This window comes from Lysinibacillus sp. NPDC097868 (genome assembly GCF_044761135.1).
In the GTDB taxonomy this organism is placed as follows: domain Bacteria; phylum Bacillota; class Bacilli; order Bacillales_A; family Planococcaceae; genus Lysinibacillus.
Genome location: NZ_JBIWBS010000002.1, coordinates 87827 through 144618 on the forward strand (window position 1 = coordinate 87827; position 56792 = coordinate 144618).

Here is a 56792-nt window from a genome sequence, read left to right on the forward strand (position 1 = left end):
CAGAATCTATGGAATTAATCGAGAAATAAGGTGGACAAGGCATGCCTATTTTACAAATAAAAGATGTTACAAAAGTATATGAAGGAAAGGTTACACATCGTGCACTCAATCAATTGAGCTTTGAGGTCGAAGAAGGTGAGTTTTTAGCAGTAATGGGCCCATCGGGAAGTGGTAAGACTACGTTATTAAATATTATTTCTACGATTGACGAACCAACAAGTGGAGAAATCATTTTAGATGGCATGAACCCTCATAAGCTAAATGCTACTGAACTTGCTTATTTTAGAAGAAGACAGCTGGGCTTTGTTTTTCAGGATTTCAACTTATTGCATATGCTCACGGTCGAGGAAAATATCGTGTTGCCATTAACGCTTGATCAGCAGCCATTAGAAGTAATGGAAGAGCGTCTTGCAAGTATTATAGAAAAGCTTGATTTAGCTTCCTTTTTGCATAAACGTCCGAATGAAATTTCAGGTGGACAAGCACAGAGAACAGCGATAGGACGGGCATTGATTCATAATCCAAGCCTTATTTTAGCAGATGAACCAACGGGAAATTTAGATTCTAATTCTTCGCGCGATGTACTAGAACTATTAACAAAAATTAATAAGGAAAAACAAACGACAATCGTGATGGTGACCCATGATCCGATTGCAGCAAGTTATTGTGATCGCGTGCTATTTATTAAGGACGGGGAATTTTTCAATGAGATTTATCGAGATGACCGACGTCAAATGTTTTTCCAACGTATTTTAAATGTATTGAGCTTACTAGGAGGAGGGCAAGTAGGTGACCTTTCGACAATTCGCTTACCGTAATGTCGTACGGAACAGCCGTATATACGGGGCCTTTTTTATGGCGAGCTTTTTTTCTGTAGCCGTATTTTTTATCTATTCAATGCTGATGTTTCATCCAGATATTGAACGTGGGATTTTAGGAGAAGTATCGTTAGTCGGCATGATAGGTGCAGAGATCGTACTTGTCCTCTTTACATTGTTCTTTTTATATTATTCGATGAGTGCTTTTTTAGAGGCGAGATCACATGAGTTTGCTATTTTATTGCATCTTGGAATGGAAAAACGTCAAATGAACAAGCTTGTCTTTTTAGAGACAATGATTATCGGTGCGGGCTCTATTATTGTAGGCATTATTTTTGGATTTTCATTTTCGAAGTTTTTCTTCATGATTGTTCGGGAAATTTTGCATTTAGAGGATTTACCGCTCTATGTTTCTTGGCAACCTTTTTTACTGACAATTGGTGTTTTTACTAGTGCCTTTGTCGTTATTTCTTTCATCAGCGTATATTTTACACGTGAGAGAAAACTTCGCGATCTTATCAAGGGAAATGATTATATAAATAGCGAGACTAGCTATTCAAAGGTTCGTGCAACATATGGTATTGCTTTAATTTTAACAACCTATGTGCTGGCATTTATCGTTTCTCATACGACAATGATTGGTCTTACTTTACTAATACCGTTCTCAGCAACTTTTGGAACTTACTATTTTTTTAGTGATTCAGTACCATTCTTTTTACAAATTGCACGTGGAAAACGTAAATTTAATTGGCAGCGCTATCGCCTCTTATCTTTAGCTGAACAAACACACATTATGAGAGATAATGTGAAAATGTTTTTCGTCGTAACGATGGTATCGACAATGGCATTTTTATCTGTCGGCGTATTAGCTACGATGTCCTCCTATACAACACAATACGATCGATTAAATCCACTAGGTCTTATCTATAAAGGAGATAGCGATAACCCATATGAAGCTACGCACATTAATTCTCTACGAATCCAATTAGAGGAGAAGGGATTATCCTATCATTTATCTCGCTTTGTAGTTGTTAAGCAAACTTCCTCATATACACGTAATGAGGTGGAGGTATTCCGAGAATCAGATATGAACGTCTTGCTATCCTCATTTAACTATCCTTTGATTAATTTAGAATCTGGAGAGGCAGTATTCATACCATATTCGGAAGAGTCTTTAAAAAAGCTTAAAAATAAAGAAGTCCAAACGGTTTTAGAAGAAAACTCTATACCTATTACGATAGATAGTGTATACCCTAAAATAGTATTTCCAGGTTCAATAGTTAGTGTGAATTCTATTGTCATTAGTGATGAAGACTTTGTGAAGCTTGTGAAGCCAATTACAAGTAAGGGTGTTGTGCAGCCGAGCTATCATCTATTTACTTTTGATATTCCGCAGTGGATGGAGACAAAGGAAATTGGTAAGGACATAATTGAAATGGCATCAACTGAATATTTTTATAATATTAAGAAGGGCAAGCATAGCCCATTTTACTTTGAAAATGCAGGATTAAATTATTCTTATATACTAGCTACGTACTCCTTATTTACATTAGTTGGTGTTTTAGTAGCGACTGTATTTTTACTAGCGGCTGGTAGCTTCATTTACTTTAAACTGCATACTTCACTTGAACGAGAGAAGCGGAAATTTGATGTTTTAAAGCGAATGGGGTTAACAGATATAGAGTTGAAAAAGCTGGTGAATCGTCATTTATTCCCGCAATTTTTCTTGCCGTGGAGTGTTGCTATGATGCACAGTGCCTTTGCCTTTTTTATGGTTCAAGGCATTTTAAAGGATATTGCTAATATTTCAATAGTTAAAGAAGTTTTCTTTGCATTTGGGTTTTTCGTTCTTATTCAAGTAATTTATTTTTACTTAATCCGTTGGCGATATATCTCACATATCCGTTCTTGAAAATCTGTACAAAAGAGAAAAAAATGAATTTTTTGACGGTAATAATGACATGAAGTAAAAAGACTCATTGTCTTTTAGATATATTTCTTATATAATATTACTGAATAACGATTCATTTTATACGATAAGGGGATGGTGTAATTGAATTTAGTTTCATGTGTTCGTCAACAAGCAGCAGAGCAACCGGAAAAAATTGCGTATCATTTTATGGGGAAAGATACGACGTATGGGGAATTTGAACAGACAATAGGTCGCTTTGCACAGGGGTTACAAGATTTAGGGGTACAAAAAGGGGATCATGTGGCGTTTTTACTCGGCAATACGCCACATTATTTAATTGCTTTATATGCAACGATGCGTATAGGAGCTACAGCAATTCCTGTAAATCCAATTTATACGCCAGATGAGATTTCTTATATTTTACGTAATGGAGATGTCAAGGCAGTGATTGCGCTCGATGCACTGCTTCCATTAGTAGAAGTAGGTGTACAAGCCTTTCCAGAAGTTGAAACATTTGTAGTTTGTGAAACAACAGCAGATGTAGCTGAAAAAGTAGCTGCTTTATCGGAAGAGGCGAAAGCGAAAACGCATTTATTTTCACAGATCGTTGCGCGTGCATCTGGATCACTAGAACCAGCGGACGTAGCAGATGATGATACGGCAATTATATTATATACATCAGGAACAACTGGGAATCCAAAGGGCGCCATGCTGTCCCACGGAAATGTTTATTCAAATGCACGTGACGTCTCTACCTATTTAGGCTATAGAGCTGATGACCGCATTATAGCCACATTACCAGTTTTCCACGTATTTGCGTTAACGGTAGTTGTCAATGCGCCTTTAATCAGTGGCGCAACCGTTTTGCTTGCACCGCGCTTTAGTCCAAGTGAAATTTTCGCATTGGCGAAGGAGCAACAGGCAACGGTATTTGCTGGTGTCCCAACGATGTATAACTTTTTACATTTATTACCTGAAGGCAAACCGGAAGATTTTTCGACAATTCGTTTAGCCATTTCAGGAGGCGCATCTTTACCTGTTGCACTATTACATAATTTCGAGCAGAAATTTAATGTACGTGTATCAGAGGGGTATGGCTTATCAGAAGCTTCACCTGTAACATGCTTCAATCCATTAGACAGAGAGCGGAAAGCAGGCTCCATCGGTACATCTATTAACAACGTCGAAAATAGAGTCGTTGATATCAATGGAAGAGAAGTTCCTGTTGGTGAGGTTGGCGAGTTAGTCGTTCGTGGGCCAAACGTGATGAAAGGCTACTATAAAATGCCTGAAGAAACTGCGATGGCCATCCGTGATGGTTGGTTATACACAGGGGATCTTGCAAAAGTAGATGACGAAGGATATTTTTATATCGTTGATCGCAAAAAGGATATGATTATTGTTGGAGGCTATAACGTATACCCGAGAGAAGTCGAGGAAGTGTTGTTTGCTCATGACAATATCGTAGAGGCGGCAGTAGTGGGCTATCCAGACCCTAACTTCGGTGAAGCAGTTCATGCCTATATTGTGCTCAAAGAAGGAACGGCAACTACAGCAGATGATATATTAGAGTACTGTGCAAAACATATGGTAAAATACAAGGTTCCGAAAGTCGTTGAAATCTTGGATGAGCTACCGAAAAATACAACAGGTAAAATTTTGCGTCGTTCTTTAAAAGCGACAACAGTATAAGATTTTTAATAGAAATCATGTCCACCACAGAAAGTTCAGTGGTGGGCTTTTATTTTGAAAATTGTTAATTGTATGGGTGCCTGGCACTCTTAAAAATCCAATACGCTTACCGCGCGAATTGTTGCGTCTTACGTCCTGTGCGTTCCCGCAGGGTCTCCCTGGATTTTTACTTAGTTTTTAAAACTATATTACGGAAAGAATTCAGAATTGTATGAGTGCCTGACACTTATATAAATATGACTAAATAAGTTGAGTGCATAGAGCCGTAGTGATAAAATCAGTCATGTGCGAAACTTCTACATACTTTAAAAGGGCTTGTCATATAGTAGGGGAGTAGTAACTTGTATACTATGTTGTATTGATTTGGAACCCTTTTGTGCGTAACAACGTCCAAGCTTTTAGGAAAAATTAAATTGAAAGAGAGCATACAAAAACAATGATAGGACTCATTCAAGAGTTAATTAGTTTTATAATGCATATTGATGTGCATTTAGAAGAAATTATTCGTGATTTTGGTAATTGGAGTTATCTCATTTTATTTGCAATTGTGTTTGTCGAAACAGGTGTCGTTATTTTCCCATTTTTACCGGGTGATTCATTACTGTTCGCTAGTGGTACATTAACAGCAGCAATGGGAGCCTTTGATTTATGGATCCTAATTCCTGTATTTTTGGCTGCAGCAATTTTAGGGGATACAATGAATTATCATATAGGTCACAAAGTTGGTACTTCGATTCCACCTAAGAGCTTATTAGGCCGAATCGTTAAAAAGGAACGTATGGAAGCTGCGGAGAAGTTTTTTAACACACATGGTGGGAAAACGATTGTTATTGCTCGATTCATGCCTTTCATTCGTACGTTTATTCCATTTGTTGCAGGGGCAAGTAAGATGCATTATAGCTACTTCTTACTGTACAACATAGTAGGTGCAGTTTTATGGGTATTCAGCTGTACATTACTTGGTTATTTCTTTGGTAATATCCCAATTATTAAAGATAACTTCTCGGTAGTTCTTATTTTAATTATATTTATCTCAGTAGTACCAGCGGTTATTGGCGCTTTCAAATCTAAATTTGGGAAATAAATAGATGCTTCAGAAATGTTCTGAGGTATTCAGACTATAGACAACTTGAAAATTTCGAGTTTGTTTATAGTCTTTTTTATTTAAATATATTTAGAATGGCTATTCGCAAATTATGCTCTGCGTTCCAAATGGAGTTGCTAACATCCACTCAAAATACAGAAAATTTCATTTCGTTTTATAGCTTAATGTAATTATTTTCTGAATAGTATATGGATTTCTTATAATTTATTTTATAATGCGATTAAAGGCTTATGACAAACACTTTATGTTGTGTGGCAAAGTGGATGTTTATCAAAAAAGTATTATTTATGACTACTCCAGTTACATAAGTAATAAATAGTAAATTGCATAGGTATATGTTAGTTGAGGTGTAAGAAACAAATAATATAATGCGGAAAAAATAAGCGTAAGGTAATGAAAGATGCTATAATAATTACTAGAAAATGGTGAATTGGAGGCAACGAAATGGAAGTATTTATCGGAAGACAGCCAATCTTTAATCTTCACGAACAGGTCGTTGCGTATGAATTGTTGTATCGAAATAAAAATCAAAATTCATTTCCTGATGTCGATTCAGATGCTGCAACTGTGGATGTGTTAGTGAACTCATTTTTATCAATAGGTATTGACGAGGTGACGAAAGGGAAGCCTTGTTTTGTTAATTTTACGGAAAACTTGCTTATGAGTTCAATCGAAGAATTTTTAAATCCTTCGCAAATCGTAATTGAAATTTTAGAGGATGTACCACTAACACCCAAATTAGTTGAGCGTGTCATTGAGCTGAAGGCGCATGGATTTACAATAGCTTTAGATGATTTTATTTTAAACGAAGAAGTACAAATATATGAAAAACTTTTCCCTCATATTGATTATATAAAAGTGGATTTTTTATTATCCTCTGTGCTTGAACGAATGGAAATTGAAAATTTGGTAAAAGAAAATTTCTCTCATATTAAATTGCTAGCTGAAAAAGTGGAAACACAAAAACAATTTAAAGTAGCAAAGCATTCAGGCTATGAGTTATTCCAAGGCTACTTTTTTGAGCAGCCTCAAATAATTAGAGCAATGGATATACCTGCAAATGCAATTCAATATTTCCATATAATTTCTCTTTTAAAAGAAGAAGAGCCCAATGTTCATCTGTTAGCGGAAAATATCGAACGAGATATATCATTAACGTATAAATTATTAAAAATGATTAATAATTCTAGTAGACGTTCAAAATCTAAAGTGCGTTCAATTAAGCAAGCTATTTTATTACTTGGTTTAGCAAATCTACGTAAGTGGATATATTTATTAGCTTTACGTGAATTTGATGGTAAAACGGATTCAGATCTTTTTCAAGAATTGATGCGAACATCTTTGTTCAGAGCAAAAGTTTGTGAAAAATTAGCAAAGCTATCCTATAAGCAAAACTTTTCTGAGTATTTTTTAGTCGGGATGTTTTCATTAATTGATACGATATTACAAAGACCGATGAATGCTATTTTGCAGCAATTACCTTTTTCAGAGGCGATAACGGAGACGATTTTAGGTGGACAAACCGAGATGACACCATATTTAGAGTTTAGTATTGCCCTAGGTAAACTAGATTGGGAACGCATAGAGCAATTAGCGCCTCAAATAAATATAGAAATGGCAAGCATTGATCTTTTATATAATGAAGCTTTAGAATGGGCAGAAACATCATTATAATTAGGGAAAAAACTACAGAAAATAAGCTACCGATGTTCACAAGGTAGCTTTTTTTGTTTGTTAGGTCGAGTTTCTCTTCATCAAGATGAAGTTCTCAACGTGAAAACTATTTGCTATAATCATGTCGTCTTTAGAAAAATTCTGATAGTTGAAGTGGGCGTGAGGAAATGAATCAATCACAAGATGTAAAGGCAAGTATTCTGGAATATGTGTATGTAATTGTTGGTGCCGCAGTAGTGGCAATTGGTTTTAATGTATTTTTACTACCAAATCAAGTAGCTTCAGGAGGCGTTAGCGGCATAAGCACCATTTTACATGGCTTATTTGGCTGGAATCCTGGACTAGTACAATATGCATTTAATATCCCGTTGTTTTTAGCTGGAGTTCTAATACTTGGTAAAAAGTTTGGCGTAAAGTCTTTTGTCGGTACTATAACGTTACCGTTTATCGTCTTATTAACGAATAATTGGGAACCTTGGACTGATAACCCTTTACTTGGTGCACTTTTTGGTGGAATTGTTGTCGGATTAGGAATAGGACTAGTCTTTAAGGGGAATGCTTCTACTGGTGGCACTGATTTACTAGCTCAAATTATTACAAAGTATACCGGATTTTCGCTTGGTACAAGTGTACTATTAATTGATGGAATTATCGCAATTAGTGCAGCAATTGTTTTTGACTTAGAAAAAGGACTCTATGCCTTAATCGGCCTGTATGTCACAACAAAAACGATTGATATTATTCAGCTTGGTTTTAGTCAATCTAAAATGGTGTATATTATTACGTTAAAACAAGATGAAGTGCGTGATGCGATATATGCTGAAATTGATCGTGGTGTGACAAAATTGCCTGCAATTGGCGGTTATACTGGAGAAGCACGACCAGTTTTAATGGTTGTTGTCTATCAAACAGAGTTCACAAAGCTGAAACAACTCATTAAAAGCGTTGATCCATCTGCGTTTGTCATCGTTTCTGATGCCTACGAGGTGTTAGGTGAAGGTTTCAAGCGTGCATAAATTTGGTATAATAGCTATGGTAAGATATTCATTTACTTAGGAGGGGTACTAATGAAAAAAGCAATGTTAACATTAGTGTTCGGTTCAGCAATTTTCTTAGCTGCATGTGGTGGCGGCGGAGATAAAAATAATGCGACAGGTAATAACGATACGGCTGCTGAACCAGACGGTAAAGCTATCGCAATGAAATCATGCGTTTCTTGTCACGGTGGTGAGCTACAAGGTATGGGTAATACACCTGCACTAAACAATGTAGGTTCTCGCTTATCTGAAGAAGAAATTTTAGATGTGATTAACAATGGTCGTGGGGCAATGCCAGCTGGACTTATTAAAGGTGCAGACGCTGAAGCTGTTGCCAAATGGTTAGCAACTCAAAAATAAATAAATGACAAAAACTAGCGGTTCTGGAGACCGCTAGTTTTTCTATTTGTTACTGTAAATGGTGTAAATGATATATCTCTCGTTATTTTGCACTTGTATGTTACACGACTGTCTAGAAGTAAGTATAATAGTGTTACTAAATAAACATGCAAACAAGTGTAATTTCATTTCTTTTATACATAGGCATGCTAAAATAAAACAATATTCAATTCGTTTGAATGGAGGCTGCAAATATTGGTCGTAGTATTGACAAGGGACGTAATGGAAAAATTTAAGTTAGAACTATTAGGCGGCGAGGAAGGTATTGGAAGAACTATTACTACAAGTGATATTTCCAGACCTGGGTTAGAGATGGCTGGATATTTTACGCATTATCCTGCAAATCGAGTACAATTGCTAGGGAAAACGGAGCTTTCTTTTTTCGAAATGTTACCAACGAATGTTAAACTAGAACGCATGCGTTTACTATGTTCACAGGATACGCCAGCTATCATAATATCTCGTGATCTAGAAGTGCCTGAGGAGCTTATTCAAGCTTCAAATGAAAAGCATGTACCCGTATTTAAAACACATATGACGACAACAAAATTTTCGAGTAGATTAACCAATTATTTAGAGGGACGTTTAGCACCTATGACAGCTGCACACGGCGTGTTGGTCGATGTATACGGTATTGGTGTGCTCATTATTGGAAAAAGCGGTGTTGGGAAAAGTGAAACAGCGCTAGAGCTTGTAAAAAAAGGACACCGACTTGTTGCGGATGATTGTGTGGAGATTCGTCAGGAATCTGAGGATTTTTTAATAGGCAGTCCGCCACCGCTTCTAGAGCATTTATTGGAAATACGAGGTATTGGTATTATCGATATTATGACCCTCTTTGGTGCAAGTGCCGTACGACCTTATAAGCGTATTACTTTAATTATTGAGTTGGAGATATGGGATCCTGCCAAAGTATATGATCGTTTAGGTTTAGAAGAAGAGAAAATGAAGATAATTGATACAGAACTGACAAAACTAACAATTCCAGTACGACCTGGACGAAATGTATCCGTAATTATCGAAGTGGCAGCAATGAATTACCGTTTAAAGAAAATGGGTGTCAATGCAGCTGAGGAGTTTTCAAGACGATTAGATGAAGTCATTTCTTCAACAGATGAATTAGACGATTAAAAGGTAACAGATCGTTAAAAATTGAGAGGAGCATAAGATGGATTTATTACTTTTAGACATTAACCCGGTAGCCTTCCATTTAGGGCCAATTCCTGTACGTTGGTACGGATTGTTAATTGTATCGGGGATTATTTTAGCATATTTTGTTGGACAAAGAGAGGCTGTAAAGCGCGGATTGCCCGAAGATTTTTTAGCTGACTTGTTATTATGGGCAGTACCGATTTCTATCATCTGCGCGCGCATCTATTATGTTTCTATGCGTTGGGATTATTATAGTGAGAATCCAGGCAGCATTATTCAAATTTGGAATGGCGGTATTGCTATTCATGGTGCGCTAATAGGTGCATTTGTGACGGCTTACATATTTACTCGCAAAAAAGGGGTAAGCTTTTTACGCGTGGCAGATATTCTAGCGCCAAGTCTTTTAATTGGACAAATTATTGGTCGTTGGGGCAATTTTATGAATCAAGAGGCATTTGGTGGACCAGTGTCACGTTCATTTTTAGAAAACCTTATGCTACCTGATTGGATTATTAATCAAATGTACATTGAAGAACTAGGCACATATGTACATCCTACATTTTTATATGAATCTGTATGGAATTTTGTCGGCTTATTAATTTTACTGGCATTACGTAAAGTGAATTTAAATCGTGGGGAAATATTCTTTAGCTATTTAATTTGGTACTCAATCGGTCGTTTCTATATAGAAGGTTTGCGTACAGATAGTCTATATTTAATTGGAGACATACGATCAGCGCAGGTCGTTTCAATTATTGGAATTGTCATAGGGCTTGGGGCAATTATTTACCGAAGATTGAAAGTAAAGCCTGCAGTGAAATATTTGGACAATAAGTAAGGAGTGTAAAGGATGGCTGTAAATGCATTGCTTTTTGATTTTGATGGTACACTACTAAATACAAATGACTTAATCATTCAATCATTTATGCACGTTTTGGAAGAGAGATTTCCCGGGCAATATTCGCCAAAAGATTGCCTAAAATTCATGGGTCCGTCATTAAAACAGACATTTAGTGAATTAACGCCAGGCGAAGAAGACGAAATGATGGCAAAATATCGCGCTTGGAATGAACCACATCATGATGAGCTTGTAACCGAGTTCCCTGATGTTGTGTCAACTTTAGAGCAATTAAAGTCGATGGGTATTAAATTAGCCATTGTCTCTACAAAGCGCAATGCTATGATTGATCGCGGCTTGAACATTCTAGGTGCTAGTCATCTATTCGATGTGATAGTAGGGACAGATGATGTGCAAAATGTGAAGCCAGATCCAGAGCCAGTTTTGCTTGCTTTATCACGTCTAGGTGCAGCAAAGGAAGACGCCATTATGATTGGTGATAATTCTCATGATATTGAAGCTGCACATAATGCAGGTGTAAGAGCTGCAGGAGTCGCATGGTCAATTAAAGGGGAACAATATTTACAGCAGTTTAACCCAGAATATATATTGCAGCATATGAAGGATTTACTTGATATTGTGAAAGAGGGGTAAATGCATGGCGCGTAAAACAGAAAGATATCGTGTCGAGGGCGCAAACTCGCTATGGAATGTATATGATACGGTGTCCTTTTGGAAGGTGATGAAGTGCTTCATTGTCATTCAAATCGGACGCTTCACTCCTTTTTTACGCGTGAAGAACTGGCTGTATCGCACTTTCTTAAAAATGAAAATTGGTGACAAAACATCTATAGCTTTAATGGTCATGCCAGATACGATGTTTCCGGAGCGTATTCATGTCGGAAATAATACAGTCATTGGCTTTAATACGACAATTTTAGCGCATGAATACTTAATTGAAGAATATCGTCTAGGGGATGTCCATATTGGCAATGAAGTGATGGTAGGTGCTAATTCAACAATTTTACCTGGAGTGACGATAGGTGACGGAGCCATTGTGTCAGCCGCAACACTAGTACATAAGGATGTACCTGCAGGCTGTCTAGCAGGTGGTAACCCGATGCAAATTATTTATACAGCAGAACAGATGGCCGAGCGCAAACAGAAGGAAGTTGTGCAATGGTGTACGCCGAAAAAATAAAAAAGAGGCTGGATATAATTACTCCATGATGTAATTGCACTAGTTGCTGGTAGTGGAGGCTAGTGCCAGGCACTCAAACAATTCACTAGTTGATGGTAGCGAAGGCGGTGACTCCTGCGGGAACGCACGCAGCGTAAGACGCAACAAACCGCGCGCTAGCGAGGGTTGCGGCTTACGTGTGTGCCCGCGGAAAGCATCCGCCGTAGCGGACATCAACGGAGTTGGAAAAAAGTGTTAGATTGACTGCAGTCAATCTAACACTTTTTCTTTTGTCCCAGCCATTTTTACGTTATTCGAGCTGTGTGATAGAGCTTGATAACAGTTCCACTTTAAATAAATACGTGTATAATTAACTGAATAATAAGTAATTAAATTTTTAGAGAATTCAGTGCGTAATATATTGACTGTATAAAAGGAATGCGTTAAAATACTTTCATATTCTAATTCTCTAGTACTCTAGTGAATTAAAGTGAAACGTGAGGAAGTGTCAACATGTCAGCGATTAAAATGTTTGAAAAGCCACTTGGTATGCGCGATAAGTTTCCGCAAATTTATGAAAAAGTAGAAGCTGTAAGACATACAGGTCGAAGCTTTTTACGCTCAAGAGGCTATGAATTTATAAAAACACCTACAGTAGAGTATTTCGATACAGTAGGTAAAGCATCTGCAATTTCCGATGCGCATTTATTCAAACTTGTAGATAGTCAGGGCAATACGCTCGTCCTACGTCCTGATATGACAACACCGATTGCTCGAGTAGCCACTTCGAAATTATTAAAAGAAATGATACCGCTACGCTTAGCTTACTTTGCTAGTGTATTCCGTGCACAGGAAACAGAAGGTGGGCGGCCAGCAGAATTTGAGCAAATGGGTGTTGAGCTAATCGGTGATCATTCGGTATTTGCGGATGCTGAGGTAATCGCTACAGCAATGGAATTGTTAAAGCAGTTTGGCATAGAAAATTTCAAAGTAACGATTGGACATGCAGGTGTCTTAAATTGTATTTTACAGGACTATACAGAAAGTATCGAACAAGAAGACGCACTTCGCACTTTGCTTGTACAGCGTAACTACGTAGGCTTTGAAGAGGCAGTGACATCTTTTGATTTACCAAAGACAAAATCAGATGCATTGTTACAATTTATCGAAGAGGCAATGACCTTAAAGGAAATTCGGGATATCGAAAAATATGTGCGTAAAAATGACGCATTAGAATATATGCAACAGCTTGCAAAATTGTTAGAAGTTGCTGACTTAGCTCAGTATGTAGCGTTTGATTTTACGCTATCAAGTCATATGAGCTATTACACAGGAATGTTATTTGAAGTGTTTGCATCAGGCAGCGGTTTTCCATTAGGGAATGGTGGACGTTATGATGGATTACTTGAAGTATTTGGCTCAAAAGTAGGGGCTACAGGTTTTAGTATTCGTGTAGACAGACTATTAGAAACGATAACAGCACAAGCTTTGGAAAAGGAAGAAGCTGTCGTTGTGCTATTTGAGGAAGCAGACTTTGAGGTGGCTCTTGAAAAGATACAAGCTTTAAGAGCAGCAGGAAAACAAGCGACCTTACAGTTAAGAAGTAGTTTAATGGATGAAGCAGCCTTTTTAACGCATTTTACTGAGGTGGTTGTTGTTGGACAGGAGGAAATTCGCGGTGAATGAATTAACAATTGCTATGCCAAAAGGGCGCATTTTTGAAGAGGCATACCAAATGCTTATAGAAGCAGGCTTTAATTTACCAGAAGAGGTTGAGATGACGCGTAAATTAATGATAGAAATTCCTGAAGAAAAAATTCGTTTTATACTAGCAAAACCTATGGATGTTCCTGTGTATGTCGAGCACGGTGTTGCAGATATAGGCATTGCCGGTAAAGATGTCTTACTGGAACAACAGCGCGTCGTCCATGAGCTTCTTGATTTAAGAATAAGTACATGCTATATCGCATCAGCAGGCTTACCTAATACGACGATGAACGAAATTGCGCCACGCATTGCGACAAAATATCCAAACATTGCGATGAAGTACTATAAAGGTATTGGTGAGCAAGTAGAAATTATTGAATTAAATGGGTCTATTGAGCTTGCACCGATGATAGGCTTAGCGGATCGCATTGTAGATATTGTATCGACAGGACGTACTCTTAAAGAGAATGGCTTAGTCGAGTATGAGTTTATTACGGATGTATCCTCGCGTTTAATCGCCAATCCAGTGAGCTATCGAATGAAAGGTGATCGCATCATTGACCTAGTAAAACGCTTAAAGAATTGCGTCGACTAATAAAATATCATGTGCTTCTACTTGTAAACTCGTTGCAAAAAGAGCGCTGCACGAATTGCTAGAAACTAAAGGGGATTTTTTTCATGAAAATAACAAAGTTAGCAAAAGGTATTTCCTTGAAACGACCACTTGAAGGTGGCAACGAAGAACAATTAAAGGTTGTACGACAAGTATTGGCGGATGTCCGAGCACAAGGTGACATCGCAGTACGTACATATACTGAAAAATGGGATGGCTTTGCTCCTGACGATTTACGTGTCACAAAGGAAGAAATTGCAGAGGGCGTAAAGGCGATAGATGCACAACTATATGCAGATTTAACGGAAGCTGCACAAAATATTCGTCTCTATCATGAGCAACAAAAGCGTTCTGGCTATCGAATGGAATTAGCAAATGGCTCCTGGCTTGGACAACGTATTACTGCGCTCGATGCAGTAGGTCTTTACGTTCCAGGAGGGACAGCTGCATATCCCTCCTCCGTATTGATGAACGTAATTCCTGCACAAGTTGCTGGTGTTCAGCGAATTGTTATTACATCACCTGCTGGTCGTGACGGTAAATTACCTGCTGGCGTGCTTGCTGCTGCTCATATTTTAGGAGTAGAAGAAGTATATAAAATTGGTGGTGCACAGGCAATTGCGGCACTTGCCTACGGAACGGAAACGATTCAAGCGGTCGATAAAATTACAGGCCCTGGCAATATTTTTGTTGCACTTGCTAAACGTGAAGTATTTGGTGAAGTCGCAATTGATATGATTGCGGGACCAAGTGAAATTGCAGTAATTGCAGATGAAACAGCCTTTGCAGATGAAGTAGCTGCAGATCTTTTATCACAGGCAGAGCATGATAAGATGGCTTGTGCCATTTTAGTGACAACATCTGAGCAACTTGCTAATAACGTAGCACTTGAGGTGGAAAAGCAATTAGCCACTTTACCACGTGAAGAGGTAGCACGTGCATCAATAGAAAATTATGGTGCGATTTATATTGCCGAAACGATGTCAGATGCAGTAGAGGCAATTAACTCATTAGCTCCGGAACATTTAGAAATCGTTACAAAAAATGCGGAAGCTGTGGCAGAGCAAGTACGTCACGCTGGCGGTATCTTTATCGGGCGATATAGCTCAGAGCCTGTTGGTGATTATTTTGCAGGCACAAACCATGTATTACCGACAAACAGCACAGCTCGTTTTGCAAGTGGTTTAAATGTAGATGACTTCGTGAAAAAATCGAGCATCGTTTATTACACTGAAAAAACGTGGGCAGATAATGCCCCGAAAATTGCACGCTTAGCTCGCATGGAAGGCTTAGAGGGGCATGCTCGTGCAGTAGAATCTCGCGGATGGGAAAAGGAGTAGAACGATGACAGAACAGAGACGCTATGCAAAGGTAGAACGGACAACTAATGAAACACAAATATCAGTAGCCATTGATTTAGATGGTGAAGGCAAAGCGGATATACAAACAGGTGTTGGTTTTATGGACCACATGTTGGATTTATTTATTAAACACGGCCTTTTTAATGGCACAATTCAAGCGAACGGTGATACGCACATTGACGATCACCACACGACAGAAGACCTTGGCATTGTGTTAGGACAAGCAATTCGTGAAGCGCTCGGTGATAAGAAAGGTATTAAACGTTACGGTAATGCCTTTGTTCCAATGGATGACGCACTTGCTCAAGTTGTGGTCGATTGCTCAAATCGGCCGCATTTAGAATATCGCGTGCCCGAGCTAAAAGAGAAGGTCGGCACTTTTGACACAGAATTAGTGCATGAGTTTTTATGGAAATTCGCACTTGAAGCAAGAATGAATGTGCATGTCATTGTGCCATATGGTCATAATACGCACCATATAATTGAAGCTATCTTTAAGGCGTTAGCACGTGCGATTGATGCGGCAGTTGAGATTGATCCTCGTGTTAAAGGTGTACCTTCAACAAAGGGGCTGTTAACGTGAAAATCGGTGTAATTGACTATGGGATGGGCAATTTATTTAGTGTCGAACAAGCATTAAAACGCCTTGGCTGTGAGGTCGTTGTAACAGCAGATGAACACGAGCTAGATGCAGTCGATGCACTTTTACTGCCAGGTGTGGGCGCTTTTCCAGATGCTATGAAACGTTTAGCTGAAACAAAATTAGATAACTACCTCCAAAAAGTAAAGGCAGAAAATCGACCGTTGCTCGGTATTTGTTTAGGGATGCAGTTATTATTTGAGGAAAGTGCAGAGGTGACATTAACGAAGGGTCTAGGTTTCTTCAAAGGGAGCATTCAACGCTTTAGCGGAGTTGAAGGGGATCAATCATATCGAGTGCCTCATATGGGTTGGAATCAATTGAAGGTGACGAATCGCCCTGTATGGCTAAAAGATGAAGCAACTGCCGAGCATGTTTATTTTGTCCATTCATTTTATGCGACAAATATTGATACAACAGAGCTTGTGGCTTATGCAGACTATTATGGTATTGAAGTGCCTGGAATTGTTGCAAACGGCTCTATTACAGGTATGCAGTTCCATCCTGAAAAATCGGGTGAGTTAGGCGTGTACTTATTAGAACAATGGTTAAAAGGGGTGGCGGCGTGCTAACAAAACGTATTATTCCGTGTCTTGATGTAAAGGATGGCCGTGTTGTCAAAGGTGTACAGTTCGTTTCATTGCGCGATGCAGGAGATCCGGTAGAGCTTGCAAAGTTTTATGATGAGCAAGGGGCAGATGAGCTTGTATTTCTAGATATATCCGCATCGCATGAAGGCCGTGAAACAATGGTCGATGTGGTGCGCCAAACAGCGGCGACATTAGCTATTCCATTTACAGTTGGCGGTGGTATTCGCTCGTTAGAGGATATGAAACGTATTTTACGAGCTGGTGCTGATAAAGTATCCGTTAATACATCTGCTTTAGAACGTCCAGAGCTTATTAAAGAGGGTTCTGACTTCTTCGGTGCACAATGTATTGTTGTTGCAATCGATGCGCGCTACAGTGAAGAAGATGGCACATGGATGGTGTATACACACGGAGGCCGCAACAAAACATCATGGCGAGTGATAGAGTGGGCAAAAGAGGCTGTTCGTTTAGGTGCTGGTGAGATTTTATTAACAAGTATGAATCAGGACGGAGAAAAATCTGGCTTTGATTTAGCGTTAACAAAGGCGGTAAGAGATTCCGTGACAGTCCCCGTCATTGCAAGTGGTGGTGCAGGGAATGCCGAACATTTTTACGAAGTATTAACAGATAATGTAGATGCAGATGCAGCACTTGCAGCATCGATTTTTCATTACAAGGAAACGAGCGTAGCGCAAGTAAAACAATACTTACGTGAAAAAGGAGTGGCAGTTAGATGATTAATAACATTAAATTTGACGATAAAGGTCTTGTGACAGCCGTTGTGCAAGATGCCAATACAAAAGAAGTATTAACAGTAGCTTATATGAATAAAGAGTCATTAGAAAAAACATTGGAATCAGGCGAAACATGGTTTTACTCACGCTCTCGTGAAGAGCTATGGCATAAAGGAGCTACAAGTGGAAACGTACAAAAGGTAGTATCCATTAAAGCGGATTGTGATGGCGATGCATTAGTTGTAGAAGTACTTCCTGCAGGCCCAGCATGCCACAATGGCACGACTTCTTGCTTTACTAATGTACTTCAAGAAAACGCTAAAGTTGGTTCAGTTGGTATTATCCCTGAGCTAGTCAAAGTAATTGAAAAGCGTGAGCAAGAAATGCCAGAGGGAGCATACACTACATATTTATTCGATAAAGGCATCGATAAAATTTGTAAAAAAGTTGGGGAAGAAGCAACAGAGGTTGTCATCGGTGCAAAAAATCGTGATGCAGAAGAAGTAAAATGGGAAGCGGCAGATTTAATTTACCATCTATTAGTTTTACTACAAGAACAAAAAGTAAATGTTTTTGATGTATTGCATGTGTTGGAAAAACGTCACGAGGAGAAATAACAGCATATCGCTTATTGTATGGTATAATATAAGTTACTGTAAAAAGGAACGTATGATGCGTTCCTTATTTCTTGTTTCGGAGGAAATATTTTGGAAAAGAAACGTCAAAAAGAGAAGCAAACGAATGTCGTATCGTTCATTCCAACAGGCGACTATTATTATAAAAAATCAATTCAAGCGATGAATAGCGGACAGATGGATAAAGCCTATAAATATTTACAGCGTGCTGTTGATTTAAGTCCAGATGATCCAATGATTTTATTGCAATTAGCGATTGTAGAATTAGAAGGTCAAAGTTTTGAAGAAGCCTATGATTTACTTCGTCGTGCCTATCAATTAGATCCAAATGAGCCGGAAATAATTTTCTATATGGCGGAGGTGTCTGGGTGCGTCGGCATTATTCAAGATGCCAAACGCTTTGCGGAGCAATACTTAGAAATGGAACCTGAGGGTGCTTATGCAGATGAAGCGGCAGAAATATTGGAGTTTGTAGCCTTTGAACAAGATGATTATGAAGAGCTTGAAGGCAGTGGCGAGGATTTATATCGTCAGGAGCAAGCTCGTCGTTGTATGGAAAAGGGAGATTTCCCAGAAGCGATAAACATTTTAGAACAACTAGTAGAAGATAGACCAGAATTTTGGTCTGCATACAATAATTTAGCTTTGGCTTATTTTTATGTCGGTGAAGCAGAGCAGGCAAAAGCAATCCTAAACACTGTACTGCGTGAAAATAAAGGGAATTTACATGCGTTATGCAATTTAACGGTTATTGCGTATTACGAGAAAAATGATGAGGAATTAAATGCCCTGTTAGAAGTATTGGTGAAAATACAGCCATATGCTTGGGATCATCGTTATAAACTAGGTGCAACGCTTGCACTTATTGGTCAATATGAAATAGCCTTTAAATGGCTACGAAGCATGCAAAAACGTGGCTATTTAGGTGATCCAGGATTTTACTTTTGGTTATCGCATGCGGCGTATTTCTCTGGCTATGATGAAATTTCAAAGGGTGCTTGGGAGCAGTTACTTGAGCTTGATCCAGAGAAAGAGGGCTTTGAACCTTGGCGTCAGCATGAAAATACATATGAGCTTGACGCATTAGAACATGATCGTGACTTCATTGTATCTAAACTTGAAAGTGAATATATAAGTGATCGCCTATTCGGTTTGTTTTTACTAAAAGGTACAGCGCATAAACAGGAAATCATTGCTCATCCTAAATGGATAGATGTTGAACAATTTGGTGCTTTCGAAAAGCTTTTTTTAGCTTATGCACTTGGTCATCAGTTTGATGAAAAAAACAAAGTCGAGGCAAGCTTTTTAAGAGCCGTCCGTGTATCAGAGATATTATTAGAGCAATATGGGAAAATGACAACATTAGTTGCACCGATGTTTCAAATGTGGTTTGTGCTTTGTGAACAAGCACTTAGTGAAAATTATCGCTTTACAAATCCTGCGGCCATTGCAGGTGCAAATGATTTCTTATTCCGCTCATCTCGCATGTTGAAGGTGACGAAAAAAGAAATTGCAGAGCAGTATGGGATTTCTGTGTCTACATTATCTAAATATATTGAAGAAATGTTAATGTTTTTACCAACGAGTTAAATTTAGTCTGTGAGCAACAAAGTTGAATAACTTAATGCTTTCACATACGATGAACATACTAACGTTATTATAAAAAAGTTTTACAAGTTTAGGAGGAAGTATGTATGTCAGAAGAAAAAATTTATGATGTTGTAATTATCGGAGCAGGACCTGCCGGCATGACTGCGGCTGTTTATACATCACGTGCAAACCTTTCAACGCTAATGATTGAGCGTGGTATTCCTGGCGGACAAATGGCGAATACAGAAGAAGTAGAAAATTATCCAGGGTTTGATACTATTTTAGGGCCTGAGCTATCTACTAAAATGTTCGACCATGCGAAAAAATTTGGCGCTGAGTATGCATACGGTGATGTTTCAGAAATCATCGATGGAGAAGAATACAAAATCATTAAATCTGGTGCTAAAGAATATAAAACACGATCAATTATCCTTTCTACAGGTGCAGAATATAAAAAAATGGGTGTACCAGGTGAAAAAGAACTTGGTGGACGCGGTGTCAGCTATTGTGCAGTATGTGATGGTGCATTCTTTAAACAAAAAAATCTCGTTGTCGTAGGTGGTGGGGATTCAGCTGTTGAAGAAGGTGTTTATTTAACACGTTTTGCTGATAAAGTAACAATTGTTCACCGTCGTGACAAATTACGTGCTCAAAAAATTCTACAAGATCGTGCATTTGCCAACGAAAAAATTGATTTCATTTGGAATGCAACAGTAAAAGAAATTAACGATGCTAACGGTAAAGTAGGCAGCGTTACATTACAATCAACTGTTGACGGCACAGAATCAGAATTTAATGCTGATGGCGTATTTATCTATATTGGTATGCTTCCATTAACAAAACCTTTTGGAGCATTAGGAATTTTAAATGAAGCTGGTTATATTGTGACTAACGATAATATGGAAACTAAAGTACCAGGTATTTTTGCTGCAGGAGATGTACGTGAAAAATCGCTTCGCCAAATCGTAACTGCGACTGGCGACGGTAGTATTGCAGCACAAGCAGCACAACATTATGTGGAAGAGTTATTAGAAAAAATTAACGCATAATAGGCCTAAAAAAAGTTCGTATTGAATGACCGCATACAGCGATAAAAAGCTGGTTGCTATTGGCCGTTATTACCGGAAAAAAATACAATTTTTTAATACGGTTTTAATATTGCTGTAACTTGAATGACATATAAAAGGTGTATTATTTAGAGTGTAATTAGCAATCCCCCTTTTATTTTTTTAGTAGGTTGTTTCCGCCTAATTAGGTGGGAGCAACCTATTTTTGATATTTGTGCTAGTGACTGGCACTGAAACAATTCTGAATTCAGTGCCAGTCACTCAAACAATTCTGAATTTAAATGTCATTCACTCTATCGCTTCAAATTCCTGTGACAACAGCACAAAAAGTAAGACGGAACAAAGCGCGCGATCGTGACAGTTGCGGCTAACCTTGTGTTGTGTGGAAAGCGAAGAAGAGTTATACGCAATAATAAGCCTGATGCATAGGCTTATTATTTTTGAATGTGTCATGTCTAACAATAGAAAACTGTATACTATAAGTATGGTTATTCGTGTAAAATAACTGTCATTGGGAGTACGACGACCCTTTATGAAAAAGAAACAAAAATCCTTAATGATGATTCAAAATAATCGATTTTTTGCGCAAGATACCATAGTTGTGAAATGAAGACAAACTCTGATAGGTCTTGCTATAATAAAAAATATAATGCAAAAGAGATTAGAGGTGTGTCTATGCAAAGAATTGCAAACTTAATTGCCGTAAAAGACGGCAAAGTATTATTACTTCAAAAGCCGAGACGGGGCTGGTATGTAGCACCAGGCGGAAAAATGGAGAGCGGTGAGTCGATTTACGAGGCTGCTTTACGTGAGTTTCAGGAAGAAACAAATGTAATACCATTGAACGCGCATCTAAAGGGTGTATATACGATGATTATTAAAGAAGATAACGTTAAGGTGGATGAATGGATGCTATATACTTTTATGGCGAAAGATATAGAAGGAGTACCATTCGAAGAAACAAGAGAAGGTAAGCTTGCATGGCACCCAGTTGGGGATTTAAAACATTTGCCGATGGCTGAAGGTGATCGAACAAATTTACAATTTGCTGTTTCGCAATCAGGCATTCAGTACGGCACATTCGAATACACGAAGGATTTTGAATTGCTTCATGAGAAAATACAAATATCAATAGAACAATAAAGGAGCTGCATGACAGTGGTGGTTGAAAGTCAACAATGTACACATGAATTGGTCATTATTACAGGAATGTCTGGAGCTGGGAAGACCGTAGCTATTCAAAGCTTTGAGGATTTAGGGTATTACTGTATTGATAATTTACCACCAGCGTTACTCACGACTTTTTTAACTTTACTTAGGGATTCAGGTAAAAATATTACACGTATTGCAGCTGTCATGGATATGCGTGGCGGCAACTTTTTTGATTCGCTTATTGGTGCGCTTGACCATATATTAAAAGAAGGCGACATCATTGTCCGCATTTTATTTTTAGATGCAGATGATGCAACGCTTGTAAGACGTTATAAGGAAACAAGACGTGCACATCCATTAGCTGTAACTGGTTTACCGCTAGATGGTATTAAACAAGAACGCGTACTTCTATCAGAAGTAAAAGGTCGCGCTAATTTCGTTTATAATACGTCTAACATGAAACCAAAAGAGCTACGCGAGAAAATCGTTAAAGAATTTGCAAGTGATGCAGATCATACTTTTTCAATTAATATTATGTCCTTTGGATATAAACATGGTATGCCAATAGATGCAGACTTAGTATTTGATGTGCGCTTTTTAAAAAATCCTTATTATGTGGAGGAATTGCGCCCTAAAACTGGTTTGCAAACTGAAGTCTCATCTTATGTATTAGCGTTAGAGGATACACAAATTCTTATACAAAAACTAACGGATTTGTTTGAATTTATGATACCGCTTTATAAACAAGAGGGGAAATCACAACTTGTCATTGCTTTTGGTTGTACAGGAGGACAGCATCGTTCGGTGACTTTAGCAGAATATTTTGGTGCTTGCTTAGCCAAAAAAGAAAATGCTGTGATATCGCACCGTGACATCAATCGAAGAAAGGATTGAGTGAATGGGGAAAAAGCAAACAAGGCTAGTTGTAATAGGTGGTGGTACTGGCCTTTCTACGTTACTACGTGGTTTAAAGCATCACCCGTTTGATATCACTGCAATCGTAACAGTTGCGGATGATGGTGGTTCCTCAGGACGTTTACGTGATGATTACGATATCCCTCCGCCTGGTGATGTTCGTAATGTCATCGCTGCATTATCAGATGTGGAGCCACTCGTTGAGCAAATGTTTCAATATCGTTTTTCGGTATCAGAGGATTTAAATGGTCATTCTCTTGGCAATTTAATGTTAACGGCCTTAACCGATATAACTGGGGATTTTAGCCATGCTATTAGTGAAATGGGAAAAGTTTTAAAAGTACATGGTCGAGTAATCCCAGCAGCTAATAAAAAAATTACTTTAAATGCCGAATTAGAAGATGGGGTAGTAATTGAAGGTGAGTCAAAAATTCCAACTGCCGGAAAGCGCATTAATCGCGTTTTTTTAGTGCCTGAAAATGTGCAACCGCTACCGGAGGCAATACGAGCAATTAATCGAGCTGACTATATTTTAATAGGACCTGGAAGCTTATATACGAGTATTATTCCTAATTTGCTAGTAAAAGAAATTGGAGAAGCTGTAGTAAGAGCCAAGGGACGAAAAATTTATGTATGTAATTTAATGACCCAAAAAGGTGAAACGATTTCTTATACAGCAGGTGACCATGTTGAAGCTATTCTCAAACATGTTGGAGATTCTTTTATTGATGCTATTTTAGTAAATGATGAACAACTTCCGCACCCAGTTAAAGAGCTGTATAAAGAAGAATGTGCGGAGCCCGTAACATTTGATGTTGGTAAGCTTGAAAGTATGGGATTAGAGGTTATAAAACGTGATATTGCAACCATTCGACCAGATGGGACAGTTCGCCATAATGCTGCAAATGTAGCACAATGGCTTGTGGATTATGCAAAAATCTTACCGAAAAAGTAAGGAAGCCTACAATAGAGTCCTAAAGAATGCTTGTTGTATATGGTAAGATGAACATATACATAGAAATAAAGGTCGAAAGGAGGGCGTAATATGTCATTTGCTTCAGAAACGAAAAAAGAGCTGACGCAAGTAGAAGCGGACGATTATTGTATGAAAGCAGAAGTATCTGCTTTAATTCGTATGAATGGTTCATTATCTTTTGCTAACAAGCAACTTAGTTTAGACGTGCAAACTGAAAATGCTGCAATCGCTAGAAGGCTTTACACAATTATGAAGAAGTTGTATCCATATAACGTCGAGCTACTTGTACGAAAAAAAATGCGTTTGAAAAAGAACAACGTTTATATATGTCGTGTGCGAGAAGGGGCGCGTGAGTTACTCATTGATTTAGCGATAATTTCGGATGATTTCCAATTCAATCACACGATTTCTAAAGAGCTTATTAGAAAGAGTGGCCATAAAAGAGCTTACTTACGTGGAGCATTTTTAGCAGGTGGCTCGGTAAATAACCCAGAAACGTCTGCCTATCACTTAGAAATTTATTCTTTGTATAAAGAACACGGTGAAGCATTAATGGACTTGATGAATGAATTTGAGTTGAACGCAAAAACAATTGAACGAAAGAAGGGCTTTGTGACATACTTAAAAGAAGCGGAAAAGATTTCCGATTTTTTAAACATTGTCGGAGCTCATCAAGCAATGATGAAATTTGAAGATGTTCGTATATTACGCGATATGCGAAACAGTGTAAATCGTATTGTAAACTGTGAAACAGCAAACTTGAATAAAACGATAGGCGCTGCACTACGCCAGGTAGAAAATATCCGCTTTATTGAAAATTCAGTTGGGCTGGATCAGCTGCCTGAAAAGCTTCGTGAAATTGCACGCTTACGTGTGGAATATCAAGATGTAACGTTAAAAGAACTTGGTGAAATGGTCTCAAGTGGAACGGTTAGTAAATCAGGAGTTAACCATCGATTGCGTAAAATAGACGAAATAGCAGATGCATTAAGAAGAGGTGAAAAAATAGGCGGTTAAGCTTTCATACAAAAGACAGAAAGCTAATGCAAACGCTTATTGTTCTTCTGCTGCTAAGTGCGGTAATATAAAACTAATAGATGAACGGTAGTGAAGGAGAGAATTGCGAATGACTGAGAAAACAGTCCAGGTAAAATTAAAATTAGGACTACAAGCTAGACAAGCGGCGTTGTTTGTACAGGAAGCAAATCGTTTTAGTGCTGATATTTTTCTTGAAAAAGACGAGAAAAAAGTAAATGCCAAATCCATTATGGGTGTAATGAGCTTAGCTATTGCTAAAGGTACCAAGGTCGTTTTAAGCAGTGAAGGTAGCGATGCAGAGCAAGCGGTTACATCATTAGCTGCTCTTATAGAAAAAGAAGACTAAGCAAAACCATGCTTAGCATATCAAAAACAAAAAAACCTCTAAGTCATTTGTACTTAGAGGTTTTTTATCTGCCGCCGTTGATTTCCGCTACGGGCAGCTGCTTTCTACGGGCACACCGTAAGCCGCAATCCTCGTTAACGCGCGGATTGTTGCCTCTTACGTTTTGTGCTGTCCCCCCAGGAGTCATCGCTTATTCTAATTGTTTGAGTGCTTGCCACTTAGCAAGAAAAAATCCACTCCGCTTTCCGCGGGCACACACATACTCCGCAACCTTCTCTGGCGCACGAATTGTTGCGTCTCGTATTGCATGTATTAAAGTCATTGGCTAGCCTGGAAATTGTTTGAGAATTGTTTGAGTGACTGGCACACATAAAAAAACCGCTAAGTCACATGGACTTAACGGTTTTTTCTAATTAGCGTTCGTTGCGTACAAAAATATGGTCAATTAAGCCGTATTCTTTTGCGCGTTCAGCTGTCATGAAGTTATCACGATCAGTATCTCTTGAGATGACTTCTAGTGGCTGACCAGTACGCTCAGATAAAATACCATTTAATTTTTCACGAAGGAATAAAATGCGTTTTGCAGCAATTTCAATTTCAGTCGCTTGACCTTGCGCACCACCAAGTGGTTGGTGAATCATTACTTCTGCATTTGGTAATGCATAGCGCTTACCAGGTTCACCAGCAGCAAGTAGGAAAGCACCCATTGATGCAGCCATACCAATACAAATTGTTTGTACTTTTGGCTTGATGAATTGCATTGTATCGTAGATTGCCATACCAGCTGTAATAGAACCACCTGGTGAGTTAATGTAAAGAGAAATGTCTTTATCCGGATCTTCTGCTTCTAAAAATAGAAGCTGCGCAACGATTGAGTTTGCAACGTTGTCATCAATTGCACTTCCTAATAGGATAATACGGTCTTTTAGTAGTCGTGAATAAATGTCATAAGCACGTTCACCACGACTTGTTTGTTCAATAACTGTAGGAATTAAATTCATGTTAAATCCTCCTTAAAAAGCTAAATTCGATTACTTTTACTGAAATCATCCATTATATTTCAGTTGTAACCTTATCATACACATTATAGTCAGGGAAGGTCAAATATTAACGCTGATATTAAGAAATTAAATCCATAATAAAAATTAATATTTATAGTTGAATTATGGGCAATATGTTTGTATAATAGAAAGGTCGTAAGTAAAAGTACAGTACACTATTTTGCAGGTATGCTTCTACAATGAGGATTATCTACATGATGCTTTACCGTAAAGCCTAAGAGTGAGTACTTTTTTTTTATGTTCAATTGCCCTCGTGGTGTAATGGATAACACGTAAGATTCCGGTTCTTGCACTGGGGGTTCGATTCCCTCCGAGGGCGTTTTTAAAGTTTTAAAGAGTGTTTTAAAAAAATTAAATAACCTTTAAAAACGTTGATATATAAGGATTTGTGGCATGGTTTATCTTATCGAGATTGTTTAAGTCTATCTAACTTTTTTAAAACACTTTACACAAGTTTTACACATTTTCTGATTCGATTATACTTTCTTTTTTATAAAGATTTAATGCAATGTTTTCGTCTTTTTCTTTAAGTTCTTTCAGTACGTGTGTGTACGTGTTATATGTCGTTGCAATATCAGCGTGTCCTAGTCGTTCAGATACGTATTGTATAGTTGCTCCAGCAAATAATAAAGACGAAGCATGTGTATGTCTTAATGCATGTATTGTTACTTTATCCAATTCAAGACTATCTAAAACATTATTCAAAGCTTTATTTACGGCGTTTCCAGTCACAACCATCTTTTTGCTTGCTGAAGAATAAAAAACTAAATTGTGAGGTCTTTCTGGCAACGTGGATAGTAATTCCTTGAACACTAGCATTACATCTTCATCTACAGCAACTTTTCGAGGCTTACTATCGGCTTTCAAATCCCCGAACTCGTTTTTATCATCTTTTTTATATCTCCATGTTTTATTAATGTCTAATATATTATTTTCAAAATCAAAATCATTATCTGTGATACCTACTAGCTCTCCATACCTAGCACCTGTCGTTAATGCTAACAGTAGCATATAATAAGATAAATTTTTAGATTCTAAGTGCTCCAGTAAATAAGTATATAATTTTCGGCTTTCTTCAAAATCTAAATATTTATCCGTTTCTTTTTTTGCTTTTACAGTAAAATGTAATTCGATTTTTTGTGTGAAATCGTGTAATATTAGCCCATCGAGTACCGCGTCTTTAACACAGGCTCTTACATGGGTATTCAATTTACGTACAGTTTCTTTTGATTTTCCAGTTCCGTATGCGTTTATAAAAGATTGGTAATTCTGCCGAGTAATTTTCTGTATTGGTTTATCTGCAAAGTATTCTTTTACTGAATCAAGTGAGTTAATGTACCGATTGTAAGTAGTATAGTGTCGATTCTTTTTAAACACTTCAATCCAAGTAGTGAAGTAGTCCACAAACGACCGATCTTTTACTACCACGTTTCCCCCTTTTGATAAACTCATTTCTATTTCTAATGCTGCTGCAACTGCTTCTGGCTTTGTTCTGAATCCACTTTTACGAATAGGCTTGCTTTTACCATCCACTACATTACTAATAGTGTATTGCCACGTTTTACCTCGCTTTTGAAAACTTGCCACATTAATTTCTCCTTTCTATAATTTAATCTAGTTAATCCCAATTTTAATTATCACCACCTTTAATGGGAATGTTTGTTCTTTTTAGGGTAAAATTTTTTTACCATCTATAGTTTTTAAAGAAAGTAGCTCTCTTGGAACTCCTTTTTCTTCAATTGCATCATAGATGGTAAAGCCTGAACAATTTTCAATATTAAATAATTCATCTGGTAATAATAGCTCGACAGCAAAAGTGTTAGCTTCTATTTCTAATTTATCCGTAGAAAACAATGTATTTTTCTTAAGAAATACAGTATTCGCTTCTGGATGTTGAACAACGTGACCGAGTTCATGAGCAGCGGTTAATAGTTGTTTTTTAGATGGTAAATTCTCATTGATATGAATTACTTTTGTACGGTGGGATCTACTATAATAGCCGTATATAGACCCTAATGGTTCATAAATAACAACTACACCTAGTAGATCAGCCAACATAAAAGGATCCCTTGTATCGTATTTTTCAACTAACTGCGCCACAATCTTTTTAATATCCACCACAAACACCACCGTACTTTAATCTCTATATTTTTTAGGTGTAAACTTCTGTTTTGCTATGCGTTTAGTTAAACGTAAAGTATTTTCCCAAGAAGCAATTAATAACTCTCTGTCTTCTTCGTCTAAATCTTCTAAAACTCTTCCATCAAAGGCTGCAAATGCATTTTCTACGTCCTCACCATTAATTCTTTTCTTAAGTTCTCTTTGAATAGTAAGTTCGTCTTTTTCAGTTAGGTCATAGTAACGTCTTTTATCTGTACGACCTAATAGGTAGTCAGTGCTAACATCGAAATAATTAGCTACTTTTTCTACGTTGTCTATTTTAGGTGAGGATGTATCCCATCTTCGAATTTGTCCATTAGAAATACCAACATTTCTTTCAACTTCTGCAAAAGTAATTTTTCTTTCATTACACAGAATTTTTATTCTTTCTACTAAACTCACTGATATCAACCTTTCGGAAGCCTATGAAAAAAATATTTTAGCATTTACGCTATTTATAGTTGACTAATAGCGAGAATGTTAATATACTGTGTTCATAAGCTAATTAATTGGCTAAAAAGACAATAAAAAATACGACCTATTTAAAAACATTTTTCGTTGGGGAACGGTTTAAATGTTGGTTTAAAGGCTTTTGAAAAGTCTTATTTAGCTATGCGTTTATAATAGCATGTGCGCTAATTTAGGTCAACAGATTAGCGAATAATTTAGCTTAAAAATTTTCCAATTAAGTAAAGCGCTGTGATACCGAGCCAATGACGGTATAACTATTCTGACTTATAGCTGATATGACGGTAGCAACGTTAATGGAGATTAAAGGAGTGAGAAGTGTGGAGGATAAAGATGTATTTGCGAATCTCAAACAAGCATTTGAACAAGCAGTTGAATATTCAGTCGAAAACGGAATGAACTCATTTGTAACAGAAAACGAGATACGACGTTCGGAACTGTTAACGGCAGTAGCGAATGAAGCATCTCGTAGATTGAAAGAAAGAAATGTTATAGGTCAAGATGGTCTAGCTAATGTAATTACTGGTCGTAGAAAGTATCAAGAGTATTAAAATTTTTTCTGAGTACTATCGTAAAACATCTTAAAGCTGTACTCAAAAACTCTTATAAAGCTTTCAGAGTAGTTAGATTCAACGAATTCACGAATAACTTCATAATCCTTTGAATTTGGGAATTCATTATCTAACTCTACTTCGGCAGCTATATCGCCAATAGGCAAATTAACACCTATGAATTTCAACAACCATTCTTTGTAAGTCAACATTTTTTTATCACCTACCTTTCTATCCAAATTGTAACAGAAAGGTAATTGGAAGGAGGAAAACAATTTGAATCAATTAATGAAAGCTGATGTTCAAATGACAAGTTTGAATATTGCAGAGTTAACAGGTAAAAGGCACGCTGATGTAATGCGTGATATTCGCAAAGAAGTTGATGAATTAGGAGAGGAAATAGCCCAACGCATTTTTGCACTCGGCTCTTATTTAGACAAAAACAAACAAGAAAGACCTTGCTACGAATTTGGCAAAGATGGGGCTATGCAATTGGCATTAAAATACGATGCTGTAACTCGGTACAAAGTTATCAAACACATTGAAGAGTTGGAGCAGGAGAAAAAGTTGCCAGTAAATAGTACGGTAGCCCTTTTGGAAACAGCTTTAAAACATGAGATGGAATTAGCTGAAATCAAAACAGATGTGGACTACCTAAAAGGTAGTATGCGAATTGATTCACTCCAACAACAAGAAATACAACAGGCTGCTAAACAATCAATTGTACAAGCTTTAGGTGGTAAAGATTCGGTTGCTTATCAAGAGATTAGTAAAAAAGTATTTTCAGCATTTTGGAATGAGTTCAAACATTATTTCAAGGTTCCACGTTATGGAGATATACCAAAAGTTAAATACGCAGAGGCGTTAAGATTTATCCAGTTATGGAGGCCCTCCACAATATTGCAGATTGAAATCGACAGTTGTAATAGCCAAATGGCTTTCGAATGAACTGTTTAATAGAAAGGAGACTATGACATGTCAGAGGATTTAGGAGCACAAGTTAGATCAGAGATGTTCAAACGAAAAATGAGTCAAAAACAATTAGCTGAAATGGTGGGTATTTCAAATGCTTATCTGTCAGACATAATTCGTGGGCGTAAAGACGGCCCAAAGGCACAGGAACATATTAAACACATTCGAAAAATCTTATCTATTTAAGGTGGGTGCTCAATTTGCAACAACTACAGGTCAATTTAATAGTACAAGTACCTGACGACTATATCCTTGTTGAGAAAGTAAAATTTGAAAAGTTACAACAGGAACAATTATCTGGGCGCTATTGGACAATGGATGAACTAGAATGCCGAACAGGGCGAGGGCACTTGTGGCTGAAAAATAATTTATTGTTCATCCCGAAGTTCAAAAAGCAATTAGAAAAGTTTGTACATTATCCGAATGCGTCTGGCGAGAAATGGGCATTTCAAGCTAGCAAAATGTCGCAGTTTTTAGAAGATAACTTTTACAGCATTTTTAAGGGGTAGGTGAAATCAATTGAAAATCAAAGTAGCCGAATGGCTAGCATTACCGATTGAACAACGATTAGCTTTAATCAGCAACGCGATTAATAAAGCTGTAGCAGTGCGTTACAAATAAAACTATCAATCTATTGGAGGTTGAGATAGTGGAGAAAGCAAAACAAATGTTTGCTGAAACTAAGCAATGTAAATGCAACGTGTGCAGTAAAGAATTTCACATAGAAGAAGCTATGTATTGCACACGTTGTGGATCAAAACTTGAATTAAAAAATGCCGTTATCCAAAAGGAATTTCATCACTAATCTTAAATCCAGTTTGTTTAACTAATTCAAGCTTTGCATACTTCACTTCAATTAATTGTTCTTGATTGAAAAGAGAAGGTGAAGCACATTTTGGACAATAAGCAGCATCAGGATTTAGAACAAATTCTTCTTCACCATCAAAATCATGCTCTACAGGTTCGTTGATGTCAGTAGTGAAGGATAAAGTTCCAGTACATTCATTGCGAATTGGTGAACCACATTGAGTGCAATAAATGTGATCTTCAGTTAAATCAGTAATCTCATGATTACATCTTAAACAATTCTTTAGATATTTATTTTCATGTGTTTCTATAGTCATTTTAACACCACCTTTCTACCAATAGTTTAACAGAAAGGAAATATAAGGAGGAATAAAAATGAGAGCAGTTTTGAATGTTAAAGGTACTAAGTTGTCAGTTCTATCAATTCATTATCACACAACGGGAGAGCCTTCCACAGTTTATGCAGTTGATGAAAATGGCAAAGAAGAACGTTTTATCGAAAAATCACAAAGCCAATATGTTAGAGATCCACATGTTGCAGTTGAAAACTTGGGTGAGTTGCTTGAATTTCCAGAACTCGAAGCAAGGATTGTGGAAGGCAACAACAAGCTTATATCTCATCTTGATGAAATGATTGAACAGGAAGGCAAAGAGCTAACAGGAATTGCAATTGAAGCAATGGAAGGTGAGCCGGATTTACCGTTTGACAATCATCTATCAATCAAGCAACGAGAATACAAGCTTAAACAGCAACGTGTACTTGGTTGGATTGATGCAGTAGAAGAAGTCAAAGCATTCACGGAGGGATATTACGCCAATGTCGATGATGAAACAGTTACAGCGTAATGCAGTCATTGAACAGTTGAAAAAATTGGACATCCACAGTATTGATGAACAACCGCTAAGCGAAGTGTTGTATACAACGTTGCTTAAAACATTGGCACTTAAACGTGCTGCTGATAATTGAGGGGAGGTGAATAATATTGGATGCTTTGAAAATGTTAGAGCAGTACAAAAATGATGGTAGCAGAGTTGATGAAGTTTTGTTTCATACTGTTGCTAAAGAATTAGGTCGCTTACGTGAAATCATCGACCAAAAGAATTTTTCAATCGATTTAATTGGTGAACAGAAATTAGATGCACAAAAAGAAAATAAACATCTACGTGAAGGACTTGAAAGTGTACAGAATCAATTATTTTCAATCAGAGGAATAAACAAAGTACACGATAGCGAAATTACAGAGTTATGCGCTGGAATACGGAGAACTTTGGAAGGTGTGAATAAATGCGTATAGGCTACACACACGCTGATTTATATGACAGAGAATCAGATTATTGGCAAGACATTCAGGATGCAGAGAATGCCCAAATTGAGGCTCAAAAAAACTCGTCAAAGGCGGCAACCAATGGCGAGCAAGTAAAAATTAAAAATGACACTGGTATTGTACCACAGGAGGATGCGAAATGACAAAGACGAAAAATGAGCGTATCGCAGTATTAGAAAACGAAGTAGCTGAATTAAAGCTAATCGTCCATGAATTACGTGAACGTCCACAGTTAACGACTGTTATAAATAGTACACCGGAGGGGCCTTCCACAACTAATTCTGTGGAGGACATCATCGAATTTGAAGGTCAGCAATATCGCAATGTTGATCGTGAAGCGCAAATTGGAGATGTTGTTGTATTTACTCAAGAACATGCTGAAAAAACGAATGAAAACGCGATTACCGCTGGGAAGCCATATGGAGTTATTGAAGCATGGGGCGAGCCTAGATTTTTAACAAACAAAAATGGAAGATACCGAGTTTACGAAGAAGGTTTTGGACGTACACCTGAAAACGTAACTGTCTACGAACTAATCGAATCCAAACCACTAACACCAAATCAACAACGTACTGCAGTTATTGAGAAGGCGAAAACATTTGTTAAAAATATTGTAGGTGAACACGAAACTTTTCATACAACTATCGGCTTACATCAAAATCAATGTGTAAGACCAAAATTCTATGTAAACGAAAAGAAACGTGCAGTAACTGTATTAATCTACGGAGCCTTTAGTAAAAGATTGATTTTCAAAGGACTTGCAAAATGTAATCCATCTGACGTTTTCAACGAACACATTGGAAAAGCCATTGCACTAGGACGAGCGCTTGGTCTTGATGTGAGTGAATTTGAACAGGTGGTGCAGCCTACAGTAGCTGTAGGACAAATCCTTAATAAATATTGGAATTATGAAGTCTTAACCCTAGAAGATAAAGATGGGAATTTGAAGATTGTGGATAGCGGAAACTTCGCTAATGGTGGTGATTTACCAAATACAGATTGGTACACAATCATCAACGACACTAACGCTATTTATGGAGGTGTTGAATAAATGGGTAACTCATTACGCAAGTATGAACTTGAAGCGCCAGCACCAGAAATTGTGGAAGGCGAACAAACAGAGGAAACTAAACAACGTTATGAAATTACCAATCTCGAAAGTCTAAATTGGGCATTTCGTCAAATTGCTAATGCACAAGCGGAGTTAAAGAAAAATCAAGCTCTAGCAGATGCTGAATATGACCGCATCAAACGTTGGCAAGAAGATGAATCGAAATCTCATATTAATACTGTTGAATTTTTCCAACATTTAATTGCTGAATACCATACAAAAGAATTGGCTGAAAATCCAAAGAAGAAAACAATTTCTACGCCATACGGTAAATCGAAATCAACTACATCTTCAGCACAACCTGATAAGCCGACTAATGCTGATGAAGAAAAGTTATTAGAATTTGTAAAAGCTAATAAAAAAGAGCTTGTTAAAACCGTCGAAGAAGTACAATGGGGCGAATTCAAGAAAACACTTAAAGTCGTAGAAATTGATGGTGTTGAAAAAGTCATTGATGAAAACGGGCAGGATGTTCCAGGTGTAACTATCAAGCCAAAAAATACAACCTTTAAAGTTGAAACAATATAGGAGGAAACCCACTTGAAAAAATTACTCAATCAAAAAGAACAGCACTATGCAGATACACGCGAAGAAGCAGAAGAAATTGTAACAACTGCTAAAGAAAACGAAGCGTTAATCATGAACAAAATCAGCGAGAAATACAACAAATACGGTCAGTATTTCTTAGTTGACCTAACGTACCAATACGGCACACCTAAAGAGGTAATGGAAGGTAAGCCGGATAATGATGCGCCAGATGGTCAATTAACTATTGAAGAAGTGGATGCAGAGAATGAAGATTTACCAGAATTCGAAGATCCATTTGCAGGGGTAGGAGAGAAAAACGAAGTACCTGATGAAAAAGTGCCATTTTAATAGCAAAGGAGTGTGGAAGGTATGCAAGTAGCTAATGCAATACGCGAAAAGCAGAAAGCCTTAATTGGATTAGTTGGTCCATCAGGTAGTGGTAAATCATTATCTGCTTTACTTCTAGCCTATGGGATTGTAAAAGAAGCACATCCCGATTTACCCGAAGAAGAATTGTGGAAGAAGATTGGTGCTGCAGATACGGAACATAGACGGTTACTTAATTATGTTGGACAGACGCATGGAAAAATCACAATAGGCTCGTTCAAATATATAGATTTTGAGCCACCGTTTAATACAGAACGTTACAACATGGCAATTAAATTATTAATGCAACAAGGGGTAGAGGTAATAATTGTGGACAGCCTTTCGCATCAATGGCAAGGCGAAGGTGGAGTTGTTGAAACTCATGGTGGCATGCAAGGTAACTCGTTTCAAAACTGGGGTAAGCTTGCACCGGAATCTAGCAAGTTAGTAAAAGGTTTAACAACTGCAAATGTCCATATGATTACAACGCTACGAGTGAAAAGTGATTATGTAATTGAGCAAGTAGACGGCAAAAACGTACCTAAAAAGGTTGGTATGAAGCCAGTCCAAAAAGATGATATGGAATACGAATTTGACACAGTGTTTTCTATCAGCATGGATCATACTGCTCGAGTAAGTAAGGACATTACAAATTTATTCGAAGGTGATGAATTTATTATCACTGATGAAATTGGTTCAAAACTTTATCGTTACCTTGAATTAGGTGTAGATGTACAAGCAGAGGAACGTGCTAGACGTGAAGAGGAAGAAGCGAATCGTATGAGCAATGTAGCTAAAATTCGTGAGTTGTCTTCCACAGATGATAAAGTAGCGAAAATCGTTTCAGATTGTGAATTTAAAGCAAATTTACAACTAGAAAACATGACCGTACCTATGGTCGATAAAATCATTAATTTAATTGGAGGAAATTAATATGTTCAAAATTAATCATGAAGAAGCAAAAGGTGGATTTGAGTTAGTCGCAAAAGGTGATTACGAAGTTACGGTCCACAATTATGAAATGAAAAAAGCTACCACAGGTAATAACCAAGTTGTTGTGGATTATGAAATTCGTAGTGATGTTAACCAACCGCACCAAGGGCAAAAAATCTTATTTGACAATTTCACAGTTACGGAAAAAGCCATGTGGCGTTTCCAAGCAATTTCGAAAGCTGCGCAGTTCCCAGATGGTATGGATTTCAACTCATACAAGGAATGGGCAGACACATTAGTCGGTAAGCACTTGGTAGTAACAGTTGGTCACCGTGTAGCCAATAACGGCAAAACATATCCGGAAGTAACTGGATTTAAAGAATCGACAGCAGGAGCGCCACAAGGTAGTGGTCCAATTACAGTAAATGAGGATGACGTTCCATTTTGATGATCCGTTCAAGTTTGTTAATGAGTGGGCAATCGTTAATGGCTACGATTAAATAAAATTTCATAGAGAGGTCTGTTTTAGGCGGACTTCTCTTTTTTATACCCAAAAACAGTGAATGAGGTGCCAAAGTGACTGAAATTGAATCAAAGTTACGCAATCAGAATGGTCGTTTAAAAGCAACGATTAAAAAGAAAAATCATGTTATCCGTACTATTGATCATCACAACAATAGGTTAGGAAATCAAAACAGAGCGTTAGAAGCATGCATTAAATGCCGCGATAAAGAAATTGAAATGTTAGTGGATTTATTGAAATTCTTTGGCATTGAATCTGAATTAATGGATTTTAGTAAACGTGTTGATTTAGCTAGAAAAGCATTACGAGAATGCTGAAAAGAATGAAGGTGACAACATGAAAGTAATCTCTTACAACTTTAACGAAATTCCTGCTGAACTTCGCAATATGCCGAACTGGATATTGTGGAAAGCAGAACAAAAAGATAACGGTAAAATTACCAAAATTCCATATCAAATTGACGGCAATGAAGCTCGTTCAAATGATGCGCGTACATGGTCAACTTTCCCTACTGCAGCAAAGTTTTATAGAGATTCTAATGCAGATGGAATTGGCTTTGTATTCAGTCGTCGTGATAATTTTGTCGGTATTGATATAGATAAATGCGTAACCTATGCCAGCGATGATGAAAAACACGAAAATCCAACCGTTAGTGATTTCGCTAAAGATGTTATTGAAATGCTTGATAGTTACACGGAATTTAGTGTCAGTGGTACAGGCGTTCACATCATTGTGCGTGGCAGCTTACCACAATCAATCTGTGGTACAGGTCGTAAAAATGCCAAATTAGGTTTAGAGATATATCAGCATGGACGTTACTTCACAATGACTGGCAACCGAGAAAATTCGAATGAAATTTTTGATCGCACAGATGAACTTGTCGAATTGCTTGAAAAATATTTTGATGATAGTGATTTGCGAGGTCGTGTTGTAAATATTTCCGAATACGAAAACGATGAAATTAAATTATCAAATGAGCAGCTATGGCAGAAGATGTTCAATAGCCGCAATGGTGATGAAATTCGCGCATTATATAACGGTCATTTAATCGATGACGACCATTCATCATCTGATATGGCATTAGCAAACCATTTAGCTTTTTGGACAGGTAAAAGCGCTACACGTATGGATAGTATGTTCCGTGAGACTTCGCTAATGCGTGATAAATGGGACAGAATCACATACGGCGATACAGGTGAAGCATACGGTGAGCGTACCATTGCAAAGGCTATCGCTTCTACTACCACAACCATATTGGACCATAAAAACGACAGTGAATTTTCATTTGCCATCCACAGTGATGATGTGGTGGAAGAGGTCGAGCAAAAGCCAGCTCGTAAATTCAAATTGACCGATTTAGGAAACGCCGAGCGTATTGCATATGAATACGGTCACATCATTCGTTATATTCCATCGGTTGGTTGGTACGTTTGGAACGGTAAGTATTGGGAGTTTGATGATAAAGGTAAGCTGCATCGTTTAGTTGCAAAGGTCGTTCGCAAGCTAGGTGAATCAGAAGATGAAATAGAGAAAAAATGGGCGCGACATTGCGAAAAACACAATGTTCGTGAATCTGCTATCAAGGATTTAAAAATATTAGTACCAGGTGATCGCGCTGAATTTGATAAGCACAAATTTTTGTTCAATGTGGCAAATGGCATTGTTGATTTGCAGACAGGCCAGTTACAACCGCATGACCGTGAAAAGCGATTAACGAAAATGGCGAATGTTGAATTTGTGGAAGGCGCAAAATGCCCAACATGGCTTGCGTTTCTTGAACAAATATTTTTAGGCGACAAAGATTTAGCCGATTATATGCAGCGTTTAATAGGTTACTCATTAACAGGTGATATTTCAGAACAAATTATGATGTTTCTTGTTGGTGGTGGCAGTAACGGTAAATCAACTTTCATCAATACAATCAAGGATTTGATAGGCGAATATGGCAAACAAGCGAAGTCAGACACGTTCATAAAGAAAAAAGATACAGGAGCTAATAATGACATTGCCCGACTTGTTGGATCACGTTTTGTAAGTGCGATTGAATCAGAAGAAGGAGAAAAACTTTCGGAATCATTTGTTAAGCAAATTACGGGTGGCGAGCCAGTATTGGCCCGTTTTTTACGACAAGAATATTTCGAGTACATTCCTGAATTTAAAGTGTTCTTTACGACAAATCATAAACCAATCATTGGTGGACTTGATGAAGGTATTTGGCGCCGCGTTAAATTAATTCCATTTGATTTGAATTTGCCAGCTCATCAACGGGATAAAAAGTTACCTGAAAAGTTATCGCTCGAAATGCCAGGCATTTTAAATTGGGCGATTGAAGGTTGCTTAAAGTGGCAGAAGGATGGATTAAAAGAGCCTGCCATCGTTACGAAAGCGACAGGGTTATACAAAGCAGATATGGATATATTAGACCCCTTCTTAATTGAGTGCTGCTACCAAGATAGAGAAAATGACCAAATTAAAATCGAAGCAAAAGAGCTTTATAACGTATATGACAGCTTTTGCTACAAATCGGGTGAGCGCACTTTAGGTAATCGTAGTTTTTATAGGATGTTGGAAACGAAGGGTTACAAAAAGGAACGTGGGGCCGGAAATAAATTGTATGTTTATGGAATTACATTGCTTGAGAGAGCGCCGGAAGGGGTTACTCAACAACAAGAAAACGTTACTGAGGAAGCCGAAAAAGCAGGTTTTAAGCTCGTTTAGTACCTCGCAGTTAGTTTAGTAACTATTTTAGCTAACCCTCGGAAAGTCAGTCATATCAAGGGTTTAGAGTACTTTTTATAGTTATTTAGTTATTTTTGTTATTGGAATATCAGTTAAATAGAAAAATAAAAAATAAATATATAAGTATATATAAGAGCGTAATACCCATTTACAAGTAACTAACTTAACTTTTCGAGACGTAAAATCGTTCAATCCCTTGTGGCTGTAGGGTTAAACAGGGAGTTACTAAAGTAACTTTCAGTAATTATTTAGAGTTATTTAGTTATTTAACGTGGTTTTCAGTAACCAATTGCAAAGGTGGTTATATAAATAAATGGTTTTATATGTTTTGTCGCAAATTTGGAAATTCGGCGGAGTTATTGAACGGGATGAAATGGACGGCAGCCTTGAATTAAAAAATTCTAAAAATATTCCGGCAGAAGTTTTGAAAGCATCCGAGCCAATTTTTGATGAAATAGATGCATATCTCAAATCTGTGGAGGACATGAAAGGTGCGGATCTGACTTTATGGAAAATGATCGTGGCGTTATGCGGTTGGCAAAAAAATGAATTGATAAGCAACTTCTTAAATCACGATGAAACGGCTTTGAATTTATTTATGGATTATCAATCGAAATTGGCAGTCAATGGCTGGAAGGATATTTACGAAGATTGGCGCCAGTACGAAAATGATGAATCAAATGAGTTGAAACAAAAAATATATGAACGTGCTATTTTATACGCTAATCAAAATAAGTGATTTGCAGTCGATTTAAGACGTTTTAGAGGACAGATGATAAATATATCCAGTTTGTAATTAGAACGTCTGTACGATGTTGATTTCAACCGAAAAAGAGGAGGTTAAGAGAATGAGAGAGATTAAGTTTCGTGCATGGATGGATAATAAAATACTTTCACATGAAGATTTGGTGGATATGGATCAAGAATTTTATGCAATGTATACGATTTTAACGGAACCACAAGAGGATATCGCTTTTATGCAATACACAGGCTTGAAAGATAAGGACGATAAAGAGATCTACGAAGGAGATATTGTTTTACTTAAAAATGAATTTGCTACTTGGAAAGGTACTGTCGTTTTCGAGGAAGGAGCATTTAAATTTTTGATAAAACATTCATGGGGCACTTCTGTAGAACACTTTAATAAAACAGATGTACTTAATGATATGGGTGCCAGAATCCAACTAAATAATATTTATGTAGTGGTAGGTAACATCTACGAAAATCCTGAATTGTTAGGTGAGTCGCAATGATTCACTATAAATACACAGATAAAGAGATTGATAGCGTATTAAAAACATTAACAATCGTTATCGACACGCGCGAACAGGTCAATGACCATATATTGCGGCATTTACGAAAACACGAAATCCCATTCATAAACCGTGCAATTAAAACAGGTGATTATGCTGCAATGATTCCGGCAAATGAAGAACTTGGTATCAAGCGCGATATTTGGCTATCAAGTCGAATTGAGCGTAAAGCACATATGGATGAAATCACTGGTAACTTGCAAAAAGATACGAAAACAGCTTTTGAAAATGAATTGATACGTGCAAAGGATATTCCATTCACTCTTTTATGCGAAGATCCTGATGGCTACGGGAAAATGATTCGTGGGGAATATCGAAGTCAGTACAAGCCTTTATCTTTACTAGGAATGCTTAACAGTTTCAAATATCGTTACAATTTCGAAATTGTATATTTGGATAAAAAATATAGCGGTAATTTTATTTATTACCATTTTTATTATCAAGCAAAGGACTTATTGAAAAATGGGGTGTTTTGATATTCATGAACATGCGCAATGGGATTCCTATTGTTCAATCGGTGAAGAAAAAGAAGCAACCACAGGGTAGATTGTGGAAGGCAAAACCCAATCCATTTACAAAGTATATCGAAATGTTTATGACCGTTGACGGATGCGAAGTAAGTATAATCATGCCTTACGATTTCGAATGGATTCAGCAGTATTTAAACGAGGGCTGGATTGAGAGAGGAGTGTGGAATGTACATGAATGCAGACGTGCGTAAAAAGCGCATTGAAGTATTGAAAAGAATCGATGTGCTCACACCAAAATGTAAATGCCAAGCAGCAGAAGATGCTGAGAATTGCTCAAATTGCAAGTTGATAAAACAATTAGGACAAGAGTTGAAAGAGTTGCTTAGACCACGAAGCAACAAGCTTATTAAAGATCGTGATTACCCAGAAAACAGAAAGAAACCTTCAGTAGTATGGACTGAGGAAATGGTCAATTACATTAAAGAAAATGCGAATAAATACACCTATAAAGAATTAGCCGAAATTATGAATGTGCCAGAGAAGTCTTTACGCACGAAGTGTAATGATTTGGGTCACAAGTGTAAAAGACTATCAGTTAAATACAACTTTTACGAGAATAATATTTTAATCACAACTGGCTATATTCCGGAGATAGCAAAACAAACAGGGCTTAGTGATACGACGTTAAGAAACTACGCTCGTGGTAAACGAAAAAATGTAAATAGAAGAATGGAGAAAATAAATGAACTTCAATAGGAGTTGAAGACATGACTAGTCGTAATAAACATAAAGTGCTTACTCGCTCTAACAAAAAGACAATTATTCAACATGGTGAACTCACTCGTATTTTAAACGCAACAGAAATTAAACAATGGCATCACATTATTAATAAAATTGAACGTTTTGATGAAAAGGAAGAACAAGGATTAAGAATATTTGAGTAGTAGAAAAAAAGAGCAGTAAGGGGGTTACATTATGGGCGTGCCACGAATTTTACATTATCCAGGTTCAAAATGGAGCTTGGCCGAGTGGATTATAAGCCACATGCCAGAGCATTCAACATACTTAGAACCATTCTTCGGATCCGGCGCTGTCCTTTTCAATAAAGAACCAGTAAAAGTTGAAACGATCAATGATATTGATGGTGAAGTAGTAAACCTGTTTCGAGTTATTCGTGAAAGACCAAATGAATTGGCACAAGCGATCTGTTGGACTCCATACTCACGAAAAGAATACATTGATTCTCATGTTGATGTTGAGGATGATATTGAAAAGGCAAGAAGGTTTTTGATCAGATGTTGGCAATCCATTAGGGTGAAAACTGGATCGATCTCAGGTTGGAAATGTAGGGGGACAATGGACGAATACCACCATTTAAGACAATGGAACAAACTACCAGAAGATATATTGTTGGTTGCTGATCGATTAAAGAATGTTCAAATCGAAAACATAGAAGCTACAAAACTTATAAACCGATACAACAAGCCAAATGTATTAATGTACATCGATCCGCCTTATGTAACAGCTACTAGAAATGGTGCTATTTATGAAAATGAAATGACTGATAAAGATCATGAGGATTTGATCGATCATTTATTAAAACACTCAGGTCCAGTGTTGTTATCAGGATATGACAGTAACCTTTACAATGATTTACTCAAAGGTTGGACGAAAGAAACCAAATTAGGAAAACCTGTTGCAGGAAAATCACGAGTGGAGGTTTTATGGAAAAATCCATTTGCTGCAGAGTATGGTTACAAACAGCAGTCATTATTTTAACTCAACAATACAAGTAAATAAACAAACAAGGTAGGTGCTGCACATGCCTACGTTATCGCGTAGTGATATACAGACAATCGAACGATATTGGATTGAACTGGAGCAATATAGGAAGAAATTAAAGTATCGTGAGTGGGAGTTGTTGCATCCGCATAATGAACAAGGTGAGTTAGTTGGAGGTCGTAGTAATACGATTTCTGATACTACAGCCAAGAAAGCTACGGTACTTGCTATTGATGCCTATTATCAAAACTTAAAACGCATCATCAAGACTGTAGAAGACCTATATCGAGATCTCGATGAGGATATGCGTACCATTGTAGACATGCGATACTGGGACAAGGATGGATGTTACGAGTGGGAGGATATAGCTGATAAGTTGTATATTTCACGCCATAAAGTATTACGTAAACGTAACATTCTTATTGATAAAACAGCGGAAAGGATAGGATGGGTGTGATTGCTGAGAAGAAAATATTAGATGCTTGCTGTGGTAGTAAAATGTTTTGGTTTGATAAAGATAATGGTGACACGATATTCATGGATGAGCGTGAATTAGAAACTGAATTATGCGATGGTCGTAAGTTAATAGTTAAACCTGACATAATTGCTGATTTTAAAAACATGCCATTCGATGATGAATCATTTTTTTTAGTTGTATTCGACCCACCTCATTTATTAAAGGCTGGTCAAAATTCATGGTTGGCCAAGAAATACGGAAAGTTAAATGAGGAAACATGGCATTCCGATATTGCTGAGGGATTTAAGGAATGTATGCGAGTTTTAAAGACAAACAGCACATTAATCTTTAAATGGAATGAAGACCAGATACCTTTAAAAGATGTATTAAAATGTTTTGATAGAAAGCCGCTGTTTGGCAACAAACGAAGCAAGACACATTGGTTAGTATTCATGAAGTAAACCTAATTTAAAAAAGTGAACTTCTTAACACCAGCGAAGTTCGCAAAAATCTGTAGTAAATTGATATTGTGATAAGTTTTCAAAAGCGCACGGAAATGTAAGGGGTGCTGAAAACAAGCATACAACTTAATAAGACGATTGCGGAGTCGTCAACACTATAGAGAGGCTACTATGTTGGTAGTCTCTTTTTATAATGACAATACGTTCCATTTATCCTATGATATAGGTAGATGGGAGGTGATTAGTTATGATGCCTTATACCAAAAATATAAAATGTGAAAACTGTCCAAATGAATTTCTTGCAGTAGGAAGTGATGACCCAACAGTCTCAATGTCTACAAGTCCTGATGGTGCAATTGCACATACTATAAACAATAGTCTTCGTTTATCAACAGATGGTCTAGAACAAGAGATTGTGTTCGAGGCTAATTGTCCTGTGTGTGGTTTTCATTGTTCAGAATCATTAGTAAGACCAAGACCAGTTAGTATGGCGGATGCAATTCAAAGACAACAAGAAGTAATCGAATTGTTAAAAGAGTTGGAAGCGACTTCAACAGAAATCGATGAATTACAAATTAAGAAATTAGAAGACAGAATTGCAACATTACAAGAAGATGTAAGATTAATCGAAGATACTTTATAATATCTATACATAGGAAGTCACATCTAACAAGGTGTGGCTTTTTATTAACCATTTTGAATGATATGATTTATGTATTGAATTAAAGGTGGTGTTTAAATGTTTTACGAAGTGTTTTGGAGTGGTTATGAGACTTCCTATAATAAGTTTTGCAAAACATTTGATAAAGCAATTGAAATTGCTAAGAAATATTCTAATGATGTAGATTTTTTAGGCGAATACGATTTAAATCAAGGGTGTTCTATTAGTAAATACGAATTTGACGAAGGCTCTGGAGAGTTTCTTGAAACTGAAATACACAGTTATGATGTTAAAACAAATAAGGTAACGAAAGAATTGTTAGATTAAGTCGCACTCACTACGAGTTGCGGCTTTTTATTATGCAATTAATTATGAATTGTGGAGGGCTATGGAATGAAATTAACTAAACAAAATTTAATCAATACATTTAAGGCAGCACGTGAAGAAGAAGCATCGTTTGTATTTGTGGGCATTGAAGCAGAAGGAATCAAAGAAGCAATCGCGGTGCCAACGATTTCATTTGATGCTAAAGAACAATTTTATATGAATGCGTACAGTGATGAATTAGTCCATGTGATGAATAGTAAGGTGCGTATCTTTGGTCTTTCATTCGGTAGTGCTACAGCAATACATGACATCATTTAATTGGGGAGGGCTGAACAATGATTGTTAAATCAATTACAGTTAAAGAAAGACCACCAGTAAATATTAAACCACCATTCACTAAAAACTAGGAGGGATGAACGATGTCGAGAGTAGGAGATATTTCAATCAACTTAAACTTCGATGACAAATCTAAATTAAAGCTACGAGCAATCGCAAAGCATGCAGGTGCATTGGCTGATGAGTTAGATAGGATTGATAACGTAAAACCTTGTGATAGATGCGGTTGCATTGGAACAGAAACGCATACATTGTTCTCAACTGAAACGACTTACGAAACTAAATACTGTCAAGAGTGCGGATTAAAAGTAAGTGAAGTAGAGTTACCCACACGATTAGAAGGCACTGACTAACAACCATGCAACAATACAAAACAGAGCAACAAAAGAAAGCATTCTATCGCTCATCATCATGGGAATCATTACGACAGGAAGCATTGAAGCGAGACAACTATGAATGTCAAATGTGTAAGCATGAAGGAAAGGTTCACTTAGATTCTCAAAAGGTGGAAGGAGAACGCAAGTCGATTCAACTCAATGTCCATCATATAAAAGAAATAGAAGACCATCCAGAGTTGGCATTAGAGTTAGATAACTTAATGACAGTTTGCTTACAACATCACAACAAAGAACATGGTCGCTTCACACGCAAACCTAACAAATGGGAAGAAGATGAAAGATGGTAATACCCCCGGGTCAAAAGGTTTTGCCAATTCAAAAAGCCCAGGGACCGGGGAGGGCCTCGATTCTCTAAAAATAAACGTTAAAAAATGCTCTTTGGAGGGAGGAGGGGGAGAAATGGAAAAGGGAATAAACAAAATTGAAAAAGATTTATTAGCTCGTCACGCCGACGATCCAATTAAGTTAGCTAAAGTCCATCGCTATATACGGTTTTTGAAAATCGATTTAAAGTGTGATGCTGATATTGATAAAGATGGAACGACAATTAGAATCGAAAATGGTTCACAGAACTTTTTGAAGCAGCATCCAGCCATCGCAACGAAATTATCTATTTCGAAAGAGATTGAAAAACTCGAAGACGCTTTAGGAATTAAGGTTGATACACCTTCTCCCTCTGCATCTTCAACTGTGGATGACAAAGCTAGGAAGAGCTTGATTTGATTAGCCATAAGTATATTGATGAATATATTAAGCTGTGGCGTGGCAGCAAAATAGTTTTAAATAAAAGACGTGGAAAATTAATTGAATTAATCGAGCGTGAAATCCTTACTGCTGATGATATGTATTTCGATGAGGAGCAAATCGAAAATTATATTACATTTACGGAGAAATATTATTTCCCTCTCACATTGACGCAAAAATTTAAAACATGCTTTATTTTCTTGTACTATAGTGACGGCTCGTTGGTGTTTGATGAACATTTGGACTACGAAGGCCGTGGCGGTGGTAAGACGGGGCGTATATCGACACTCGCAAATTACTTTATCAGTGATTTGCATGGCATCGATAATTATAATGTGTCAGTAGTTGCAAACAGTGAAAAGCAAGCGAAAATGTCGTTTACCGAAGTGTACAATACCATCGATAAAGACGATACGTTGAAAGAACATTTTGACCACAAGAAAGCTTTGATTGAGTCTCGTAGTACAAAGTCATTATTTCAATACCATACTTCTAATGCAGGTACAAAAGACGGTTTACGAGATGGGTGTGTAATTTTCGAAGAGGTTCACAGGTATGAGGATTCTGGTGTTGTAAATGTATTTACTTCGGGACTTGGTAAAGTCTCAAATCCTCGAGTGTTTTATGTAGGTTCTGACGGATTCGTTCGTGAGGGCTTCTTAGATAAATTATTGGAACGAGCTGACAATATTTTAGAGGGCCACGTAAGCATTCGCGACGATGGTCTTTTTGCATTTATGTGTAACTTGGATGATGAAGCAGAAATGCACAATCCTGAAATGTGGCAAAAGGCTAATTCACAATTCCATCCGCCGTTAAGTAGTTATGCGAAAACACTTTTTAAAACAGTGATGAAACAATACAACAAGCTAGAACATGATCCGGATGGATATGAGGAATTCATTACAAAACGTATGAATCTCCCAAAAGTAGACTTAGAAAAAAGCGTTACATCTTGGGAGAAAATAAAGGCAACTAATCAAGGATACAATTTAGATGAATTGAAAAGGCGTGAATGTATAGGGTGTTTAGACTATGCTGCAGTACGCGATTTTGTTTCAATGGGATTGTTATTTTTAAAGAATGATAACTTTTTCATTCCTAAAGAATTGACGCACTCATACATTTGTAAACCATTTGCTGATAAACACTACGCATACAGCAAAGAAAAAGCTGAAAACAACAATAAGAAAGACCATCGTAAATTCGCTCCAATTCGTGAGTGGGAAAACGATGGTCTTTTAAGTGTCCTGGACATTGAAACAATGGATCCTCATTTAGTTGTTGGGTGGTTTGCAAAAAAGCGTGAAGAAGGTTGGAACATTAAAAAAATCATTGGTGATAACTTCAAGATGGATATATTAAAGCCGTTATTTGAAGCGGAGGGATTTGAGGTTGAAGTAATAAGAAATCCAGATGCAGCAAGTGGTTTGTTAGCTCCACGAATTGAAATTGCTTTTGAAAATGAACAAGTTATTTTCGGTGATAATCCGCTCATGCGTTGGTATACAAATAATGTGCTTGTTAAACGACTGCCAAACGGAAATAAAGTCTATCGAAAGAAAGAAGAAGTAAAACGGAAGACTGACGGTTTCATGATGTTCTTGTATGGTGTATGGGGTTCTCGTGACCTAGAGGACAATGATGTGGAAGGGGTACTCGATTTCTTAGATAGCATTGCATTTTAACGGAAGGGAGGTGAGGTATTGGGGTAATTTTAGATGCTATTTTAGGTAATAAGAAAATCGGTCAAGAAGCCGCTGAAATGTGGGATTTAGATATTTTCGGTGTAGATATTGACCAGCGAACATATTTAAAAAAAACAGCAATTGAAACGTGTATAAATTTTATTGGCCGAACCATTTCATTGGCTGAGTTTCGCTTTACCAAATACGGCAAGAAGGTCAAAAGTGATTGGGACTACCTACTTAATGTAAGACCAAATACGGACCAATCGGCAGCGGATTTTTGGCAGGACTATGTTTACAAGCTAATTCACGAAAATGAAGCATTGGCAATTTTAACTGATAATAATGATTTGATCATTGCTGATAGCTTCAATCGAATTGAATATGCTGTTTATCCAGATGTTTTTAAAAACGTTGTTGTTAAAGGTTATGAATTTAAAAAATCATTTTCAATGGATGAAGTCCTCTTTATATCATACAACAATGAAAAATTTACACGTTTTTTAGATGGAATGTTTAAGGATTATACAGAGCTATTCAGCCGAATGATTGAAACGAATATGTACTCTAATCAAATACGAGCATTAGCGGGCATTGATGGTAGCACCAAGTTAGATGATGAAAATAGAGGTAAGTTAGAAAATTTCATCGACCGCATGTTCAACGCATTTAGAAAAAAAGCCTTTGCTATTGTTCCGAAGATTAAAGGTTTCGATTATGAAGAAATCACAAAAGGCGTAAAGAACGAAGGGCGTTCTGTTGATGAATTAGAAAAGCTTAAAAAGGATTTAACAAGTCATGTAGCTAACATTTTAGGCATTCCAGCAACACTAATACATGGTGATATTGCAGAGTACGAAACAGCTTTAAAAGCTTATATTAAATTTTGTATTAAACCACTCATTAAGAAGCTACAAGATGAGCTAAATGCGAAATTAATTGATAAAGATGCCTATATGAATGGCGAACGAATTAGTATTTTCGGCGTTGCTGAGATGGATCCTTTAGAATTAGCAAATGCAATCGATAAGCTTGTTGCAAGTATGGTTTACACACCAAACGAAGTACGTGTCATGCTTGGAGATGAGCCTTCCACAGATGAACGCTTAAATAAGCATTATTTCACAAAGAACTATCAAGAATTAGATTCCGTTAAAGGAGGTGAAAACGATGAAACATAAAATCAAAGGTGATATTACTAGCTGGAACTCAACTATTTACGATTTTAATAACAAAATGCGCAACATAAAAGAAGATGAGGACATTACACTTGAAGTCAACTCTTATGGTGGCGATGTTTTCTTAGGAATCGACATTATGAATACTTTACGATCGCACAAAGGTACAGTAACAGTTATTGTTACAGGTATAGCTGCAAGTGCATGCTCTATTATGGCTATGGGTGCAGATGTAGTAAAAATGTATTCAAACACACAATTAATGGTGCATCATGCTTGGACATATGCAGCAGGTAATGCTAAACAATTGCGTAAAGTTGCAGATGACTTAGAAAGTATCGGGGAATCTGTATTAGCCTCCTATACACATCGAGTAGATGAAGAAACGGTTAAACAATTACTTGATGAAGAAAAATTTATGTCAGCTAAAGTTGCTAAAGAGTATGGCTTTATTGATGAAATTATTGAAGGTCAAGCTGAAGAAGTAGAATCAGAAATGTTCTCTAATAAAGCTGAAGAGTTCAATAACGCAATTACTTCCACCTCATCTACTGTGGAGGACAATAACGAATTATTACAAAAAGTTAGCGATTTAGAAAATCAAGTAATTCAGCTACAAACACAATTAAATAATCCAGATAAAGAACCTGTAGAACCGCAAAAAGTTGTGGCCAAACGCAAAGGGTTCTTTTTTTAATACTTAAAAACAGGAGGTCATTATAAATGACAATGAAATTAAAAGGACAAATGGAAAACTTTAAGGCGAAGAAAAAAGCCTATACAAATTTGTTAAATGACGAAAATGCAACACCTGAACAAATGCAAAACGCTGTAGATGATATGTTCACAGCATTACAAAATGATTTATCTGAAAAAATTACAACTGAAGCACGAAACGAAGCAACCGATACACAAATTTTAGTTGCGCGTGGTCAACACATCTTAACCTCTGAAGAGACAGCATTTTATAACAAGGTTGTGACAGATGGCGGTTTCAATGATGAATCAGTTTTCCCGGAATCTGTACAGGAAAGAGTATTCGAAGGTTTAACAAAAGAACGCCCTTTTTTAGCTGCTATTGGCTTACAAGACTTAGGAGCAGCAACGAAATTTATTTATTCTGATCCAACATTAGCGTTTGCATGGAAAGAAATCTTTGGGGAAATTTCAGGACAAGTAAATGCTGCATTCCGTGACGAAAAAATTACTCAACTTAAATTAACAGCCTTTGGAGCTATTCCGAATGACATGTTAGAGCTTGGACCAGTTTGGGTTGACCGTTACATGGTGACTTTATTGATTGAAGCATTAGCTGCAGGTTTAGAATACGGTTTAGTAAATGGTCGTGGTCCAGTGCAAAATGAACCTGTTGGATTACTAAAAGACGTCAACACAGATACAGGTGCAGTAACTGACAAAGTATCAAGTGGCACATTAACGTTTGCACCATCAGATCGTGGTGAGGTTGTTGTAGGTGAGCTATATGGTGTACTTAAAAACTTATCTACTGATGCAAAAGGTAAGTTCCGTAAAATCTTAAATAAAGTTGTTATGGTACTAAACCCTATCGATGCACTAGCTGTACAAGCTCGTCATACGATTCAGAATGATTCGGGTGTATTTGTCATGAATTTACCGTACAACTTAACAGTTGTTGATTCAGAAGAAATTCCTGTAGGTAAGGTTGTATTCCTTGTACAGGGTGAGTATATTGCGGCAATTGCAGGTGGGTACAAACTTAAAAAGTATGATCAAACTTTAGCTATGGAAGATGCGACACTTTACACAATCAAACGTTTTGCTAATGGTCGTCCAAAGGATAACAAAGCTGCGTTAGTTTATGATTTAGATGTACAATTCCCTGTACCTACACCAGCACCTTAAATTAAGATGTTAGGTGTTTTTTATATGGAAGGAGGCAGTAAATAGTTATGAAGAAATATAAGGTCGTACAGCGCTTTAAAGAAGTGAAACACGACGGACATATTTATGAAGTTGGCGAACAATATCCTGTGGAGGGCAAACGAGCTACTAAAGCTCGTATCACAGAGTTATCTACAACGGAAAATAAATACATGCAAATTTTCATTACTGAAACGAGTGATGAAGATGATTCAAATTAGTGATGAAATTCTAGTTGAATTTAAAAGTCGTATGAAACTAGGTAACGATGAGGATGATAATTTAACACGCATCTTAAAAGCATCGGTAGAGGACTTACAAGGCATTTGTGGAGATTATGATATAAACACTAGCGAACGTTTTAAAGAGCTTGTATTTGAGCGTTCTCGCTACGTTTACAATGACGTTCTCGAACATTTCTATGAGAACTTTTTAACCCAACTTAATAACTTAAATATCGCTAAAGCAATGGAAAGTAGTGATACAAGTGAAACAAATTAAAGGGATCCAAAAGCTTAATGCTGGCGAAATGAGAAATAAAATTGAGATTCAAGAATTTGTCGAATCAGTCAATGAAAACGGCTATCCAGTCAACGATTGGGAAACAAAGCATGTTTTATGGGCGAAAATCAAAACTGTAAAAGGTTCTGAATCTATTAATGCATCTGCTGAGGTCAATACGAATACGTATCGTTTTATTGTTCGTTATACACATGGGTTAAATGCTAAACAAAGAGTATTATTCAAAGGCCAATTCTACGATATTCAAGCAGTATTACAAGACGATGAATTAATGAATACTCAAACAATCATTGCCCTTATCAAGAATCAATAAGGTGATGCTATGAATATTGAATTTAGTGGATTACAAGAATTACAACGTGAAATTGAACGTAGTTTAAATCCCGAAAGTATTATTAATCCAACGTTGACTAAAGGGGCCGAACATTTAAGGGATAAATTAGAGGAAAGTGTTTATCGTTTTGGATTAAGAAAACGGACTGGTAAATCTGAAAAATCAATGGTTATTGATGAAAAGATTGTAGATGGAACTATTACCATTGGTGTTAGTAATCAAGCGAACGATGCCTTTTACCTCTACTTCCATGAATGGGGAACAAGCAAAATGAGATCACGGCCATGGATGCGCCCTACCTTTGAAAATGAAATGAATCGTATTATTGAAATCATGAAGGACGAAGTGAGAGGGAGGATGCACTTATGAGCATTAATAAAATCATACGTGACTCACTACTTCCTTTGGGTGTACCAGTCATGTATATGACATATACAGGCACAGCAACAACTTATATCACCTTTTTCAGATACAACGAGCGAGGGGCGTTACAGGCTGACGATAAAGAGCAATTAACACGCCATTCAGTACAAGTTGATATTTGGGGAAAGGGAGATATAGAAGCGCTCACAGAGAGCGTGAAAGACCAATTACAAGCGATAGGATTTGTGAGGAATTCGTACTTCGAAGATTTTGAGAAGGAAACGAAAACATATCACAAAGCTTATCGCTTTTATTATGACATTTAAGGAGGCTATTTAATTATGGCAGGAGTATTAATCGGTTTATCGGATATTCATTACACAAAAATTGCAGCTGGTGCCAAAGATGCTACTACAGCATTTGCTAATCCAATTCAGAAATTAGCTAAAGCAATCGAGGCTAAAGTTACACCAAAAACATCTAATACAGTTTTATATGCTGATGATGGTGCTGCAGAGTCTACTTCAGCAGAAGGTGAAACAGAAATGGAATTTAAGATTGATGCATTAGCTAATGCAGTATACGCTGATATTTTAGGTAAGGAAATTAATGAGAATGGCGTTGTAATCGATGCATCTGGTGATGTGGCACCTAATATTGCCTTAGCATTCCGAAGCCTTAAATCAAACGGTAAGTACCGTTATTTCTGGTATTACAAAGGTAATTTCCAACTACCAGAAGAGAACTATAAAACAAAAGGTGAAAGCGTTGAGTATAATACACCTTCAGTAAAAGGCGTATTTGTAAACTCTGATATTGTTAAAAACGCTAAAGGGGAAGGCATCAAGCGTATGTTTGTTGATGAAGATGATGAAGGCGTTGATGTATCAGTAATTGCCAATTGGTTCAAAAAAGTTTATACAGGTGCAACAACACCTACACCTTAAATATTTAAAGTTTAAGAGGGCGATAATTTCGCTCTCTTTTTATTATGCAAATTTATCAAAAGGGAGCGATTTTAATGGCTAGCAAATCAGAAGTAATGAAAGATGAAGGCGTAAAAATTACATTAGGCAGCAAAGAATTCGAAGTAAGGTTTGACTTAAATGCTTTATGTAACCTCCAAGAGAAGTTTGGAGATTTCACTAAAGCATTTGATGGTTTGGAAAAACAGGATTTCAAAAAAATACGATCATTGTTACATGTGGGATTGGCTAATGGTGAGAACATTAATATTACTGAAGAAGAAGTTGGAACATTAATCAATATGAAAAACATTACAATCGTAACTGATGCACTTACAAAAGCATTTGGTGACGCTATGCCGTCCACAGTTGAAGAGGGAAAGTAACCGATCCGCAAGGCGATAAAGAGTTGCCAGCGGATTTTTTTATATACATCGGAACAGTTCATTTAAACATGGATGAATTAAAAGTGTGGAGGGCAACCCCGCGAAAGCTACTTGCATTGTGGGATAGGCACTGCATTCACAAAGGTTGGAAGAAAAAAGAAGAAGAGCAAGTACCACGTGCTTATGCAGACCAAATTCAGTGGTAGAAAGATGGTGAGAAAATGGCTGATGTAGGTGATTTAAGAGTTAGGTTATCGCTCGACAATGCACAGTTTGAACGTTCGGTTGCTTCTATGAATCGCACATTACAAGCGATGGGCCAAGAAATAAGAGGGCTTCAAAACAGAGGGCGTGAATGGGGCAGTACGATAGAAGGCTTACGTTCAAAGCAAGAGGCGTATAGTCGATTACTTGAAGGACAACAAACAAAGGTACGTCGGTTAGCTGAAGAGTATGAAAAAGCTAAACAACAATATGGTGAACACTCTGAACAGGCGGAACGACTTGCAGTACAACTTAATAGAGCTTCTGCAGAAATGGACCGTACAGAGCGAGAATTAAGGGAAACTACTGCCGAGTTAGAAAGGCAAGAACGAGAATTAGCTAGGTCCCAAACCACTTGGGCAAGATTCGGTGAAGCAGCATCAGCAGCTGGTGAGAAGCTTAAAACAGTCGGAAACAAAATGAAAGACGTCGGTAAGGAGTTATCTTTAAAAGTAACAGCTCCACTTACAGCATTAGGTGTAGGCGCAACTAAGGCAGCAATTGATTTCGAAAGTGCGTTTGCAGGAGTAAGAAAGACTGTTGATACAAGTGAAGAAGGTTTTAAGAAACTTGAAAAAGGAATTCTCGAAATGGCTCGAACGCTTCCGGCTTCTGCTGCTGAAATTGCGGGCGTTGCTGAGAGTGCAGGGCAACTAGGAATCGCTGAGGAAAATATCTTATCATTCTCCAAAACGATTATAGATTTAGGTGAATCCACAAACTTATCTTTAGAACAAGCAGCTAGTGAATTTGCTCGTTTTTCTAACATTACAGGAATGTCGCAAACTAACTTTGATCGTTTAGGCTCATCCGTTGTAGCGCTGGGTAACAGCATGGCAACAACTGAATCTGAAATTGTTGAAATGGGAATGCGTTTAGCAGCACAAGGTAAACAAGTAGGTATGTCAGAAGCGCAAATCATGGCGTTGGCAGGTACTATGTCCAGTTTAGGTATACAAGCTGAAATGGGCGGTACAGCAATGACTACTATACTAAAAAAGATTCAAACTGCTGTAGGTTCAGGAGGAAAGGATTTAACCGCATTTGCTAAAGCAGCAGGAATGACTGGGGCAGAATTTAAAAAGGCATTTGAAAAAGATGCAGTAACTGCTTTAGATTTGCTTGTAAAGGGTTTGGCAAAGTCATCTGAGGGTGGGGCTAATCTAACAACTATCCTTGCTAATTTAGGCATAAAAGGTGTATATGAATCCGATGTGTTACTACGTTTGGCAGGTGCTAGTGATTTATTATCATCAGCAGTAGACACCTCAACAAATGCCTGGAAAGAAAACACTGCATTGACTAATGAAGCAGAACAGAGGTATGCGACAACTGCCGCCCAATTAGCAATGTTAAAGAATAAAGTTGTGGAAGTTGGAATTTCCTTCGGGAGCGTCTTACTTCCTTTTTTAATTCAAATTGTTGATACATTGTCACCAATTGTCATGAAATTTGCTGAAATTGATAAAACAATACAAATAGTTATTATGGCGATTGCTGGAATTGTAGCTGCAATAGGACCTTTATTAGTTGTTGGCGGTGTTTTAATCTCGTCTATTGGTTCAATAGTTTCTGCTTTCGGAGTCTTTTCAAGTGCAATGGCAGTTGTTACAACTGGAGTGGCTGCTGCTACACCAGGAGTAGGAGCACTTGCGGGTGTTATCACAGCACTTTCAGGTCCTATAGGTATAGCCATAGCAGCTATAGGCGGTTTAACAATCGGTACAATAGCTTTTGCAAAGCACATGAGCAATGATGCTCTACCAAGCGTTGAACGTTTTGGTAAGAAGGTTTCAGATTCTACAAAAGAAGCACTTAACGGATTCTTTGATTTAAGCGAAAATGCATCTCAATCTGTCACTAATATGTACGTAACCTCCACAAAAGTAACATCTGAAATGGCAAAAGAACTTACTTCACAATTTGATGAAATGAATAAAAAGATTGTGGAGGGCATGAAGAAACGTAATTCTGAGCAATTATCAGATTTACAGGAATTCTTTATGAATTCATCTGCTTTAACATCCGATGAGGAACAAAAAATAATTACCGATACTCAAAAACGTAATGAGCGAGAACTTCAAGAACAGAACACCATGAATGAACGAATAAAAGAAATTATGCAAAAGGCAGTTGATGAAAAGCGAGAATTGACGGAGCGAGAGCATGAAGTCATTAATAACTACAATCAAAGCATGAAAGAAAATGCTGTAAGAACGTTCTCTGAAAGTGAGCTAGAGCAAAAAGTTATTCTTGAACGAATGAAAGAAAATGCATCTATTATTTCTGCTGAACAAGCAGCAGAAGTTGTGAAAAATGCTGTGAAACAGAAAGAGGATGTAATTAAAGAAGCTAACGATACTTATAACGAAAGATATAAGTTGATTGTTAAATTAAGAGATGAATCTGGCCAAATATCAGCCGAACAAGCCGAACGCATGATAGCTGAAGCTACAAAGGCGAAAGATCAAACAGTTTTCTTGGCTGAAGAACAGCATCAAAAGATTGTAGAAACAGCTCAAAAGCAAGCAGATGAACATGTTGAGAAAGTGAATTGGGAAACTGGTGAAATTTTATCTAAGTGGGAAGTCTTTAAAAATAAACACGCGGATATTTTTAATCTTGTTGAGGAGAAATACAAATTAGTTACAGATTCACTAAAAGAAATTACAACTACTGCTTATGATTATATAAAAACTACAGTGAATGAAAAATTAGGTTTTGTCGTTGATTTTGTAAGAGAGCAACTTGATAAGCTTAAAGAATTTTGGGATGAAAACGGAGAAGCAATCTTTGCTATAGTCAAATTCTATTTCAATAATATAAAGTCCAACATAGAAATGGTCATGGGTATTATCAAGGGTATCTTTGAGATTGTTTGGCCTATTATTTCAGGAATAGTTACGTTCGTATGGTCAACTATTAAATTGACAATAAGAAATGCATTAGACCTAATTCTCGGTATTATTCAAACCATTATGAAATTAATTCAAGGCGACTGGGAAGGTGCTTGGGAAACCGTAAAGAAAACTGCAGAAAATATTATGAACAATATCGCTAAGTTTTTCACTGATTTTGATATGGCGAAGGTCGGTAAAGACATTATCCAAGGTTTAATCAACGGTATGGGGTCAATGATAGATGCTGTAGGTAAAAAGGCGAAAGAGATGGGTCAAAATGTAATTGATTCTGTATCTAAGGTTTTAGAACGTCGGTCCCCTTCCCGCGTAATGATTGCAATTGGTAAAGATGTCGGCGAAGGTCTAGCTATTGGTATTGAGGACAAAAACGAACGAGTGGCAAATGTCATGAAGGATTTAGGAAATAACTTAATTGATATAACAGATCACTATAAATCCGAAGAAAAGAAAATTACTGATAAAGCAAATGCTGATATATCAAAAATTGAAAAACGCGCTAAGGAAGATGTTGAGAAAATTCATCGAGCAGCAGCATCGAAAAAGCGTAAAACGACTCAAGATGAGAACATCAAAATTCAACGTATTCAAGAAGATGCAAACAAGAA

74 protein-coding genes and 1 tRNA gene (2 of these 75 running past the window's edge) are annotated in these 56792 nt (G+C 37.2%); 69 read left to right on the plus strand and 6 right to left on the minus strand.

Annotated elements, in window-relative coordinates; translation table 11 throughout:
- The 26 genes from ACIQXJ_RS15230 to ACIQXJ_RS15355 all read left to right on the plus strand — a co-directional run.
- Window positions 1–29, plus strand: the 3' portion of a protein-coding gene (locus tag ACIQXJ_RS15230; protein WP_403055431.1) for a hypothetical protein. 403 nt of this gene lie to the left of the window's left edge; only the last 29 of its 432 coding nucleotides appear in the window; the start codon falls outside the window, past its left edge; its stop codon occupies window positions 27–29.
- A 12-nt stretch (window positions 30–41) separates the two neighbouring features.
- On the plus strand, window positions 42–818 hold the full coding sequence (locus ACIQXJ_RS15235) for an ABC transporter ATP-binding protein (RefSeq protein ID WP_403055429.1): 777 nt from the start codon (window positions 42–44) through the stop codon (window positions 816–818).
- Complete coding sequence (locus tag ACIQXJ_RS15240; RefSeq protein WP_403055427.1) at window positions 790–2730, plus strand: FtsX-like permease family protein; 1941 nt, start codon at window positions 790–792, stop codon at window positions 2728–2730. Before ACIQXJ_RS15235 ends, ACIQXJ_RS15240 begins: the two co-directional genes overlap by 29 nt.
- A 141-nt stretch (window positions 2731–2871) precedes the next feature.
- Window positions 2872–4422, plus strand: coding sequence for a fatty acid--CoA ligase family protein (locus ACIQXJ_RS15245; protein WP_403055425.1), 1551 nt, complete (start codon window positions 2872–2874; stop codon window positions 4420–4422).
- A 439-nt stretch (window positions 4423–4861) separates the two neighbouring features.
- Window positions 4862–5506, plus strand: coding sequence for a VTT domain-containing protein (locus ACIQXJ_RS15250; protein ID WP_401014574.1), 645 nt, complete (start codon window positions 4862–4864; stop codon window positions 5504–5506).
- Between the two features lie 465 nt (window positions 5507–5971).
- Window positions 5972–7201: an EAL and HDOD domain-containing protein gene (locus tag ACIQXJ_RS15255; protein ID WP_403055423.1), complete on the plus strand. Its 1230-nt coding sequence runs from the start codon at window positions 5972–5974 to the stop codon at window positions 7199–7201.
- A gap of 167 nt (window positions 7202–7368) precedes the next feature.
- Window positions 7369–8217: a YitT family protein gene (locus ACIQXJ_RS15260; protein ID WP_401020032.1), complete on the plus strand. Its 849-nt coding sequence runs from the start codon at window positions 7369–7371 to the stop codon at window positions 8215–8217.
- A gap of 51 nt (window positions 8218–8268) precedes the next feature.
- Window positions 8269–8598 (plus strand): cytochrome c551, encoded by a 330-nt coding sequence (gene cccB / locus ACIQXJ_RS15265; RefSeq protein WP_139859783.1) that lies wholly within the window; start codon window positions 8269–8271, stop codon window positions 8596–8598.
- 234 nt (window positions 8599–8832) lie between these two features.
- The gene (gene hprK, locus ACIQXJ_RS15270; RefSeq protein WP_401014518.1) at window positions 8833–9768 is read left to right on the plus strand and encodes an HPr(Ser) kinase/phosphatase; all 936 of its coding nucleotides are present in this window, start codon (window positions 8833–8835) and stop codon (window positions 9766–9768) included.
- 37 nt (window positions 9769–9805) lie between these two features.
- The gene (lgt, locus tag ACIQXJ_RS15275; protein ID WP_403055421.1) at window positions 9806–10627 is read left to right on the plus strand and encodes a prolipoprotein diacylglyceryl transferase; all 822 of its coding nucleotides are present in this window, start codon (window positions 9806–9808) and stop codon (window positions 10625–10627) included.
- A 12-nt stretch (window positions 10628–10639) separates the two neighbouring features.
- A complete protein-coding gene (gene ppaX / locus ACIQXJ_RS15280) occupies window positions 10640–11281 on the plus strand; it encodes a pyrophosphatase PpaX (RefSeq protein WP_403055419.1) in 642 nt (213 codons plus the stop codon).
- A gap of 4 nt (window positions 11282–11285) precedes the next feature.
- Window positions 11286–11828, plus strand: coding sequence for an acyltransferase (locus ACIQXJ_RS15285; RefSeq protein ID WP_403055417.1), 543 nt, complete (start codon window positions 11286–11288; stop codon window positions 11826–11828).
- A 492-nt stretch (window positions 11829–12320) separates the two neighbouring features.
- Window positions 12321–13493, plus strand: coding sequence for an ATP phosphoribosyltransferase regulatory subunit (locus tag ACIQXJ_RS15290; protein WP_403055415.1), 1173 nt, complete (start codon window positions 12321–12323; stop codon window positions 13491–13493).
- Entirely contained in the window at window positions 13486–14109 is a 624-nt protein-coding gene (gene hisG, locus ACIQXJ_RS15295) for an ATP phosphoribosyltransferase (RefSeq protein WP_340822501.1), read from the plus strand. Before ACIQXJ_RS15290 ends, hisG begins: the two co-directional genes overlap by 8 nt.
- A gap of 83 nt (window positions 14110–14192) precedes the next feature.
- On the plus strand, window positions 14193–15467 hold the full coding sequence (gene hisD / locus ACIQXJ_RS15300) for a histidinol dehydrogenase (RefSeq protein ID WP_403055413.1): 1275 nt from the start codon (window positions 14193–14195) through the stop codon (window positions 15465–15467).
- A gap of 4 nt (window positions 15468–15471) precedes the next feature.
- Window positions 15472–16071: an imidazoleglycerol-phosphate dehydratase HisB gene (gene hisB / locus ACIQXJ_RS15305; RefSeq protein ID WP_403055411.1), complete on the plus strand. Its 600-nt coding sequence runs from the start codon at window positions 15472–15474 to the stop codon at window positions 16069–16071.
- Window positions 16068–16700, plus strand: a complete 633-nt coding sequence (gene hisH, locus ACIQXJ_RS15310; protein WP_403055409.1) for an imidazole glycerol phosphate synthase subunit HisH — start codon at window positions 16068–16070, stop codon at window positions 16698–16700. Before hisB ends, hisH begins: the two co-directional genes overlap by 4 nt.
- Complete coding sequence (hisF, locus tag ACIQXJ_RS15315; protein WP_403055407.1) at window positions 16694–17455, plus strand: imidazole glycerol phosphate synthase subunit HisF; 762 nt, start codon at window positions 16694–16696, stop codon at window positions 17453–17455. The genes hisH and hisF overlap by 7 nt, the downstream gene beginning before the upstream one ends.
- Window positions 17452–18069 carry a bifunctional phosphoribosyl-AMP cyclohydrolase/phosphoribosyl-ATP diphosphatase HisIE gene (gene hisIE, locus ACIQXJ_RS15320; protein ID WP_403055405.1) on the plus strand — a complete coding sequence of 206 codons (618 nt, stop codon included), beginning with the start codon at window positions 17452–17454 and terminating at the stop codon, window positions 18067–18069. Before hisF ends, hisIE begins: the two co-directional genes overlap by 4 nt.
- Window positions 18070–18159: 90 nt before the next feature.
- On the plus strand, window positions 18160–19677 hold the full coding sequence (locus ACIQXJ_RS15325) for a tetratricopeptide repeat protein (protein WP_403055403.1): 1518 nt from the start codon (window positions 18160–18162) through the stop codon (window positions 19675–19677).
- A 104-nt stretch (window positions 19678–19781) separates the two neighbouring features.
- Entirely contained in the window at window positions 19782–20726 is a 945-nt protein-coding gene (gene trxB, locus ACIQXJ_RS15330; protein WP_402764159.1) for a thioredoxin-disulfide reductase, read from the plus strand.
- A 693-nt stretch (window positions 20727–21419) separates the two neighbouring features.
- Window positions 21420–21887, plus strand: coding sequence for an NUDIX domain-containing protein (locus ACIQXJ_RS15335; RefSeq protein ID WP_340822515.1), 468 nt, complete (start codon window positions 21420–21422; stop codon window positions 21885–21887).
- Window positions 21888–21896: 9 nt separating this feature from the next.
- Complete coding sequence (gene rapZ / locus ACIQXJ_RS15340) at window positions 21897–22790, plus strand: RNase adapter RapZ (RefSeq protein ID WP_403055401.1); 894 nt, start codon at window positions 21897–21899, stop codon at window positions 22788–22790.
- 4 nt (window positions 22791–22794) lie between these two features.
- On the plus strand, window positions 22795–23766 hold the full coding sequence (locus ACIQXJ_RS15345) for a gluconeogenesis factor YvcK family protein (protein ID WP_401014560.1): 972 nt from the start codon (window positions 22795–22797) through the stop codon (window positions 23764–23766).
- 90 nt (window positions 23767–23856) lie between these two features.
- Window positions 23857–24804 carry a DNA-binding protein WhiA gene (gene whiA / locus ACIQXJ_RS15350; RefSeq protein ID WP_401014563.1) on the plus strand — a complete coding sequence of 316 codons (948 nt, stop codon included), beginning with the start codon at window positions 23857–23859 and terminating at the stop codon, window positions 24802–24804.
- A gap of 109 nt (window positions 24805–24913) precedes the next feature.
- A complete protein-coding gene (locus tag ACIQXJ_RS15355) occupies window positions 24914–25171 on the plus strand; it encodes an HPr family phosphocarrier protein (RefSeq protein ID WP_173479449.1) in 258 nt (85 codons plus the stop codon).
- A 413-nt stretch (window positions 25172–25584) separates the two neighbouring features.
- Here the strand turns inward: ACIQXJ_RS15355 and clpP are convergent, their stop codons facing one another.
- On the minus strand, window positions 25585–26172 hold the full coding sequence (gene clpP / locus ACIQXJ_RS15360; RefSeq protein WP_024363901.1) for an ATP-dependent Clp endopeptidase proteolytic subunit ClpP: 588 nt from the start codon (window positions 26170–26172) through the stop codon (window positions 25585–25587).
- 307 nt (window positions 26173–26479) lie between these two features.
- Here clpP and ACIQXJ_RS15365 point away from each other — a divergent pair.
- Window positions 26480–26551: transfer RNA gene (locus ACIQXJ_RS15365), tRNA-Arg, on the plus strand.
- 137 nt (window positions 26552–26688) lie between these two features.
- Here ACIQXJ_RS15365 and ACIQXJ_RS15370 read toward each other — a convergent pair.
- The 3 genes from ACIQXJ_RS15370 to ACIQXJ_RS15380 all read right to left on the minus strand — a co-directional run bounded on the left by ACIQXJ_RS15370 (window position 26689) and on the right by ACIQXJ_RS15380 (window position 28794).
- A complete protein-coding gene (locus ACIQXJ_RS15370) occupies window positions 26689–27819 on the minus strand; it encodes a tyrosine-type recombinase/integrase (protein WP_403055399.1) in 1131 nt (376 codons plus the stop codon).
- Window positions 27820–27900: 81 nt separating this feature from the next.
- Window positions 27901–28350, minus strand: a complete 450-nt coding sequence (locus ACIQXJ_RS15375) for an ImmA/IrrE family metallo-endopeptidase (RefSeq protein WP_403055397.1) — start codon at window positions 28348–28350, stop codon at window positions 27901–27903.
- Window positions 28351–28368: 18 nt separating this feature from the next.
- The gene (locus ACIQXJ_RS15380; protein WP_403055395.1) at window positions 28369–28794 is read right to left on the minus strand and encodes a helix-turn-helix domain-containing protein; all 426 of its coding nucleotides are present in this window, start codon (window positions 28792–28794) and stop codon (window positions 28369–28371) included.
- A gap of 386 nt (window positions 28795–29180) precedes the next feature.
- Here ACIQXJ_RS15380 and ACIQXJ_RS15385 point away from each other — a divergent pair, with 386 nt between their 5' ends.
- On the plus strand, window positions 29181–29411 hold the full coding sequence (locus tag ACIQXJ_RS15385) for a hypothetical protein (protein WP_403055393.1): 231 nt from the start codon (window positions 29181–29183) through the stop codon (window positions 29409–29411).
- Here the strand turns inward: ACIQXJ_RS15385 and ACIQXJ_RS15390 are convergent.
- Window positions 29408–29623, minus strand: coding sequence for a YozE family protein (locus tag ACIQXJ_RS15390; RefSeq protein WP_403055391.1), 216 nt, complete (start codon window positions 29621–29623; stop codon window positions 29408–29410). The two genes, ACIQXJ_RS15385 and ACIQXJ_RS15390, sit on opposite strands and share 4 nt — an antisense overlap.
- A gap of 64 nt (window positions 29624–29687) precedes the next feature.
- Here ACIQXJ_RS15390 and ACIQXJ_RS15395 point away from each other — a divergent pair, with 64 nt between their 5' ends.
- Genes ACIQXJ_RS15395 through ACIQXJ_RS15405 form a run of 3 tightly spaced genes read left to right on the plus strand, consistent with a single transcriptional unit; the run spans window position 29688 to window position 30892 of the window.
- Window positions 29688–30359, plus strand: coding sequence for an ORF6C domain-containing protein (locus ACIQXJ_RS15395; RefSeq protein WP_403055389.1), 672 nt, complete (start codon window positions 29688–29690; stop codon window positions 30357–30359).
- A gap of 27 nt (window positions 30360–30386) precedes the next feature.
- Window positions 30387–30569, plus strand: coding sequence for a helix-turn-helix domain-containing protein (locus ACIQXJ_RS15400; RefSeq protein ID WP_403055387.1), 183 nt, complete (start codon window positions 30387–30389; stop codon window positions 30567–30569).
- A 14-nt stretch (window positions 30570–30583) separates the two neighbouring features.
- A complete protein-coding gene (locus ACIQXJ_RS15405) occupies window positions 30584–30892 on the plus strand; it encodes a DUF771 domain-containing protein (RefSeq protein ID WP_403055385.1) in 309 nt (102 codons plus the stop codon).
- A gap of 270 nt (window positions 30893–31162) precedes the next feature.
- Here ACIQXJ_RS15405 and ACIQXJ_RS15410 read toward each other — a convergent pair whose 3' ends face one another.
- On the minus strand, window positions 31163–31507 hold the full coding sequence (locus ACIQXJ_RS15410) for a hypothetical protein (protein ID WP_403055383.1): 345 nt from the start codon (window positions 31505–31507) through the stop codon (window positions 31163–31165).
- A 58-nt stretch (window positions 31508–31565) separates the two neighbouring features.
- Between ACIQXJ_RS15410 and ACIQXJ_RS15415 the strand changes: the two genes are divergently transcribed.
- From ACIQXJ_RS15415 to ACIQXJ_RS15600, 38 genes are all read left to right on the plus strand, one after another.
- Window positions 31566–32036: a hypothetical protein gene (locus ACIQXJ_RS15415; protein ID WP_403055381.1), complete on the plus strand. Its 471-nt coding sequence runs from the start codon at window positions 31566–31568 to the stop codon at window positions 32034–32036.
- Entirely contained in the window at window positions 32008–32157 is a 150-nt protein-coding gene (locus tag ACIQXJ_RS15420; protein WP_403055379.1) for a hypothetical protein, read from the plus strand. The genes ACIQXJ_RS15415 and ACIQXJ_RS15420 overlap by 29 nt, the downstream gene beginning before the upstream one ends.
- A gap of 16 nt (window positions 32158–32173) precedes the next feature.
- Window positions 32174–32485 (plus strand): hypothetical protein, encoded by a 312-nt coding sequence (locus ACIQXJ_RS15425; RefSeq protein ID WP_403055377.1) that lies wholly within the window; start codon window positions 32174–32176, stop codon window positions 32483–32485.
- Entirely contained in the window at window positions 32476–32658 is a 183-nt protein-coding gene (locus ACIQXJ_RS15430; protein ID WP_403055375.1) for a hypothetical protein, read from the plus strand. Before ACIQXJ_RS15425 ends, ACIQXJ_RS15430 begins: the two co-directional genes overlap by 10 nt.
- On the plus strand, window positions 32655–33566 hold the full coding sequence (locus ACIQXJ_RS15435; protein ID WP_403055373.1) for a hypothetical protein: 912 nt from the start codon (window positions 32655–32657) through the stop codon (window positions 33564–33566). Before ACIQXJ_RS15430 ends, ACIQXJ_RS15435 begins: the two co-directional genes overlap by 4 nt.
- Window positions 33567–34154 carry a host-nuclease inhibitor Gam family protein gene (locus ACIQXJ_RS15440; RefSeq protein ID WP_403055371.1) on the plus strand — a complete coding sequence of 196 codons (588 nt, stop codon included), beginning with the start codon at window positions 33567–33569 and terminating at the stop codon, window positions 34152–34154. It abuts the gene before it with no gap.
- 12 nt (window positions 34155–34166) lie between these two features.
- Entirely contained in the window at window positions 34167–34502 is a 336-nt protein-coding gene (locus ACIQXJ_RS15445; RefSeq protein ID WP_403055369.1) for a hypothetical protein, read from the plus strand.
- Window positions 34503–34523: 21 nt separating this feature from the next.
- The gene (locus ACIQXJ_RS15450; protein ID WP_403055367.1) at window positions 34524–35453 is read left to right on the plus strand and encodes an AAA family ATPase; all 930 of its coding nucleotides are present in this window, start codon (window positions 34524–34526) and stop codon (window positions 35451–35453) included.
- A gap of 1 nt (window position 35454) precedes the next feature.
- Complete coding sequence (locus ACIQXJ_RS15455; protein ID WP_403055365.1) at window positions 35455–35901, plus strand: DUF669 domain-containing protein; 447 nt, start codon at window positions 35455–35457, stop codon at window positions 35899–35901.
- A 128-nt stretch (window positions 35902–36029) separates the two neighbouring features.
- Window positions 36030–36293: a hypothetical protein gene (locus ACIQXJ_RS15460; RefSeq protein ID WP_403055363.1), complete on the plus strand. Its 264-nt coding sequence runs from the start codon at window positions 36030–36032 to the stop codon at window positions 36291–36293.
- A gap of 19 nt (window positions 36294–36312) precedes the next feature.
- Window positions 36313–38694 (plus strand): phage/plasmid primase, P4 family, encoded by a 2382-nt coding sequence (locus tag ACIQXJ_RS15465; protein WP_403055361.1) that lies wholly within the window; start codon window positions 36313–36315, stop codon window positions 38692–38694.
- Between the two features lie 334 nt (window positions 38695–39028).
- Complete coding sequence (locus ACIQXJ_RS15470; protein WP_403055359.1) at window positions 39029–39454, plus strand: hypothetical protein; 426 nt, start codon at window positions 39029–39031, stop codon at window positions 39452–39454.
- Between the two features lie 109 nt (window positions 39455–39563).
- A complete protein-coding gene (locus ACIQXJ_RS15475) occupies window positions 39564–39968 on the plus strand; it encodes a YopX family protein (protein WP_403055357.1) in 405 nt (134 codons plus the stop codon).
- Complete coding sequence (locus ACIQXJ_RS15480) at window positions 39965–40504, plus strand: ERCC4 domain-containing protein (protein ID WP_403055355.1); 540 nt, start codon at window positions 39965–39967, stop codon at window positions 40502–40504. Before ACIQXJ_RS15475 ends, ACIQXJ_RS15480 begins: the two co-directional genes overlap by 4 nt.
- A 5-nt stretch (window positions 40505–40509) precedes the next feature.
- Entirely contained in the window at window positions 40510–40749 is a 240-nt protein-coding gene (locus ACIQXJ_RS15485; RefSeq protein WP_403055353.1) for a hypothetical protein, read from the plus strand.
- Window positions 40730–41254, plus strand: coding sequence for a hypothetical protein (locus tag ACIQXJ_RS15490; RefSeq protein WP_403055351.1), 525 nt, complete (start codon window positions 40730–40732; stop codon window positions 41252–41254). The genes ACIQXJ_RS15485 and ACIQXJ_RS15490 overlap by 20 nt, the downstream gene beginning before the upstream one ends.
- 11 nt (window positions 41255–41265) lie before the next feature.
- Window positions 41266–41442 carry a hypothetical protein gene (locus tag ACIQXJ_RS15495; protein WP_403055349.1) on the plus strand — a complete coding sequence of 59 codons (177 nt, stop codon included), beginning with the start codon at window positions 41266–41268 and terminating at the stop codon, window positions 41440–41442.
- A 31-nt stretch (window positions 41443–41473) separates the two neighbouring features.
- Window positions 41474–42277, plus strand: coding sequence for a DNA adenine methylase (locus ACIQXJ_RS15500; RefSeq protein ID WP_403055347.1), 804 nt, complete (start codon window positions 41474–41476; stop codon window positions 42275–42277).
- A 43-nt stretch (window positions 42278–42320) separates the two neighbouring features.
- On the plus strand, window positions 42321–42737 hold the full coding sequence (locus tag ACIQXJ_RS15505; protein ID WP_403055345.1) for a transcriptional regulator: 417 nt from the start codon (window positions 42321–42323) through the stop codon (window positions 42735–42737).
- Entirely contained in the window at window positions 42728–43198 is a 471-nt protein-coding gene (locus tag ACIQXJ_RS15510; protein WP_403055343.1) for an SAM-dependent methyltransferase, read from the plus strand. Before ACIQXJ_RS15505 ends, ACIQXJ_RS15510 begins: the two co-directional genes overlap by 10 nt.
- Window positions 43199–43445: 247 nt before the next feature.
- Window positions 43446–43841, plus strand: coding sequence for a hypothetical protein (locus ACIQXJ_RS15515; protein WP_403055341.1), 396 nt, complete (start codon window positions 43446–43448; stop codon window positions 43839–43841).
- Window positions 43842–43937: 96 nt separating this feature from the next.
- Complete coding sequence (locus ACIQXJ_RS15520; protein ID WP_403055339.1) at window positions 43938–44186, plus strand: hypothetical protein; 249 nt, start codon at window positions 43938–43940, stop codon at window positions 44184–44186.
- Window positions 44187–44252: 66 nt separating this feature from the next.
- The gene (locus tag ACIQXJ_RS15525; protein ID WP_340826569.1) at window positions 44253–44504 is read left to right on the plus strand and encodes a hypothetical protein; all 252 of its coding nucleotides are present in this window, start codon (window positions 44253–44255) and stop codon (window positions 44502–44504) included.
- 101 nt (window positions 44505–44605) lie between these two features.
- Window positions 44606–44875 carry a hypothetical protein gene (locus ACIQXJ_RS15530; protein WP_403055337.1) on the plus strand — a complete coding sequence of 90 codons (270 nt, stop codon included), beginning with the start codon at window positions 44606–44608 and terminating at the stop codon, window positions 44873–44875.
- A gap of 5 nt (window positions 44876–44880) precedes the next feature.
- Window positions 44881–45207: an HNH endonuclease gene (locus ACIQXJ_RS15535; RefSeq protein ID WP_403055335.1), complete on the plus strand. Its 327-nt coding sequence runs from the start codon at window positions 44881–44883 to the stop codon at window positions 45205–45207.
- A 112-nt stretch (window positions 45208–45319) separates the two neighbouring features.
- The gene (locus ACIQXJ_RS15540; RefSeq protein ID WP_403055333.1) at window positions 45320–45643 is read left to right on the plus strand and encodes a P27 family phage terminase small subunit; all 324 of its coding nucleotides are present in this window, start codon (window positions 45320–45322) and stop codon (window positions 45641–45643) included.
- Window positions 45640–47352: a terminase TerL endonuclease subunit gene (locus ACIQXJ_RS15545; RefSeq protein WP_403055331.1), complete on the plus strand. Its 1713-nt coding sequence runs from the start codon at window positions 45640–45642 to the stop codon at window positions 47350–47352. The genes ACIQXJ_RS15540 and ACIQXJ_RS15545 overlap by 4 nt, the downstream gene beginning before the upstream one ends.
- A 77-nt stretch (window positions 47353–47429) precedes the next feature.
- Entirely contained in the window at window positions 47430–48533 is a 1104-nt protein-coding gene (locus ACIQXJ_RS15550; protein WP_403055329.1) for a phage portal protein, read from the plus strand.
- A complete protein-coding gene (locus tag ACIQXJ_RS15555) occupies window positions 48523–49227 on the plus strand; it encodes a head maturation protease, ClpP-related (protein ID WP_403055327.1) in 705 nt (234 codons plus the stop codon). Before ACIQXJ_RS15550 ends, ACIQXJ_RS15555 begins: the two co-directional genes overlap by 11 nt.
- Window positions 49228–49253: 26 nt before the next feature.
- Window positions 49254–50414, plus strand: a complete 1161-nt coding sequence (locus tag ACIQXJ_RS15560) for a phage major capsid protein (protein ID WP_403055325.1) — start codon at window positions 49254–49256, stop codon at window positions 50412–50414.
- Between the two features lie 47 nt (window positions 50415–50461).
- Window positions 50462–50653 (plus strand): termination factor Rho, encoded by a 192-nt coding sequence (locus ACIQXJ_RS15565; protein WP_403055323.1) that lies wholly within the window; start codon window positions 50462–50464, stop codon window positions 50651–50653.
- Window positions 50634–50933, plus strand: a complete 300-nt coding sequence (locus tag ACIQXJ_RS15570) for a hypothetical protein (RefSeq protein ID WP_403055321.1) — start codon at window positions 50634–50636, stop codon at window positions 50931–50933. The genes ACIQXJ_RS15565 and ACIQXJ_RS15570 overlap by 20 nt, the downstream gene beginning before the upstream one ends.
- On the plus strand, window positions 50920–51267 hold the full coding sequence (locus ACIQXJ_RS15575) for a phage head closure protein (protein ID WP_403055319.1): 348 nt from the start codon (window positions 50920–50922) through the stop codon (window positions 51265–51267). The genes ACIQXJ_RS15570 and ACIQXJ_RS15575 overlap by 14 nt, the downstream gene beginning before the upstream one ends.
- Before the next feature lie 9 nt (window positions 51268–51276).
- The gene (locus tag ACIQXJ_RS15580; protein ID WP_403055317.1) at window positions 51277–51657 is read left to right on the plus strand and encodes an HK97-gp10 family putative phage morphogenesis protein; all 381 of its coding nucleotides are present in this window, start codon (window positions 51277–51279) and stop codon (window positions 51655–51657) included.
- Window positions 51654–51977, plus strand: coding sequence for a hypothetical protein (locus ACIQXJ_RS15585; protein WP_403055315.1), 324 nt, complete (start codon window positions 51654–51656; stop codon window positions 51975–51977). The genes ACIQXJ_RS15580 and ACIQXJ_RS15585 overlap by 4 nt, the downstream gene beginning before the upstream one ends.
- 15 nt (window positions 51978–51992) lie before the next feature.
- Complete coding sequence (locus ACIQXJ_RS15590) at window positions 51993–52598, plus strand: major tail protein (RefSeq protein ID WP_403055313.1); 606 nt, start codon at window positions 51993–51995, stop codon at window positions 52596–52598.
- 74 nt (window positions 52599–52672) lie between these two features.
- Entirely contained in the window at window positions 52673–53002 is a 330-nt protein-coding gene (locus ACIQXJ_RS15595; protein WP_403055311.1) for a hypothetical protein, read from the plus strand.
- Between the two features lie 221 nt (window positions 53003–53223).
- On the plus strand, window positions 53224–56792 hold the 5' portion of the coding sequence (locus tag ACIQXJ_RS15600) for a phage tail tape measure protein (protein WP_403055309.1). The gene runs 1348 nt beyond the window's last position; the window shows 3569 of its 4917 coding nt (coding positions 1–3569); it begins with the start codon at window positions 53224–53226; the stop codon falls past the right edge of the window.

Bases quoted from the DNA above. Each gene is read 5' to 3' on its own strand.
- ACIQXJ_RS15235 (WP_403055429.1), top strand. From the start codon at position 42: ATGCCTATTTTACAAATAAAAGATGTTACAAAAGTATATGAAGGAAAG.
- ACIQXJ_RS15255 (WP_403055423.1), top strand. From the start codon at position 5,972: ATGGAAGTATTTATCGGAAGACAGCCAATCTTTAATCTTCACGAACAG.
- ACIQXJ_RS15260 (WP_401020032.1), top strand. From the start codon at position 7,369: ATGAATCAATCACAAGATGTAAAGGCAAGTATTCTGGAATATGTGTAT.
- cccB (WP_139859783.1), top strand. From the start codon at position 8,269: ATGAAAAAAGCAATGTTAACATTAGTGTTCGGTTCAGCAATTTTCTTA.
- lgt (WP_403055421.1), top strand. From the start codon at position 9,806: ATGGATTTATTACTTTTAGACATTAACCCGGTAGCCTTCCATTTAGGG.
- ppaX (WP_403055419.1), top strand. From the start codon at position 10,640: ATGGCTGTAAATGCATTGCTTTTTGATTTTGATGGTACACTACTAAAT.
- ACIQXJ_RS15285 (WP_403055417.1), top strand. From the start codon at position 11,286: ATGGCGCGTAAAACAGAAAGATATCGTGTCGAGGGCGCAAACTCGCTA.
- ACIQXJ_RS15290 (WP_403055415.1), top strand. From the start codon at position 12,321: ATGTCAGCGATTAAAATGTTTGAAAAGCCACTTGGTATGCGCGATAAG.
- hisD (WP_403055413.1), top strand. From the start codon at position 14,193: ATGAAAATAACAAAGTTAGCAAAAGGTATTTCCTTGAAACGACCACTT.
- hisB (WP_403055411.1), top strand. From the start codon at position 15,472: ATGACAGAACAGAGACGCTATGCAAAGGTAGAACGGACAACTAATGAA.
- hisIE (WP_403055405.1), top strand. From the start codon at position 17,452: ATGATTAATAACATTAAATTTGACGATAAAGGTCTTGTGACAGCCGTT.
- trxB (WP_402764159.1), top strand. From the start codon at position 19,782: ATGTCAGAAGAAAAAATTTATGATGTTGTAATTATCGGAGCAGGACCT.
- ACIQXJ_RS15335 (WP_340822515.1), top strand. From the start codon at position 21,420: ATGCAAAGAATTGCAAACTTAATTGCCGTAAAAGACGGCAAAGTATTA.
- rapZ (WP_403055401.1), top strand. From the start codon at position 21,897: ATGACAGTGGTGGTTGAAAGTCAACAATGTACACATGAATTGGTCATT.
- ACIQXJ_RS15345 (WP_401014560.1), top strand. From the start codon at position 22,795: ATGGGGAAAAAGCAAACAAGGCTAGTTGTAATAGGTGGTGGTACTGGC.
- whiA (WP_401014563.1), top strand. From the start codon at position 23,857: ATGTCATTTGCTTCAGAAACGAAAAAAGAGCTGACGCAAGTAGAAGCG.
- ACIQXJ_RS15355 (WP_173479449.1), top strand. From the start codon at position 24,914: ATGACTGAGAAAACAGTCCAGGTAAAATTAAAATTAGGACTACAAGCT.
- clpP (WP_024363901.1), bottom strand. From the start codon at position 26,172: ATGAATTTAATTCCTACAGTTATTGAACAAACAAGTCGTGGTGAACGT.
- ACIQXJ_RS15390 (WP_403055391.1), bottom strand. From the start codon at position 29,623: ATGTTGACTTACAAAGAATGGTTGTTGAAATTCATAGGTGTTAATTTG.
- ACIQXJ_RS15400 (WP_403055387.1), top strand. From the start codon at position 30,387: ATGTCAGAGGATTTAGGAGCACAAGTTAGATCAGAGATGTTCAAACGA.
- ACIQXJ_RS15410 (WP_403055383.1), bottom strand. From the start codon at position 31,507: ATGACTATAGAAACACATGAAAATAAATATCTAAAGAATTGTTTAAGA.
- ACIQXJ_RS15415 (WP_403055381.1), top strand. From the start codon at position 31,566: ATGAGAGCAGTTTTGAATGTTAAAGGTACTAAGTTGTCAGTTCTATCA.
- ACIQXJ_RS15420 (WP_403055379.1), top strand. From the start codon at position 32,008: ATGTCGATGATGAAACAGTTACAGCGTAATGCAGTCATTGAACAGTTG.
- ACIQXJ_RS15430 (WP_403055375.1), top strand. From the start codon at position 32,476: ATGCGTATAGGCTACACACACGCTGATTTATATGACAGAGAATCAGAT.
- ACIQXJ_RS15435 (WP_403055373.1), top strand. From the start codon at position 32,655: ATGACAAAGACGAAAAATGAGCGTATCGCAGTATTAGAAAACGAAGTA.
- ACIQXJ_RS15440 (WP_403055371.1), top strand. From the start codon at position 33,567: ATGGGTAACTCATTACGCAAGTATGAACTTGAAGCGCCAGCACCAGAA.
- ACIQXJ_RS15450 (WP_403055367.1), top strand. From the start codon at position 34,524: ATGCAAGTAGCTAATGCAATACGCGAAAAGCAGAAAGCCTTAATTGGA.
- ACIQXJ_RS15455 (WP_403055365.1), top strand. From the start codon at position 35,455: ATGTTCAAAATTAATCATGAAGAAGCAAAAGGTGGATTTGAGTTAGTC.
- ACIQXJ_RS15465 (WP_403055361.1), top strand. From the start codon at position 36,313: ATGAAAGTAATCTCTTACAACTTTAACGAAATTCCTGCTGAACTTCGC.
- ACIQXJ_RS15470 (WP_403055359.1), top strand. From the start codon at position 39,029: ATGGTTTTATATGTTTTGTCGCAAATTTGGAAATTCGGCGGAGTTATT.
- ACIQXJ_RS15475 (WP_403055357.1), top strand. From the start codon at position 39,564: ATGAGAGAGATTAAGTTTCGTGCATGGATGGATAATAAAATACTTTCA.
- ACIQXJ_RS15480 (WP_403055355.1), top strand. From the start codon at position 39,965: ATGATTCACTATAAATACACAGATAAAGAGATTGATAGCGTATTAAAA.
- ACIQXJ_RS15485 (WP_403055353.1), top strand. From the start codon at position 40,510: ATGAACATGCGCAATGGGATTCCTATTGTTCAATCGGTGAAGAAAAAG.
- ACIQXJ_RS15490 (WP_403055351.1), top strand. From the start codon at position 40,730: ATGAATGCAGACGTGCGTAAAAAGCGCATTGAAGTATTGAAAAGAATC.
- ACIQXJ_RS15495 (WP_403055349.1), top strand. From the start codon at position 41,266: ATGACTAGTCGTAATAAACATAAAGTGCTTACTCGCTCTAACAAAAAG.
- ACIQXJ_RS15500 (WP_403055347.1), top strand. From the start codon at position 41,474: ATGGGCGTGCCACGAATTTTACATTATCCAGGTTCAAAATGGAGCTTG.
- ACIQXJ_RS15505 (WP_403055345.1), top strand. From the start codon at position 42,321: ATGCCTACGTTATCGCGTAGTGATATACAGACAATCGAACGATATTGG.
- ACIQXJ_RS15510 (WP_403055343.1), top strand. From the start codon at position 42,728: ATGGGTGTGATTGCTGAGAAGAAAATATTAGATGCTTGCTGTGGTAGT.
- ACIQXJ_RS15515 (WP_403055341.1), top strand. From the start codon at position 43,446: ATGATGCCTTATACCAAAAATATAAAATGTGAAAACTGTCCAAATGAA.
- ACIQXJ_RS15520 (WP_403055339.1), top strand. From the start codon at position 43,938: ATGTTTTACGAAGTGTTTTGGAGTGGTTATGAGACTTCCTATAATAAG.
- ACIQXJ_RS15525 (WP_340826569.1), top strand. From the start codon at position 44,253: ATGAAATTAACTAAACAAAATTTAATCAATACATTTAAGGCAGCACGT.
- ACIQXJ_RS15530 (WP_403055337.1), top strand. From the start codon at position 44,606: ATGTCGAGAGTAGGAGATATTTCAATCAACTTAAACTTCGATGACAAA.
- ACIQXJ_RS15535 (WP_403055335.1), top strand. From the start codon at position 44,881: ATGCAACAATACAAAACAGAGCAACAAAAGAAAGCATTCTATCGCTCA.
- ACIQXJ_RS15540 (WP_403055333.1), top strand. From the start codon at position 45,320: ATGGAAAAGGGAATAAACAAAATTGAAAAAGATTTATTAGCTCGTCAC.
- ACIQXJ_RS15550 (WP_403055329.1), top strand. From the start codon at position 47,430: ATGTGGGATTTAGATATTTTCGGTGTAGATATTGACCAGCGAACATAT.
- ACIQXJ_RS15555 (WP_403055327.1), top strand. From the start codon at position 48,523: ATGAAACATAAAATCAAAGGTGATATTACTAGCTGGAACTCAACTATT.
- ACIQXJ_RS15560 (WP_403055325.1), top strand. From the start codon at position 49,254: ATGACAATGAAATTAAAAGGACAAATGGAAAACTTTAAGGCGAAGAAA.
- ACIQXJ_RS15565 (WP_403055323.1), top strand. From the start codon at position 50,462: ATGAAGAAATATAAGGTCGTACAGCGCTTTAAAGAAGTGAAACACGAC.
- ACIQXJ_RS15570 (WP_403055321.1), top strand. From the start codon at position 50,634: ATGAAGATGATTCAAATTAGTGATGAAATTCTAGTTGAATTTAAAAGT.
- ACIQXJ_RS15580 (WP_403055317.1), top strand. From the start codon at position 51,277: ATGAATATTGAATTTAGTGGATTACAAGAATTACAACGTGAAATTGAA.
- ACIQXJ_RS15585 (WP_403055315.1), top strand. From the start codon at position 51,654: ATGAGCATTAATAAAATCATACGTGACTCACTACTTCCTTTGGGTGTA.
- ACIQXJ_RS15590 (WP_403055313.1), top strand. From the start codon at position 51,993: ATGGCAGGAGTATTAATCGGTTTATCGGATATTCATTACACAAAAATT.
- ACIQXJ_RS15595 (WP_403055311.1), top strand. From the start codon at position 52,673: ATGGCTAGCAAATCAGAAGTAATGAAAGATGAAGGCGTAAAAATTACA.